General features: G+C 70.6%; 50 protein-coding genes, 5 tRNA genes and 1 pseudogene (2 of these 56 only partly in view). 14 read left to right on the forward strand and 42 right to left on the reverse strand.

From position 1 onward, the window contains the following. Both ACIBW9_RS30765 and ACIBW9_RS30770 read right to left on the reverse strand, forming a co-directional pair. A protein-coding gene (locus tag ACIBW9_RS30765; protein WP_030943152.1) for a hypothetical protein crosses the window boundary here: on the reverse strand, positions 1-422 show its 5' portion. It extends 175 nt beyond the left edge of the window; 422 of the gene's 597 nt are visible here — the first part of the coding sequence; it begins with the start codon at positions 420-422; its stop codon lies off the left edge, out of view. Positions 423-683: 261 nt separating this feature from the next. Continuing rightward, positions 684-851, reverse strand: a pseudogene (locus ACIBW9_RS30770) (proline--tRNA ligase); the annotation flags it as partial. Positions 852-1,116: 265 nt separating this feature from the next. Here ACIBW9_RS30770 and ACIBW9_RS30775 point away from each other — a divergent pair. Further along, positions 1,117-1,983, forward strand: a complete 867-nt coding sequence (locus ACIBW9_RS30775) for an SAM-dependent methyltransferase (RefSeq protein WP_398960305.1) — start codon at positions 1,117-1,119, stop codon at positions 1,981-1,983. Here the strand turns inward: ACIBW9_RS30775 and ftsH are convergent. The 6 genes from ftsH to ACIBW9_RS30805 all read right to left on the reverse strand — a co-directional run bounded on the left by ftsH (position 1,980) and on the right by ACIBW9_RS30805 (position 11,682). Further along, the gene (gene ftsH / locus ACIBW9_RS30780) at positions 1,980-3,932 is read right to left on the reverse strand and encodes an ATP-dependent zinc metalloprotease FtsH (RefSeq protein ID WP_398960306.1); all 1,953 of its coding nucleotides are present in this window, start codon (positions 3,930-3,932) and stop codon (positions 1,980-1,982) included. The two genes, ACIBW9_RS30775 and ftsH, sit on opposite strands and share 4 nt — an antisense overlap. Positions 3,933-3,982: 50 nt before the next feature. Next, a complete protein-coding gene (ffh, locus tag ACIBW9_RS30785) occupies positions 3,983-5,536 on the reverse strand; it encodes a signal recognition particle protein (protein WP_398960307.1) in 1,554 nt (517 codons plus the stop codon). A 199-nt stretch (positions 5,537-5,735) separates the two neighbouring features. Then, positions 5,736-8,183, reverse strand: a complete 2,448-nt coding sequence (locus tag ACIBW9_RS30790) for a [protein-PII] uridylyltransferase (protein WP_398960308.1) — start codon at positions 8,181-8,183, stop codon at positions 5,736-5,738. A 27-nt stretch (positions 8,184-8,210) separates the two neighbouring features. Beyond that, complete coding sequence (locus ACIBW9_RS30795) at positions 8,211-8,549, reverse strand: P-II family nitrogen regulator (RefSeq protein WP_003997576.1); 339 nt, start codon at positions 8,547-8,549, stop codon at positions 8,211-8,213. Then, entirely contained in the window at positions 8,546-9,883 is a 1,338-nt protein-coding gene (locus tag ACIBW9_RS30800) for an ammonium transporter (RefSeq protein ID WP_398960309.1), read from the reverse strand. Before ACIBW9_RS30800 ends, ACIBW9_RS30795 begins: the two co-directional genes overlap by 4 nt. A 314-nt stretch (positions 9,884-10,197) precedes the next feature. Further along, positions 10,198-11,682, reverse strand: coding sequence for a hypothetical protein (locus ACIBW9_RS30805; protein WP_398960310.1), 1,485 nt, complete (start codon positions 11,680-11,682; stop codon positions 10,198-10,200). A 444-nt stretch (positions 11,683-12,126) separates the two neighbouring features. On the opposite strand from ACIBW9_RS30805, the gene ACIBW9_RS30810 reads away from it, so the two are divergent. Further along, on the forward strand, positions 12,127-12,783 hold the full coding sequence (locus ACIBW9_RS30810) for a bifunctional DNA primase/polymerase (RefSeq protein WP_398960311.1): 657 nt from the start codon (positions 12,127-12,129) through the stop codon (positions 12,781-12,783). Positions 12,784-12,876: 93 nt separating this feature from the next. Here the strand turns inward: ACIBW9_RS30810 and ftsY are convergent, their stop codons facing one another. After that, positions 12,877-14,079, reverse strand: a complete 1,203-nt coding sequence (ftsY, locus tag ACIBW9_RS30815; protein WP_398960312.1) for a signal recognition particle-docking protein FtsY — start codon at positions 14,077-14,079, stop codon at positions 12,877-12,879. A gap of 105 nt (positions 14,080-14,184) precedes the next feature. On the opposite strand from ftsY, the gene ACIBW9_RS30820 reads away from it, so the two are divergent. Beyond that, positions 14,185-15,156, forward strand: a complete 972-nt coding sequence (locus ACIBW9_RS30820; protein ID WP_398960313.1) for an LLM class flavin-dependent oxidoreductase — start codon at positions 14,185-14,187, stop codon at positions 15,154-15,156. Between the two features lie 87 nt (positions 15,157-15,243). Here ACIBW9_RS30820 and ACIBW9_RS30825 read toward each other — a convergent pair whose 3' ends face one another. The 4 genes from ACIBW9_RS30825 to ACIBW9_RS30840 form a co-directional block, all read right to left on the reverse strand. Beyond that, a complete protein-coding gene (locus tag ACIBW9_RS30825) occupies positions 15,244-16,662 on the reverse strand; it encodes a sugar porter family MFS transporter (RefSeq protein WP_398960314.1) in 1,419 nt (472 codons plus the stop codon). Positions 16,663-16,864: 202 nt separating this feature from the next. Beyond that, positions 16,865-20,473: a chromosome segregation protein SMC gene (gene smc / locus ACIBW9_RS30830; protein ID WP_398960315.1), complete on the reverse strand. Its 3,609-nt coding sequence runs from the start codon at positions 20,471-20,473 to the stop codon at positions 16,865-16,867. Between the two features lie 223 nt (positions 20,474-20,696). After that, positions 20,697-20,900 carry a hypothetical protein gene (locus ACIBW9_RS30835; protein WP_016432419.1) on the reverse strand — a complete coding sequence of 68 codons (204 nt, stop codon included), beginning with the start codon at positions 20,898-20,900 and terminating at the stop codon, positions 20,697-20,699. 383 nt (positions 20,901-21,283) lie between these two features. After that, positions 21,284-21,565: an acylphosphatase gene (locus ACIBW9_RS30840; RefSeq protein ID WP_351475350.1), complete on the reverse strand. Its 282-nt coding sequence runs from the start codon at positions 21,563-21,565 to the stop codon at positions 21,284-21,286. Positions 21,566-21,734: 169 nt separating this feature from the next. On the opposite strand from ACIBW9_RS30840, the gene ACIBW9_RS30845 reads away from it, so the two are divergent. Then, positions 21,735-22,835, forward strand: coding sequence for a CAP domain-containing protein (locus ACIBW9_RS30845; protein WP_398960316.1), 1,101 nt, complete (start codon positions 21,735-21,737; stop codon positions 22,833-22,835). On the opposite strand, the gene ACIBW9_RS30850 is transcribed toward ACIBW9_RS30845, so the two are convergent. Next, positions 22,765-23,217: a tyrosine-type recombinase/integrase gene (locus ACIBW9_RS30850; RefSeq protein WP_398960317.1), complete on the reverse strand. Its 453-nt coding sequence runs from the start codon at positions 23,215-23,217 to the stop codon at positions 22,765-22,767. The genes ACIBW9_RS30845 and ACIBW9_RS30850 overlap by 71 nt on opposite strands. Positions 23,218-24,272: 1,055 nt before the next feature. Here ACIBW9_RS30850 and ACIBW9_RS30855 point away from each other — a divergent pair. Further along, positions 24,273-24,674 (forward strand): winged helix-turn-helix transcriptional regulator, encoded by a 402-nt coding sequence (locus tag ACIBW9_RS30855; RefSeq protein WP_398960318.1) that lies wholly within the window; start codon positions 24,273-24,275, stop codon positions 24,672-24,674. Here ACIBW9_RS30855 and mutM read toward each other — a convergent pair. The 8 genes from mutM to recG all read right to left on the reverse strand — a co-directional run bounded on the left by mutM (position 24,647) and on the right by recG (position 31,972). Continuing rightward, on the reverse strand, positions 24,647-25,507 hold the full coding sequence (gene mutM / locus ACIBW9_RS30860) for a bifunctional DNA-formamidopyrimidine glycosylase/DNA-(apurinic or apyrimidinic site) lyase (protein ID WP_398960319.1): 861 nt from the start codon (positions 25,505-25,507) through the stop codon (positions 24,647-24,649). The genes ACIBW9_RS30855 and mutM overlap by 28 nt on opposite strands. A 106-nt stretch (positions 25,508-25,613) precedes the next feature. After that, on the reverse strand, positions 25,614-26,462 hold the full coding sequence (gene rnc, locus ACIBW9_RS30865) for a ribonuclease III (RefSeq protein WP_398960320.1): 849 nt from the start codon (positions 26,460-26,462) through the stop codon (positions 25,614-25,616). 7 nt (positions 26,463-26,469) lie between these two features. Next, positions 26,470-26,643 (reverse strand): 50S ribosomal protein L32, encoded by a 174-nt coding sequence (gene rpmF / locus ACIBW9_RS30870; protein WP_003951102.1) that lies wholly within the window; start codon positions 26,641-26,643, stop codon positions 26,470-26,472. A gap of 2 nt (positions 26,644-26,645) precedes the next feature. Next, on the reverse strand, positions 26,646-27,290 hold the full coding sequence (locus tag ACIBW9_RS30875) for a YceD family protein (RefSeq protein WP_398960321.1): 645 nt from the start codon (positions 27,288-27,290) through the stop codon (positions 26,646-26,648). A gap of 132 nt (positions 27,291-27,422) precedes the next feature. Next, positions 27,423-28,475: an ATP synthase F0 subunit B gene (locus ACIBW9_RS30880; protein WP_398960322.1), complete on the reverse strand. Its 1,053-nt coding sequence runs from the start codon at positions 28,473-28,475 to the stop codon at positions 27,423-27,425. A 58-nt stretch (positions 28,476-28,533) separates the two neighbouring features. Beyond that, positions 28,534-29,013 carry a pantetheine-phosphate adenylyltransferase gene (gene coaD / locus ACIBW9_RS30885; RefSeq protein WP_398960468.1) on the reverse strand — a complete coding sequence of 160 codons (480 nt, stop codon included), beginning with the start codon at positions 29,011-29,013 and terminating at the stop codon, positions 28,534-28,536. Between the two features lie 26 nt (positions 29,014-29,039). Continuing rightward, positions 29,040-29,627 carry a 16S rRNA (guanine(966)-N(2))-methyltransferase RsmD gene (gene rsmD / locus ACIBW9_RS30890; protein ID WP_398960323.1) on the reverse strand — a complete coding sequence of 196 codons (588 nt, stop codon included), beginning with the start codon at positions 29,625-29,627 and terminating at the stop codon, positions 29,040-29,042. Between the two features lie 125 nt (positions 29,628-29,752). Next, positions 29,753-31,972, reverse strand: a complete 2,220-nt coding sequence (gene recG / locus ACIBW9_RS30895; protein WP_398960324.1) for an ATP-dependent DNA helicase RecG — start codon at positions 31,970-31,972, stop codon at positions 29,753-29,755. A gap of 168 nt (positions 31,973-32,140) precedes the next feature. Here recG and ACIBW9_RS30900 point away from each other — a divergent pair, with 168 nt between their 5' ends. Both ACIBW9_RS30900 and ACIBW9_RS30905 read left to right on the forward strand, forming a co-directional pair. Further along, entirely contained in the window at positions 32,141-33,988 is a 1,848-nt protein-coding gene (locus ACIBW9_RS30900; protein WP_398960325.1) for an HSP90 family protein, read from the forward strand. After that, a complete protein-coding gene (locus ACIBW9_RS30905; RefSeq protein ID WP_398960326.1) occupies positions 33,988-36,915 on the forward strand; it encodes a tetratricopeptide repeat protein in 2,928 nt (975 codons plus the stop codon). Before ACIBW9_RS30900 ends, ACIBW9_RS30905 begins: the two co-directional genes overlap by 1 nt. 1,085 nt (positions 36,916-38,000) lie before the next feature. Here the strand turns inward: ACIBW9_RS30905 and ACIBW9_RS30910 are convergent. Then, entirely contained in the window at positions 38,001-39,695 is a 1,695-nt protein-coding gene (locus ACIBW9_RS30910) for a DAK2 domain-containing protein (protein ID WP_398960327.1), read from the reverse strand. A gap of 255 nt (positions 39,696-39,950) precedes the next feature. On the opposite strand from ACIBW9_RS30910, the gene rpmB reads away from it, so the two are divergent. Next, entirely contained in the window at positions 39,951-40,136 is a 186-nt protein-coding gene (rpmB, locus tag ACIBW9_RS30915; protein WP_003993230.1) for a 50S ribosomal protein L28, read from the forward strand. Positions 40,137-40,243: 107 nt separating this feature from the next. On the opposite strand, the gene thiD is transcribed toward rpmB, so the two are convergent. Together thiD and ACIBW9_RS30925 are read right to left on the reverse strand one after the other, a co-directional pair. After that, positions 40,244-41,050 carry a bifunctional hydroxymethylpyrimidine kinase/phosphomethylpyrimidine kinase gene (thiD, locus tag ACIBW9_RS30920; protein WP_398960328.1) on the reverse strand — a complete coding sequence of 269 codons (807 nt, stop codon included), beginning with the start codon at positions 41,048-41,050 and terminating at the stop codon, positions 40,244-40,246. Then, complete coding sequence (locus tag ACIBW9_RS30925) at positions 41,047-42,012, reverse strand: thiamine-phosphate kinase (protein ID WP_398960329.1); 966 nt, start codon at positions 42,010-42,012, stop codon at positions 41,047-41,049. Before ACIBW9_RS30925 ends, thiD begins: the two co-directional genes overlap by 4 nt. Before the next feature lie 206 nt (positions 42,013-42,218). Here ACIBW9_RS30925 and ACIBW9_RS30930 point away from each other — a divergent pair, with 206 nt between their 5' ends. Next, positions 42,219-42,452 carry an Lrp/AsnC family transcriptional regulator gene (locus ACIBW9_RS30930; protein WP_003997603.1) on the forward strand — a complete coding sequence of 78 codons (234 nt, stop codon included), beginning with the start codon at positions 42,219-42,221 and terminating at the stop codon, positions 42,450-42,452. 20 nt (positions 42,453-42,472) lie between these two features. Beyond that, positions 42,473-42,964, forward strand: coding sequence for a DUF3515 domain-containing protein (locus ACIBW9_RS30935; RefSeq protein ID WP_398960330.1), 492 nt, complete (start codon positions 42,473-42,475; stop codon positions 42,962-42,964). Between the two features lie 107 nt (positions 42,965-43,071). On the opposite strand, the gene ACIBW9_RS30940 is transcribed toward ACIBW9_RS30935, so the two are convergent. The 3 genes from ACIBW9_RS30940 to ACIBW9_RS30950 are packed head-to-tail and all read right to left on the reverse strand — an operon-like array spanning position 43,072 to position 46,078. After that, positions 43,072-44,229, reverse strand: a complete 1,158-nt coding sequence (locus ACIBW9_RS30940; RefSeq protein WP_398960331.1) for a D-alanine--D-alanine ligase family protein — start codon at positions 44,227-44,229, stop codon at positions 43,072-43,074. 59 nt (positions 44,230-44,288) lie between these two features. Continuing rightward, the gene (locus ACIBW9_RS30945) at positions 44,289-45,299 is read right to left on the reverse strand and encodes an NAD(P)H-dependent glycerol-3-phosphate dehydrogenase (protein ID WP_266960831.1); all 1,011 of its coding nucleotides are present in this window, start codon (positions 45,297-45,299) and stop codon (positions 44,289-44,291) included. Then, a complete protein-coding gene (locus ACIBW9_RS30950) occupies positions 45,296-46,078 on the reverse strand; it encodes a lysophospholipid acyltransferase family protein (protein WP_398960332.1) in 783 nt (260 codons plus the stop codon). Before ACIBW9_RS30950 ends, ACIBW9_RS30945 begins: the two co-directional genes overlap by 4 nt. A 156-nt stretch (positions 46,079-46,234) precedes the next feature. Here ACIBW9_RS30950 and cofC point away from each other — a divergent pair, with 156 nt between their 5' ends. Both cofC and ACIBW9_RS30960 read left to right on the forward strand, forming a co-directional pair. Continuing rightward, positions 46,235-46,873: a 2-phospho-L-lactate guanylyltransferase gene (gene cofC / locus ACIBW9_RS30955; protein ID WP_398960333.1), complete on the forward strand. Its 639-nt coding sequence runs from the start codon at positions 46,235-46,237 to the stop codon at positions 46,871-46,873. A gap of 134 nt (positions 46,874-47,007) precedes the next feature. After that, on the forward strand, positions 47,008-47,211 hold the full coding sequence (locus tag ACIBW9_RS30960) for a hypothetical protein (protein ID WP_344404878.1): 204 nt from the start codon (positions 47,008-47,010) through the stop codon (positions 47,209-47,211). 88 nt (positions 47,212-47,299) lie between these two features. Here ACIBW9_RS30960 and ACIBW9_RS30965 read toward each other — a convergent pair whose 3' ends face one another. From ACIBW9_RS30965 to leuC, 4 genes are all read right to left on the reverse strand, one after another. Then, entirely contained in the window at positions 47,300-47,947 is a 648-nt protein-coding gene (locus ACIBW9_RS30965; protein WP_398960334.1) for an HU family DNA-binding protein, read from the reverse strand. A 137-nt stretch (positions 47,948-48,084) separates the two neighbouring features. After that, entirely contained in the window at positions 48,085-48,315 is a 231-nt protein-coding gene (locus ACIBW9_RS30970; RefSeq protein WP_398960335.1) for a hypothetical protein, read from the reverse strand. A gap of 265 nt (positions 48,316-48,580) precedes the next feature. After that, positions 48,581-49,174, reverse strand: coding sequence for a 3-isopropylmalate dehydratase small subunit (leuD, locus tag ACIBW9_RS30975; protein ID WP_398960336.1), 594 nt, complete (start codon positions 49,172-49,174; stop codon positions 48,581-48,583). A 5-nt stretch (positions 49,175-49,179) separates the two neighbouring features. Further along, entirely contained in the window at positions 49,180-50,610 is a 1,431-nt protein-coding gene (gene leuC / locus ACIBW9_RS30980; protein ID WP_398960337.1) for a 3-isopropylmalate dehydratase large subunit, read from the reverse strand. Positions 50,611-50,798: 188 nt separating this feature from the next. Here leuC and ndgR point away from each other — a divergent pair, with 188 nt between their 5' ends. After that, on the forward strand, positions 50,799-51,515 hold the full coding sequence (ndgR, locus tag ACIBW9_RS30985; protein WP_015036427.1) for an IclR family transcriptional regulator NdgR: 717 nt from the start codon (positions 50,799-50,801) through the stop codon (positions 51,513-51,515). A gap of 86 nt (positions 51,516-51,601) precedes the next feature. On the opposite strand, the gene ACIBW9_RS30990 is transcribed toward ndgR, so the two are convergent. Then, positions 51,602-52,111, reverse strand: a complete 510-nt coding sequence (locus ACIBW9_RS30990) for a DUF4188 domain-containing protein (RefSeq protein ID WP_398960338.1) — start codon at positions 52,109-52,111, stop codon at positions 51,602-51,604. An 82-nt stretch (positions 52,112-52,193) separates the two neighbouring features. Here ACIBW9_RS30990 and ACIBW9_RS30995 point away from each other — a divergent pair, with 82 nt between their 5' ends. Then, the gene (locus ACIBW9_RS30995) at positions 52,194-52,838 is read left to right on the forward strand and encodes a MerR family transcriptional regulator (RefSeq protein WP_398960339.1); all 645 of its coding nucleotides are present in this window, start codon (positions 52,194-52,196) and stop codon (positions 52,836-52,838) included. A gap of 50 nt (positions 52,839-52,888) precedes the next feature. Here the strand turns inward: ACIBW9_RS30995 and ACIBW9_RS31000 are convergent. The 9 genes from ACIBW9_RS31000 to ACIBW9_RS31040 form a co-directional block, all read right to left on the reverse strand. Next, a tRNA-Glu gene (locus tag ACIBW9_RS31000) sits at positions 52,889-52,961 on the reverse strand. Positions 52,962-53,005: 44 nt separating this feature from the next. Next, a tRNA-Gln gene (locus ACIBW9_RS31005) sits at positions 53,006-53,077 on the reverse strand. Positions 53,078-53,097: 20 nt separating this feature from the next. Beyond that, positions 53,098-53,170: transfer RNA gene (locus tag ACIBW9_RS31010), tRNA-Glu, on the reverse strand. A gap of 29 nt (positions 53,171-53,199) precedes the next feature. Further along, positions 53,200-53,272: transfer RNA gene (locus tag ACIBW9_RS31015), tRNA-Glu, on the reverse strand. A 54-nt stretch (positions 53,273-53,326) separates the two neighbouring features. Then, positions 53,327-53,398 (reverse strand) — tRNA-Gln (locus ACIBW9_RS31020). Between the two features lie 91 nt (positions 53,399-53,489). Then, entirely contained in the window at positions 53,490-54,221 is a 732-nt protein-coding gene (locus ACIBW9_RS31025; RefSeq protein ID WP_398960340.1) for an HAD family hydrolase, read from the reverse strand. A gap of 50 nt (positions 54,222-54,271) precedes the next feature. Beyond that, positions 54,272-54,946 carry a DUF4241 domain-containing protein gene (locus ACIBW9_RS31030; RefSeq protein WP_398960341.1) on the reverse strand — a complete coding sequence of 225 codons (675 nt, stop codon included), beginning with the start codon at positions 54,944-54,946 and terminating at the stop codon, positions 54,272-54,274. A gap of 111 nt (positions 54,947-55,057) precedes the next feature. Further along, positions 55,058-56,542 carry a glutamate--tRNA ligase gene (gene gltX / locus ACIBW9_RS31035; protein ID WP_398960342.1) on the reverse strand — a complete coding sequence of 495 codons (1,485 nt, stop codon included), beginning with the start codon at positions 56,540-56,542 and terminating at the stop codon, positions 55,058-55,060. Continuing rightward, positions 56,535-56,712, reverse strand: the 3' portion of a protein-coding gene (locus tag ACIBW9_RS31040; protein ID WP_398960343.1) for a fumarylacetoacetate hydrolase family protein. The gene runs 608 nt beyond the window's last position; only the last 178 of its 786 coding nucleotides appear in the window; its start codon lies off the right edge, out of view — the gene reads right to left on this strand; it ends in the stop codon at positions 56,535-56,537. Before ACIBW9_RS31040 ends, gltX begins: the two co-directional genes overlap by 8 nt.

The raw sequence follows: 56,712 nt of genomic DNA on the forward strand, positions 1-56,712 counted from the left end.
CTCTTCGGGGTGTCGGCGGAGGTGGCTGCCGTGTGGGCCTTGAGGGCGCGTTGCAGCCGCTCGATGGTCGGACGGTAGCGGCGCTTGGCCTCGGGGTTGAGCGTGACCAGTGAGAAGCCGCTGCTGGGGTGCGGTTCCTCGGGGTGGTCCAGCCCCAGTTCCTCGGCGATCGCGAGGAATCTGCGGTTGTGGTACCGGCCGGCGCGGGACGTGTCGCGTACGCCGCGCGCGGCGGCGATGCCATGGACTGCCTCGTGGAGCAGTCGCTCGAAGGAGAGCTCGTGACCGCACGCGGACGACGACTCTCCGATCAGGGACTCTGGCGCGGCAAGGTCCGGCAGCTCGGGGTGGTACCGCTGAATGTCGGCCCACGCCTCTGCCAGCTCTGCGGCGAGAACAGGTGGTGTCTGTGTCGTGCTCACGTAATGACAACGAGCGGGGCCTCGGATGTGTTCCTATTCCGGGCCATCCCAAATAATTTGCACGTACCCGTCAGTTGCCGCTGATGCGTGCCGACGAGGGCGGGTGCGCTGATCTGCGGAGAAACCTCACAGCTCACCCCAAGCCGGTACGTAGTCTGCTCTACGCACCGGCGCGTAGACACGGTGCACGCGCCGGTGCGGGTGTGATCCGCAGGTGCGCAAGGGGCGTTTCGGTCGCGTCCGCGGCGGAACGGCCCCGTATCAGTAAGCGCCTGCGACGACCGCGACGTTACCGGGCGGGTCGCCGGCCTCTGGCACCGACCCGTCGGCAGCGACCAGACACCGTACGGTCACCGCGTGCTCGCCCGGCCTGGCCTCGCCTTCATCGCCGAGACCCGCCCAGGGGATACGCGCCCAGCCGCCGGGGACGCGGGCGGGCCGGCATCGCCGTGCCGTTCTCCAGGTGACGGACCTTGACCAAAACCGCCTCCTCGCCCTCGTCGGATCCACGGGCCCACGTTGCCGGGACGTGAATTCTTTTCGCCTGCATATGCAACCCACAAGCCGGGCCCCACTACCCCTGGACGAGCGGTCGAGTGCGGAGTTATCTGGCATACGGGGGGAGTGCGAGCGCACGTCACGGGGGCCATGGAATCGGGTACAGGGCAACTCTCGGCGGATTGGGGCGCTTTACATGACACCTACGCTCGTGCGGCAGCACCCGTCCCCTACGGGCCAGGCGCCCCGTGTGGACCTGTGTGCACGCGCGCGTGACTGGTCCGAGATCCAGGAGCGGATGCTGGTCCCGCTCTACGAGGCCGTCTACGAGCGACTGGAAGTGGGCCCCGGCACACGGTTGTTGGGCCTCGGCTGCGGCAGCGGGCTGGCCCTTTTGATGGCGGCCTCCAGAGGCGCGGCGGTCACCGGTGTCGACCACTCCTCCCCCGAACGACTGGCTCTCGCGCGGGAGCGGCTGCTCCCGGACGGGTGGGGCACGCGCGCGCGTGCAGGCACCCGGATCGTCGACGGCTCGCCCGAAGACGTCGTGGCCGCGGGCGACGCGGAGACGCCCGCGTTCACCCTGGTGACGGCTTTCGAGCCGATCGGGTGTCTGGCGGGCGACTCGGAGGGGCTCGGCGGGCTGCTGCAGGCAGCGACACCGCTCGCCGGGCACGGGGCGCCCGTGGTGCTCGCCGGCTGGGGTCCGCCGGAACGTTGCACCACGTCGTCCGTGCTGCGGGTGGCCACCAGGCTGGCGGACCCGCTGCGCAGCGCGGTCAGTTGGCGCCCCGCCCTTCGCGACGACCTGGAGGAGGTCGCGCAGCGGGCGGGTCTGAAGCCCGACGGCTCCGGGCGGGTCGCTTGCCCGTTCGGGTACGCGGGCGTGGACAGCGCGGTGCGGGGGCTGCTGTCGACGGGCCTGTTCGACGCGGCGATCTCGGCGACGGACCAGGCGCAGGTGGACAAGGAGCTGGCGGAGGCCCTGCACCCGTATCAGCGCCGGGACGGGACGGTGTGGATGCCGAACGTGTTCCGCTACCTGATCGCTCGTACCCCTTAGGCCCCGGGCGCGGCAGGCGCCTCCGTCTTTTCCAGCCGTGTGATTCCCGCGATCCGGTAGGCGTCCGCCTCCTCCAGGGTCTCCCGCTCCAGCAGGGCCCGGGCGAGGGCGTCCAGTTGCCCGCGGTGCTCGGTCAGCTTGCGGCACGCCTCCTCGTAGCACTCGTCGACGATCCGTCGCATCTCGCCGTCGATGACGTCGAGGGTCTGCGGGGCCGCCGCGAGGCCGTAGGCCTGCTGGGCGTCGTTGGGCAGGGCGGACAGCCGGCCGACGCGCTCGCTCATGCCCCAGCGGGCGACCATGCCGCGGGCGATGCCGGTGACCTGCTCCAGGTCGTTCTCCGCGCCGGTGGTGACGACCCCGTAGACGACCTGTTCCGCCGCCATGCCGCCGAGCGCGCCGATGATCCTGCCGCGCAGGTACTCCTCGGTGTACGCGTACTTGTCGGACTCCGGAGTGGAGAGCGTGACACCGAGGGCGCGGCCGCGCGGGACGATGGTGATCTTGCGGACGGGGTCGGCGCCGGGCTGGAGCATGCCGAGCAGGGCGTGGCCGCTCTCGTGGTAGGCGGTGCGGCGGCGCTCCTCCTCGGGCATCACCAGGGGCCGTTCGGCGCCCAGTTGGACCTTTTCCAGGGCCTCGGAGAGGTCGGTCTGCGTGACCCGCTCCTGTTTGCGCTTGACGGCGAGCAGGGCCGCCTCGTTGGCGAGGTTGGCCAGTTCGGCGCCGGTCATTCCCGGGGTCGTGCGGGCGACCTGGCCGAGGTCGACGTCCTTCGCGAGGGGGATCTCGCGGGTGTGGATCCGCAGGATGGCCTCGCGACCGCCGCGGTCCGGGGGCGAGACCATGACCACCCGGTCGAAGCGGCCGGGGCGGGTCAGGGCCGGATCGAGAACGTCGGCGCGGTTGGTGGCGGCGATGACGATGACGCCCTCCGAGCCGGAGAAGCCGTCCATCTCGGTGAGGATCTGGTTCAGCGTCTGCTCGCGTTCGTCGTGGCCGCCCATGCCGGAGCCGCCGCCGCGGGCCCGCCCGATGGTGTCGATCTCGTCGATGAAGATGATCGACGGCGCCACCTTGCGGGCCTCCGCGAACAGTTCACGCACCCGTGAGGCGCCGACGCCGACGATCATCTCGATGAACTCGGAGGCCGACGCCGAGAAGAACGGCACGCCCGCCTCACCGGCGACGGCACGCGCGAGCAGGGTCTTGCCGGTGCCGGGCGGGCCCGCGAGCAGCACGCCCCGGGGCATCTTCGCGCCCATCCTGCGGTAGGCGTCCGGGTTCTTCAGGAAGTCGACGACGTCGTTGAGCTCGCCCTCGACCTCGTCGATGCCCGCCACGTCCTCGAAGGTCGTGCGCTGGGCGCCCGGCTGCAGTTCGACCGGCTTGGGCGGCGCCTTGCGGCCGAGCATCCCGCCCGCGCCGCCGAGTCCCGCGCTCATCCGCCGCGCGACGAACACCCACACCGCGATCAGCAGCAGCATCGGGGCCAGCGAGATCAGCAGATTGGCCAGAAAGCTGCGGTGCTGGACGACCGGTTCCGCCGTGACGGTGACGTTGTGCTTGGTCAGGTCGTCCCAGATCTTGTCACTCGCGAACGTCGGCCGCTCAGTGCTGAACTTGGTGTACGTGCCGCCGCCGTGCGGGCTCTTCTGCCCCTTCTTGAGCTGGCCCTGGATCGCATTGCCCTTGGCGTAGATCTTGCTGACGTTGCCCGCGTCGACCTGCTTGCTGAACTCCGTGTACGAAATCGTCGGCTCGTTGCCCTCGTTGAAGAACGACAGGATCAGATTCGCGATCAGATACACGACCAGCGCGGTCAAAATCAGGCTCCACCAGCCGCCGCGCATCCTCCGCCCGCCGGGCGGCCTCGGCGGCTCCTCGGGAGTGCCCTCGGTACGCCAGGGCTGGTCGGGCGACTTGCGCGGCGGGGCGGGGTTGGTCATAAGCGGACGTTACGACAACACCCCGCCCCTGGCACGCGCACCGGGTGAACTCAGCCCATGAACTTCTTGAACTCGTCCGGGAGCTCGAAGTCCTGCGGCGGCTGCTGACCCGGCACACCGAAGGCGTTGCCCCCCTGAGCGGCGGCGGCCCGGCGGGCGGCCTCCTCCTGCTCCTGCTGCTTGCGCTTCATCGGGTTGCCGGAGCGCTGCTTGCCCTTGGCCTTCTTCGGCTGCTTCCTGGCGCGGCCCGCACCGCCGCCCATCCCCGGCATCCCGGGCATACCCGGCATGCCGCCGCCCTGGGCCATGCGGGACATCATCTTGCGGGCCTCGAAGAACCGCTCGACCAGGTTCTTGACCGCGCTGACCTCGACGCCGGAACCCTTGGCGATTCGGGCGCGGCGCGAGCCGTTGATGATCGTCGGCTCCTGGCGCTCGGCCGGGGTCATCGACTTGATGATGGCGGCCGTGCGGTCGACGTCCCGCTCGTCGATGTTGTTGATCTGTTCCTTGATCTGGCCCATGCCGGGCATCATGCCGAGCAGCTTGGAGATGCTGCCCATCTTCCTGACCTGCTCCATCTGGGCCAGGAAGTCGTCCAGGGTGAAGTCCTGGCCCTTCTTGGAGGCGAGCTTGGAGGCCATCTTGGCGGCCTCTTCCTCGCTGAACTCCTTCTGCGCCTTCTCGAACAGGGTGGCGAGGTCACCCATGTCGAGGATGCGGGAGGCCATCCGGTCGGGGTGGAAGACGTCGAAGTCGTCCAGCTTCTCGCCGTTCGAGGCGAACATGATCGGCTTGCCGGTGACCGAGGCGATCGACAGGGCCGCACCACCGCGGGCGTCACCGTCGAGCTTGGAGAGGACCACACCGTCGAAGCCGACGCCGTCGCGGAAGGCCTCCGCCGTGTTGACGGCGTCCTGACCGATCATCGCGTCGACGACGAAGAGGATCTCGTCCGGCGAGATCGCGTCCCGGATGTCCGCGGCCTGCTGCATCATCTCCTGGTCGATGCCGAGGCGGCCGGCGGTGTCCACGATGACGATGTCGTGGACCTTGGTCTTCGCGTGCTGGATCGAGTCCTTGGCGACCTGGACCGGGTCGCCCACGCCGTTGCCCGGTTCGGGGGCGAAGACGGCCACGCCGGCGCGCTCGGCGACGACGCTCAGCTGGGTGACCGCGTTAGGGCGCTGGAGGTCGGCGGCGACCAGGAGCGGCGAGTGGCCCTCTTCCTTGAGGTGCTTGGCGAGCTTGCCCGCGAGGGTGGTCTTACCGGCACCCTGCAGACCCGCGAGCATGATCACGGTCGGCGGCTGCTTGGCGAACCGCAGGCGGCGGGTCTGGCCGCCCAGGACGGTGACCAGCTCGTCGTTGACGATGTCCAGGACCCGCTGGGCGGGGTACTGCGTACCGGAGACCTCGGGGCCGAGGGCGCGCTCCTTGACGTTCTTGATGAACGCGCGGACGACGGGCAGGGCCACGTCCGCCTCGAGCAGCGCGATACGGATCTCGCGCGCGGTGGCGTCGATGTCCGCCTCGGAGAGCCGTCCCTTGCCGCGCAGGTTCTTGAAAGTCGCTGAGAGGCGATCGGAGAGAGTATCGAACACGGCGGCGTCGGTCCTCGGGGTCGGTGGCAGTATGAGCGTCTTCAAGGGTATCCGGCCGCGCAAGACAATCGTCCCCGCCGGGTGCATACGACGGACGGGACGGGCCATCTGCGTCGGTGCCGGCGGCACTCCGCGTCGGCGGGCCGGGGCGGCCTCGACGCCAACACCCAAGGGACGGAATGACGCCGACGCCCGTGCCTCACCCCCGCAGCGTCTCCTCCAGCTTCCGGGCCACGGCGGTCGCCTCCTCGCTTGGCAGGGGCGCGCCCTCGGGCCCGGTCACATAGAAGGCGTCCACGGCGTTCGCGCCCAGCGTGGAGACATGCGCGCTGCGGACCCGTACGCTCGCGTCCTCCAGGGCCTGCCCGATGCGGAACAGCAAGCCGGGGGCGTCCTGCGCCCGCACCTCGATCACGGTGGCCAGCCGGGAGGCTGCCGAGGCGACCGTCACCCGCGCCGGCGGCGCCACGACACCCCGGCGGCGCGGATACGCGGCGTCACGCTCGGCGAGGCGCGCTGCGATGTCCAGGGACCCGTCCAGCGCCCGTACGAGATCGGCCCGCAGCCGGGCCGCCTGGGGCAGTGAGCCGTACTCGGCGGCGACCCGCCAGTTCAGCAGCAGGACCGAGCCCTCGACGCCGTCCGGCAGGTCCAGGGTGCGCAGCTCGGCGGTGCGCACGGTCAGCCGGTGCATGGCGAGGACACCGGCCACCGCGGGCAGCACGCCCTCCTGGTCCGGTACGGCGATGAGCAGTTCGACGCCGAGGGGCTCCGGGTCGCCGGAGGGCTGTTCCTCCGCCGGCGGCTCGGTCTGGGCGCGCAGGGACAGCACCGGGCTGCCGGTGGCGACCGCCTCGATGGCGAGCCGCTCCTGCTCGGCGGTGGGCGCGGCGGCCTCGGGCTCGTCGAGTACGTCCCCGGCGAGGACGGCGGCGACCCGCTTGACCAGGTCGGCGACGAGCGAACCGCGCCAGGACGACCAGGCGGCCGGTCCGGTGGCCAGGGCGTCCGCCTCGGTCAGCGCGTGCAGCAGCTCCAGGGTGGACTGCGAGCCGACCGCCTCGGCGACCGAGCGGACGGTGGCCGGGTCCTCCAGGTCGCGGCGGGTGGCCGTCTCGACCAGCAGCAGATGGTGGCGTACGAGGGTGGAGAGCACGGCCACGTCGTCGCGGTCGAAGCCGATCCGGGCGGCCACGTCCTTGGCGATGATCTCGCCGGCCACCGAGTGGTCGCCGGGCCAGCCCTTGCCGATGTCGTGCAGCAGCGCGGCGACCAGGAGCAGGTCGGGGCGGTGCACGCGGCGGGTGAACTCGGAGGCGCGCACGGCGGTCTCGATCAGGTGCCGGTCGACGGTCCAGATGTGGACGGCGTTGCGCTGCGGGCGGCAGCGCACTCGCTCCCAGTCCGGAAGCAGCCGTGTGATCAGGCCTTCCGCCTCCAGCGCCTCCCAGACGTCGATGGTGGGGTGCCCGGAGCCGAGCAGGGTGACCAGCTGTTCGCGGGCCTCGGCGGGCCAGGGCGTGGGCAGCGGGCGCACGGTCGCCGCCAGGCGCCGTACAGCGTGCAGGGAGAGCGGGAGGCCGGCCTGCGCGGCGGCGGCCGCGGCGCGCAGCGGGAGGACGGGGTCGCGCTCGGGGCGCGCGGCCCGGGCGAGCACCACCTCGCCGTCCTGCTCGACCACGCCCTCGGCCAGCGGGGAGCGCTCGGGGACGGGCTTTCCGCCGCCCAGCATGGCGCGCAGCCGCGGCCGTACGGCGCGTGAGCGCAGCACGCGCGCCACTTCGCGCCAGGTGACGTCACTGGCGTACGAGATGACGCGTGCGGCCTCGTAGACCTGGCGCAGCAGGGTGTCGGCGTCCAGCAGTCCGAGTTCGGCGGCGACCTGGTCCTGCTCCTGCAGCGCGAGCCGGTCGGTGGCCCGTCCGGTCGTCAGGTGCAGGGCGTCGCGTACGTCGAGCAGCCGGCGCCGGGCGTCGTCCAGGCCCTCGCGCGGGGCGTCGGCCAGCCAGGAGGCGGCTACGGCGCGCAGGATGGTGGCGTCACGCAGACCTCCGCGGGCCTCCTTCAGGTCCGGCTCCAGCAGGTACTGCAGCTCGCCCTGGCGTTCGGCGCGCTCGGCGCAGAGTTCCTGGAGTTCGGGGAGACGTTTCGGCGCCTGGTTGCGCCAGTCGGCGAGGACGGCCGTCCGCAGACCGGCCGTCAGGCCCAGATCGCCGGCGATGTGGCGGGCGTCCAGCAGGCCGAGCTGGACCTTCAGGTCCTCCCCGGCCGTCTTGCGGGCCTCGACGGGGGTGCGGACCGAGTGGTCGAGGGCGAGGCCGAGGTCCCAGACGGGGTACCAGATGCGGTCGGCCAGGGCGGCGACCGCCTTGGGGTCGCTGCCGTCGTGGAGGAGGAGCAGGTCCAGGTCGCTGCGCGGTGAGAGCTCACCGCGGCCGTAGCCGCCGACGGCGACCAGGGAGACCCCGCGCAGTCCCTCGGCGCCCGCGGCGAACAGTCCCGTCAGCCAGTCGTCCGTCAGCTCCGACAGGGCGGTACGGCGCGGCGGCCCGGACTGCGCCCCCTCGGTGAGGAGGTGCAGCCGGGCCGCCGCGTAGCCGCTGGGTCCCGAGTCTTCCGCTTCCTTGTGCACGTCCGTGCTCGACACCCAGCAGCTCCTGTCCTTGCTCTTCGGTTAGAGCGCGTCCGGGCCGCGCTCGCCGGTCCGGACCCGTACGGCCGTCTCGACCGGGAGGGACCAGACCTTGCCGTCACCGATCTTGCCGGTTCGGGCCGCCTTCACGATGACGTCGATCAGCTGCTCGGCGTCGTCGTCCTCGGCCAGTACCTCGATACGGATCTTGGGAACCAGGTCGACGGTGTACTCGGCACCGCGGTAGACCTCGGTGTGGCCCCGCTGACGACCGTAGCCGCTCGCCTCGGTGACCGTCAGGCCATGGACTCCGAAGGCCTGCAGGGCCTCTTTGATCTCGTCGAGCCGGTGGGGCTTCACGACGGCGGTGATGAGCTTCATGCGTCCACCTTCTTGCTCTCCGTGGCGGCCAGGACCGAAGCGGCGGATCCGGCGATACCGCCACCCGCGCCGCTGAAGTCGTATGCGGTCTCGGCGTGCTCCGCCTGGTCGATACCGGAGATCTCCTCGTCCTCGGTGACCCGCATCCCGATGGTCTTGTCGAGGAGGAAGGCGAGGACCGCGGAGGCGATCAGGGAGTAGGCGAGGACCGCGCCGACACCGGCGAACTGCTTCCACAGCTGGGTGAAGGAGTGGTCGCCGTAGAAGACGCCCGTGGCGGTCGACTGGCCCTTGCCGGTGGCGAAGAAGCCGATGAGCAGGGAGCCGATGATGCCGCCGACCATGTGGACGCCGACGACGTCGAGGGAGTCGTCGTAGCCGAACTTGTACTTCAGGCCCACGGCCGCGGCGCAGGCGACACCGGCGATGGCGCCGACGGCGATCGCGCCGAGCGGGGAGACCGCACCACCGGACGGGGTGATCGCGACCAGACCGGCGACCGCACCGGAGGCGGCGCCCAGCGTGGTGAACGCGCCGTGGCGGATCTTCTCGTAGGCGAGCCAGGCCAGCATGGCGGCGGCGGTGGCGACCTGCGTGTTGACGAACATCAGCGCGCCGACGCCGTCGTCGTTGCCGAGCCAGGAGCCGGCGTTGAATCCGAACCAGCCGAACCACAGCAGACCGGCGCCGAGCATGACCAGCGGCAGGCTGTGCGGACGCATCGGGTCCTTCTTGAAGCCGACGCGCTTGCCGATGACGAGGATGACGCCGAGCGCGCCCGCACCGGCGTTGATGTGGACCGCGGTACCACCGGCGAAGTCGATCACACCGAGCTTGAAGGCCCAGCCGTCAGAGCCCCAGACCCAGTGGGCGACCGGGACATAGACGATCGTCAGCCACAGGGCGACGAACAGCGCCCAGGCCGAGAACTTGACGCGGTCCGCGAGGGCGCCGCTTATCAGGGCCGGAGTGATGATGGCGAACATCATCTGGAAGACCATGAAGACGAAGATCGGGATGGTGTAGCCGGGCCACAGCTCCGTCAGACCGATCTTGCGCAGGCCGAACCAGTCGGAGTCCCAGCCGATCAGGCTGTTGTTCGTACCGAAGGCGAGGGAGAAGCCGTAGAGCACCCACAGGATGGTGACGATCCCGATGCTGATGAAGCTCATCATCAGCATGTTGAGGGTGCTCTTGACGCGGACCATGCCTCCGTAGAAGAAGGCGAGGCCCGGCGTCATGATCAGTACCAGGGCGGATGCAATGAGCATGAAGCCTGTGTTCGCGGAGGACAGCTTGGGTGCCTCCGCGGCAAGCGTGATGGCTGGTGCCATCGGCGTCTCCTCGTCGTTGGTACGGCCCCGTGCGGGCGAAGCCTTAAGCGGTCATGAGGGGTGGGCCGGTTATGCGCCATGAGATTGGCGCAGCGCGGTTTCGTTGGAAGCCCCTCGTTGTTTCGCCGCCGTGACGAAGGCGCCCTGCGTGTTACGCCTCGATGAACTGCCGGATGTCGGACGCGTCCATCGTTATCGTGGCGCAACCTTCGCCGAAGGAAAAAACCGGCCACGGCGGCCTTCCGCTGACCTGGCATGGGGGGAGCCGAGTCGGGCAGTTCGGGAGGGCCGGCCGCGGCCGGGGCCAAGGGTTTTCAGACCGCCTCGGCGGTCTCCGGTAGTTCGACGGCGAGCTTCTCGGTGAGGTCCACGACCTCGGCGAGATCCCCGAAATCGCGTACGGCCGTGTCGACCGTCTTTCGGATACGAGTGTTCACGCGCTCGGAGCGGACCTTCTTGGCGATGTGCATGGCCTGCTCGGCCAGCACCGCGCCGCGCTCGGGCTCACGCTGCAGGAGGTGCACCGTGGCCATGCCGATCAGGTTCAGTGCATACGAGCGCTGGTGCTCGGGGTCCCGGGAGAACAGCTCCACGGCGCGCTGCATCACGGGCTCGGCCAGGGAGGCGTACGTGGGGCTGCGGCCGGCGACATAGGCGAGGTCGCGGTAGGAGTGGGAGTTCTCGCCGTGCAGCTCGGCCTCGGAGAAGAAGCGGATCCAGTCGGGGTCCGGCTCGTCCCACTCGTCCGCGTCCGCGAAGGTGTCCTCGGCCATCCGGACCGCCCGCTTGCACTTGCCGGGCTGCCCCATGTTGGCGTAGGCGCGGGCCTCCATCGCATACAGCATCGCCTGGGTGCGCGGGCTCGCGCAGTCCCGGCTGCCGTACTGCGCGAGGTGGATCAGTTCCAGCGCGTCGTCGGGCCGGCCGAGGTGGATCATCTGGCGGCTCATGCTGGAGAGGATGTACGAGCCGAGCGGCTTGTCGCCCGCCTCCTTGGCGGCGTGCAGGGCGAGGACGAAGTACTTCTGGGCGGTCGGCTGGAGCCCGACGTCGTACGACATCCAGCCGGCCAGCTCCGCCAGCTCCCCGGCGACCTTGAACAGCTTCCTGGTGGTGGCCTCGGGCTGGGGCTCCTGGAGCAGGTCCGTCACCTCGTGCAGCTGGCCCACGACCGCCTTGCGGCGCAGGCCGCCGCCGCACTGGGCGTCCCACTGCCGGAACATCACCGTCGTCGATTCCAGGAGTTCCAGCTCGGGCTTGGAGAGCCTGCCGGGCCGGCGGGACGACGCCGGCGGCTCCGGCTCCGACTGCGGGCCCTGCGGCGAGGGCACCAGCCAGCGCTGCATGGGCTCGATGAGGGACGGGCCCGCGGACAGCGCCAGCGAGGTCCCGAGGAAGCCGCGCCGCGCCAGCATCAGGTCGCTGCGCGAGAACTCGCTGAGCAGGGCCACCGTCTGCGGACCCGTCCAGGGCAGGTCGACGCCGGACACGGAGGGTGACTGACGGGCCGCGCGCAGGCCGAGGTCCTCGACGGAGACCACACAGCCGAAGCGCTCGGAGAACAGCTCGGAGAGGATCCTGGGGATCGGCTCGCGAGGGTTCTCGCCGTCCAGCCAGCGGCGCACCCGGGAGGTGTCCGTGGAGATGTGATGGGCACCCAACTGGCGCGCCCTGCGGTTGACTTGACGGGCCAGTTCGCCCTTCGACCAGCCGCTGCGCACGAACCAGGAGGTGAGCAGCTCGTTGGGGCGCTTGTCCGTGCTGGTCGCGGTCGTCCCGCTTCCGCCGTTGCCGCTCACTGGAACGCCCCCATCCCTGAGACCACTTGTCGCTGAGTGCGCCAAGCCCTATCAGAATGCCGGTAAATACAGCTGCCCGTCCGCCGGTTCTCACCCTTCGAACGGGATGCCTACTTGCCTCCGGCATACCCACGAGTGCATGTGCCCCCAGGACTCGTGCACTTACAGTAATCCTACGATCACTGGTCCAGCCATGGCGATCCCGGAAACGCCACCATTCGCCACCCCTTCGAATGAACTCAGTGTCGCCTCGGCGCGATTCACTTGACATAGACCAACCCGGAGTAGGCGGAGCGATGCACTCAGGGGCGCGCGCCGTCGAGTTCACCACCCGGGGCACTTCGAGCGCCGCCCGGACCACGCGGGGCCGATGCGTCCGGAACACAGGGTCACGTTCCGCATCCGCGTCGTAACCACCGACGCGTCGGACCCGTTGGAGGGGGCATGGGCTTCACGATCGGCGGCATCCGGGAGATCCGCTCCGGCTCGCGTCGGCGCGGCCGCTCCTCGGAGTGCACCGCCGTCGCCGAGTTCACGGGGCTCTGGGGCTGGGACGCGGTCCCGGGAGCCCGGGCCGCGGCGGGCGCCTGTTCCTGCGGCCGGGCGGACTGCAGCGCACCCGGGGCGCACCCCCTGGAGTTCGCGCCCCAGGTGCAGGCCGGCGCCACGCTCGACGAAGTGACCAAGGCCTGGGGCGAGTTCCCCGGAGCGTCGGTGATGCTCCCGGTCGGCCGGGCGTTCGACGTCATCGAGGTGGCCGAGCCCGCAGGCCGCCGCGCCCTGGTCCGCCTGGAGCGCATGGGCCTCCCGGTCGGCCCGGCCACCGCGACCCCCGAGGGCCGCGCCCAGTTCTTCGTCGCCCCCGGAGCCGCCGCCGAGCTCCCCGAGCTGCTCTACCGCATGGGCTGGGACGACCCGACCTCCCTCGACCTGCGCGGCCTCGGCCCCGGCACGTACATCACGGCCCCGCCCTCCGACCGGGGCGGTCTGGGCCCGGTGCGCTGGCTGCGGCCGCCCGCCCTGGACTCGGCCACCAAGCCGCCGGCGGCACGGCTGCTGCTGGGGACGCTGGCCTATGTGGCGCACCGGTCGCGGGCCTAGGCCCCGAGTCGTACACAGCGAAGCGCCCGTCTCCCGACTGCACCTTGGGAAACGGGCGCTTCTTTGAGCACATACCAACGGTGGTAGGTGGGGTCACTCCCCGATAAGGGCGTCAACGAACGCCTCCGGCTCGAACGGCGCCAGGTCGTCGGCGCCCTCACCGAGACCCACCAGCTTGACCGGCACGCCCAGCTCGCGCTGGACCGCGATCACGATGCCGCCCTTCGCCGTACCGTCGAGCTTGGTGAGCACGATGCCGGTGATGTCGACGACCTCGGCGAACACCCGGGCCTGCACCAGGCCGTTCTGCCCGGTCGTCGCGTCGAGGACGAGAAGGATCTCGTCCAGCGGGGCGTGCTTCTCGACGACGCGCTTGACCTTGCCGAGCTCGTCCATGAGTCCGGTCTTGGTGTGCAGGCGCCCGGCGGTGTCGATGAGGACGACGTCGGAGCCCATCTCCTTGCCCTCCTTCACCGCGTCGAAGGCGACAGAGGCGGGGTCGCCGCCCTCCGGCCCGCGCACGGTGTGGGCGCCGACCCGCTCGCCCCAGGTCTGCAGCTGGTCGGCGGCGGCGGCACGGAAGGTGTCTGCGGCGCCGAGGACGACGCTGCGGCCGTCGGCGACCAGGACGCGGGCGAGCTTGCCGGTGGTGGTGGTCTTTCCGGTGCCGTTGACGCCGACGACCATCACGATGCCGGGCTTGCTGGTCTCGGGCTCGGTCTTCACCGTGCGGTCGAAGTCGGTGCCGACCAGCTTGAGGAGTTCCTCGCGCAGCAGGCCGCGCAGCTCGGCGGGGGTCCGGGTGCCGAGCACCTTCACCCGCTCGCGCAGGCCCTCGACCAGCTCCTGGGTGGGGGCCACGCCGACGTCGGCGGTGAGCAGGATGTCCTCGATCTCCTCCCAGGTCTCGTCGTCGAGGTGCTCGCGCGACAGGAGCGCGAGCAGCCCCTTGCCGAGCGCGTTCTGGGAGCGGGAGAGGCGGGCGCGCAGCCGGACCAGACGTCCGGCGGTCGGCTCGGGGACCTCGATCTCGGGGATCTCGAGGACGGGGGGCTCCTCGACGGCGACCGGGGCCGAGCCGTCGGGAAGATCCACCTCCTCTATCGTCCGGCGCGGTTCGTCGCGGGGTGTCTCGGCCTCGTCGCCGACGTGCGGCTCGGCCGGAGGGGCGGTGATGTCGGGCGCGGCGGGCGGCGGCGGGGGCAGCGACTTCCTCCGTCGGCTGCCGATGACGAGCCCGCCGAGCGCGCCGAGCACGACCACGGCGATGACTACAGCAAGGATGACGGTTTCCATAACCCGTCCAGTATCAGTCATGGAGTCCTGCGACACCCCTCTGGATGTCTGACACACCGTCAGCTAACGTCCCCCTGCACACCCGCCCGGTGAAGGGAGACCCCCATGCCCGTCTCCGTCGTACGTTTCAACCTCGTCGAACCCGGCGCCACCCCCGCCTCGCTCGGCGCCCGCTACCGGGCCGCCCTGGAGATGGCCGCGTACGCCGACGAGCACGGAATCACCACCGTGCAGACGGAGGAGCACCACGGCGCCGACAACAACTGGCTGCCCTCGCCGTTCGCCTTCGCGGGTGCGGTCTTCGGCGCCACCCGGCGGATCGCGGTCACCGTCTCGGCGGTGATCGGCCCGCTGCACGACCCGCTGCGGCTGGCCGAGGACATCGCCGTACTGGATCTGCTCAGCGGCGGCCGGCTGGTGACCGTCGCCGGGATCGGGTACCGGCCCGAGGAGTACGCCCAGTTCGACGTGGACTGGAAGCGGCGCGGCAGGCTGCAGGACGAGCTGCTCGAGACGGTGCTCAAGGCGTGGACCGGGGAGGAGTTCGAGTACCGGGGCCGTACGGTACGGGTCACCCCGCGCCCCTTCACCGAGCCGCACCCCCTGCTGCTGGTGGGCGGCTCGTCCAAGGCCGCTGCCCGGCGCGCGGCCCGTCTCGGTCTCCCCTTCTTCCCCAGCGCGCATCTGCCGGAGCTGGAGGCGTACTACAAGGAGCGGCTCGTCGAGTACGGCACCGAGGGCTGGACCATGATGCCCGCCGCCGAGACCCCGCTGCTGCACCTCGCCGAGGATCCCGACCGGGCATGGGCCGAGCACGGCGGGCACTTCCTGCACGAGGCGCGGACGTATGCCTCCTGGCAGTCGGGCGACATCCGCTCGGCGGTGAGGTCGGCGGCCACGAGCGTGGACGAGCTGCGCGCCGAGGGCGTGTACCGGATCCTCACCCCCGACGAGTGTGTGGCGCAGGGCCTCGACAGCCTCGTACTGCATCCGCTGGCCGGCGGGATGCCGGTGGAGGAGGGATGGCGCAGCCTGCGGCTGCTGTGCGAGGACGTACTGCCCCGGCTCGGTGGATGAGCCGGGGCAGTACGTCCTACGGGTGTCGAGGAGCGGGCAGCGGGGACTTGGCCCGGCTCCTCGAGTTCGGGGGCCTGTTCAGGAGGCTCAGCCCATCTCCTCCAGCGCCTTGCCCTTCGTCTCCTTCACGAACTTCAGGACGAACGGGACGGAGAGCGCCGCGAAGACCGTGTAGATCACATAGGTCGCGGAGAGGTTCCAGTCGGACAGGGACGGGAAGCTGGCGGTGATGGCCCAGTTGGCGATCCACTGCGCGGAGGCGGCCACGCCCAGGGCGGCGGCGCGGATCTTGTTCGGGAACATCTCGCCGAGCATGACCCAGACGACCACACCCCAGGACAGGGCGAAGAAGAGCACGAAGACGTGCGCGGCGATCAGGGCGGTCCAGCCCTGCGCGGCCGGCAGCTTGCCGTCGACCAGGTGGTACGAGAAGGCCCAGGCCTCCAGCGCGAGACCGACGACCATGCCGATCGAACCGATCAGGGCCAGCGGCTTACGGCCGATGCGGTCCACGAAGACCATGGCGATCACGGTGCCGACGATGTTGATGATCGACGTCGTGAAGGAGTAGAAGAACGAGTCCGTCGGGTCGACGCCCACCGACTGCCACAGGGTCGAGGAGTAGTAGAACGCGACGTTGATGCCGACGAACTGCTGGAAGACCGAGAGGCCGATACCGATCCAGACGACCGGCTTGAAGAAGAAGCCACCGCCGAGCAGGTCCTTGAAGGCCGACTTGTGCTCGCTCTTCATCGCGTGCTCGATCTCGTTCACGCGGGCGTCCAGGTCGCCGTGCCCGCCCTCGACCTCGGCGAGGATCTCACGGGCGCGCTCACGCCGGCCGACGGAGATGAGGAAGCGGGGCGACTCGGGGATGGCGAAGGAGAGCAGTCCGTAGAGGACGGCCGGGACCACCATCACGCCGAGCATGACCTGCCAGGCCTCCAGGCCCATCAGCTTGCCGCGCTGGTCGCCGTCGGCGGCGTTCAGCAGACCCCAGTTGACCAGCTGCGAGACGGCGATGCCGATGACGATCGCGGCCTGCTGGAAGGACCCGAGACGGCCGCGGTACGCGGGCGGGGCGACCTCGGCGATGTAGGCGGGGCCGATGACCGAGGCCATGCCGATGGCGAAGCCGCCGACCACGCGCCAGAGGGCGAAGTCCCACAGCGCGAAGGGCAGCGCCGAGCCGACGGCGCTGACGGTGAACAGCACGGCGGCGATCTGCATGACCCGGATACGGCCGATCCGGTCGGCGATGCGGCCGGCGGTCGCGGCGCCGATGGCGCAGCCGATCAGGGCGATGGCGATGACCTGGGCCAGGGCCGCGGAGCCGATGCCGTAGCGGTCCCGGATGGCCTCGACGGCGCCGTTGATCACGGAGCTGTCGTAGCCGAACAGGAAACCGCCCATCGCGGCCGCCGCCGCGATGAAGGTGACGCGCCCGAGGTGCTCGGGACGAGCCGCTGCGGCTCCTGACTTCTGTGCCTGGACTGTGCTGGTCACGTTCAACTCCTCGGGCCACCGGCAGCGCTGCCGGGGTGGGGGACCCTTCCCGGTGGGTAACACCTGAAGGTAAAAGCAACGTTGCCGAGACTATGCCTTCAAGTTTCGAAGTCAAGAGGTCGCGGCTGTGACTTTTCAACGCAGTTGTGACGGGAATGTGTTCAAGAATTGAAGAGATTGCCCCCGCAGCAGCTTGCTGAGGTCAGCGCAGCCGCTGGCTGATGACCTTCGACACACCATCGCCCTGCATGGAGACGCCGTACAGCGCGTCGGCGACCTCCATGGTCCGCTTCTGGTGGGTGATCACGATCAGCTGCGAGGCTTCCTGCAGCTCCTGCATGATGCGGATCAGCCGCTGCAGGTTGGTGTCGTCGAGCGCCGCCTCGACCTCGTCCATGACGTAGAACGGGCTCGGCCGGGCCTTGAAGATGGACACCAGCAGCGCCACGGCGGTCAGCGAGCGCTCACCGCCCGAGAGCAGCGACAGCCGCTTGACCTTCTTGCCCGGCGGACGGGCCTCGACGTCGACGCCCGTGGTGAGCATGTTGTCGGGGTCGGTCAGGATCAGCCGCCCCTCACCGCCGGGGAACAGCCGGCTGAAGACGCCCTCGAACTCACGGGCCGTGTCCCGGTAGGCCTCGGTGAAGACCTGCTCGACGCGCTCGTCGACCTCCTTGACCACCTGGAGCAGATCGGCGCGGGTCTTCTTCAGGTCTTCGAGCTGCTCGCTGAGGAACTTGTGGCGTTCCTCCAGCGCGGCGAACTCCTCCAGGGCGAGCGGATTGACCTTGCCGAGCTGCTGGTAGGCCCGTTCGGCGGCCTTCAGCCGCTTCTCCTGCTCGGCGCGGTGGAAGGTCCTGGGCTGGTTGCGCGGGTGCTCGGGATCCTCCGGCAGTTCCTCGCCCTCGGCGGGCGGGGAGGGCGGTACGAGCTGGTGCGGGCCGTACTCGGCCACGAGCCCGGCGGGCTCCACACCCAGCTCCTCCAGCGCCTTGGTCTCCAGCTGCTCGATCCGCATGCGCTTCTCGGCGCCGAGCACCTCGCCCCGGTGGACGGAGTCGGTCAGCTTGTCGAGCTCGCCCTTGAGGTCGCGGCCGGTGTTACGGGCGGCGGCCAGCTCCTGCTCGCGCCGTGCCTTGGCGGCGTCGGCCGCGGTGCGTTCCTCCTCGGCCCGGGCGAGAGAGACCTCGACGTGCGCGAGCAGCTGGCGTGCACCGGAGGCGACTGCTTCCGCGACGGCCGCCTCGTGCCTGAGGCGCGCCCGGCGCTGCTCGGCACGCGCGCGTGCCTCGCGTTCCGCTCGGGCGGCGCGGTCGAGGGAGTCGGCGCGGCCGGCCAGTCCTTTGACGCGCTCTTCGTGCGTACGGACCTGGAGCCGGGCCTCCATCTCGGTCTGGCGGGCGTTGGCGCCGTCGGCGGCGAGACGGTCCCGTACCGAGGTGTCCGGCTCCTCCTCGACGGGCATCTCCTCGGCGACGGCGAGGCGTTCGGCGAGGACCTCGACCTCTTCGAGGGCCTTGTCCAGCGCGTCCTGCGCCCGCGCGGCGGCGGCGACCGTGCGTTCCGCTTCGCCCGCCGCGCCCCGTGCCTGTCCGGCGAGCCGGCCCAGCTGCTGGGCCACGGCCGACTTCTCCCGGTCGGCGGCCCTGCGCTTCTCCCCCAGCTCCTCCACGAGCGCTGCGCATTCCCTGCGGCGCTCGGTGGCCGCGTGCTGTGCCTGGGTGAGTTCCTCGCAGCGGACGGCGAGCTCTTCGAGCTCGGCGGCTGCCTCGTCGACGGAGGCCTGTACCTCCAGCAGGCTGGGGGCGCCGGCGGAACCGCCGTGGGCGAAGTGGGCCCCCAGCAGGTCGCCTTCTGCGGTGACGGCGGTGAGGTCCGGTCGTCTGTAGACGAGCTCCTCTGCCTCTTCGAGGGTGCCGACGACCACCACTCCGTGGAGGAGGCGGCGGACGGCGGGCATGAGGTCGGAGGGGGCGCGAACGAGGTCTGCCGCGTAAGGTCGTTGGGCGCCTGCGGGTTCACTGTGGCTGGTCGCGCCCTGCGGCGGAGCCGCATGGTGATACAGCCCCGCGCCCCTTTGAGGCGCTTCCTGCGCACCCGCCAACAGCAGCGACGCCCGGCCGCCGTCCTGTTTGCGCAGCAAGCGGATCGCGTCCGCCGCGGCCGACGGGGAAGTCACCGCGAGGGCGTCCGCCGCCGCGCCGAAGGCCGCCGCCAACGGGACCTCGTAGCCCGGAGTGATCGTCAGCAGTTCGGCTGCCGGGCCGAGCAGGCCGGAGAGACGATCCTTCGCCCCCAACAGCGCGCCCGTGCCGTCCTTGCGCCGCAACCCCATCGCCAGCGCTTCATGCCTGGCCTGGGTCGCGGCTCGTTTGCGCTCTACCGCTGTGGCCGCCTCGCGGGCGGCGGTCAGGGCGGCCTCCGCCTCGGCCAGCTGCTGCTTGGCCGCCGTGTGCTGCTCGGCCAGTTCCGTGTCGTCCGCGTCGAGGCCGTCGACCTCGGCCTTGAGCGCCTCGTACTCCTCCTGGGCCGCTAGGGCCCGCTCCTGTGCCTCGTCCCGGGCCGCGGCCAGGCGGTCGATCTCCGCCTGGGCGGAGGCGGCGCGCGAACGGGCCGCGCCCACCTGCCCGTTCAGCCGGGCGAGGCCCTCGCGGCGGTCGGCGATGGCGCGGGCGACGTCCTTCAGGCGCCGTTCTTCCTGCGTGAGTTCGCGCTCCAGCTCGGCCCGGTGCGCGACCGTGTCCTCCAGGGCCCGCTCGGCCGCCTCCAGGGCCGCTTCGAGTTCGGCCTCCTGTTCGCGGATGCGGGCGGCCTCGCGCTCCATGTCCTCGGGGTCGCGGCCGCGCCGTTCCTCCGGTGGCGCCGACGTGGCGCTCTTCACCCGCGCGTCGGCCAGCGAGATCGTGCCGCGCACCCGCTCGGCCAGCTGCGACAGCTCGTACCAGGTCTGCTGGGCCCGCTGGAGGCGGGGAGCGAGCTGCCGTACCTCGTCCTCCAGGAGCGCCTCGCGCTGCAGCGCCTTCTTCAGCTCCTGCTCGGCGGCTTCCTTGCGTTCCTTGAGCGCGGCCTCGTCCGCCACCTCGGCCTTCAGTGCCTCCCGCAGCCGTACGAGATCGTCGGCCAGCAGCCTCAGGCGCGCATCCCGCAGATCCGCCTGGATCACGGCCGCCCGTCGGGCCACCGCCGCCTGCCGGCCGAGGGGCTTGAGCTGTCTGCGCAGCTCGTCCGTCAGGTCCTGCACGCGCGCGAGGTTGGCCTGCATCGCGTCGAGCTTGCGAAGGGCCTTCTCCTTGCGCTTGCGGTGCTTCAGTACGCCCGCGGCCTCTTCGATGAAGGCGCGGCGGCCCATCGGATCCGCGTGCAGGACGGAGTCCAGCTGGCCCTGGCCGACGATGACGTGCATCTCGCGGCCGATGCCGGAGTCGGAGAGGAGTTCCTGGATGTCGAGGAGACGGCAGGTGTCACCGTTGATCTGGTACTCGCTGCCGCCGTTGCGGAACATGATCCGCGTGATGGTGACCTCGGCGTACTCGATGGGCAGCGCCCCGTCGGAGTTGTCGATGGTGAGGGAGACCTCGGCGCGGCCGAGCGGCGGGCGCCCGGTGGTGCCGGCGAAGATGACGTCCTCCATCTTCCCGCCGCGCAGCGACTTGGCGCCCTGCTCGCCCATCACCCAGCTCAGGGCGTCCACGACGTTGGACTTGCCCGAGCCGTTCGGTCCCACGACACACGTGATGCCCGGCTCGAACCGGAGCGTAGTGGCCGAGGCGAACGACTTGAACCCGCGGAGGGTCAGGGCCTTGAGGTGCACGCCGCTGGACTCTACCTTCCGCCGGTATCCCACACGATGAAGCCTGGCAACCCCACGGTTTCACCCTTGAACGTGCAGGGCACACCAAACGTTAAAGAGGGTGAAAGGATGTGCGGGGGAAAGAAAGAAGGGACGCCGAAGCGTCCCTTGCAAACTCTAACTCTGACAACTTAGCGGTTGATACGGGCGGCCCAACCACTGCTGTCGTGGTTCGATGCAGTGATCAGGTGAGCGCAGGCTCCGCCTGGTGTGCGTCGATGCTCTCCATGATCCTGTCGTGAGAAGCGGCAGCCGCGAGCGCGTCGTTCTCCGCCTGGATCCGTACGAGCTCGGATTCCAGGTCCTGGACGCGCTGCTGGAGCCGTCGCATCTCGGCGAGGAGTCGAGGGTCGGAGCCGCCGACGTAACCGAGAAGCGCCTTTGCCATGATGGATGGTCCTCCACACTGAGTGACCGACCGAAGCGGTGTGGGTCGTGAGGGAATCGCACCCGCGGTGCTTGACACTATGGAGTTCATGCTGCCGTTCATCCATGCCAAACAGCTAAGGTGCGCGGGGTGCTTTCAGCGTCTCACCAAAAAGTTTGACGGTCAACACGATCACGCCCTGTATTGGCGGGCAACCCGGGGGCGCGCGGCCTGAAGGCGGCGGCGCTGCGACTCCTGCGGGGCCCTCAGGGCGTGGCGATCATTCTTGGGTGCGCAGCCTGCCACGACAAGCGCTTCTTGGCAACCACCAGGCAATTTCCGCTCCGGGGACCCGCCGGTGGCCTGTCCGTCGCCTGTCACCGGGGCCGCTTTACAGAATCGGCTCAGCGGATGGCGAAGCCGTCGTACCCCCCGCGGGGTGTGTCCCAGATCTCGGTGACACCCTCGACACGGCCGGGCGTGTCGTCGCCCTCGAGCCAGTCGAGCAGCCCTTCGCACCGCTCCCGGGGACCTTCGGCGACCACCTGGACCCGTCCGTCGCCCAGATTGAGAGCAAAACCACTCAGGCCGCCGAGCTCGAGGGCCTTGGCCCGTGTGAACCAGCGGAAACCCACACCTTGGACGCGTCCCCGCACCCAGGCGACCAGTCGCACATCCTCGCTCATGGGTGCAACCTAACCGGCCAATGTCTCTTGGGACACATCCTCCTCTGACGCCATGCGGTACCGTCCCCACCCAATGAATCTCATATGAAACTCACCCGATGGGGTGAGTTGGATCACTCCGCAAGATCATATGGGACACGTTGATCGGCAAGACGAGGAAGGCCAAGACATGGGACGCCACCGACGCTCCGCCGCCGGCCGCGCCGCCACGGGCCGCGCCACGGGGGTCACAGGTAGGGACGGCTCGCACGCGAGCAGCTACGACCCCGAGCAGTACTCGTACAGCTACGACCCTCCGCAGACCGGCGCGGGCGACGAGCGGCCCACCCTGGGCACCGCCCCCTATCTGCACTCCACGGAGTACGCCGAGGCCTCCGCGAGGAGCGCCGCGTACCTGTTCGCCACCGAGGACGACTACGCGACGGTGTTCCCGGAGCACGCGTTCGCGCCCGACAAGGGCTCCCGGCGCGGAGGAGCGCGCCGCCGGAAGAAGGCCGTGACGCCGGTGCGCACCGGTCTGCTCGGGGTCTCCGCCGCCGTCGCCATCGGCACGGTCGCGGTCGCCACGGGTGCGATGCCCGGCCTCGACAACTACCGGCTCGGCGGCAGCGGCAGCTCCGACAAGGTGCAGGCCGCGAACACTCCGAGCAACTCGGCGACCGAGCAGGGCGGCACGTCCGGCAGCGCCGCCGGCCGCGACCAGGGCTCCTCCACGAGCCGCGACGCCGACCGCTCGGCCTCGCCCACGCCGAGCCCGTCGGCCTCCTCGGCCACCCCGACCCAGGCGCCGAAGAAGCCGAAGGCCACGCCTACCCGGACGCCGCAGACGACGCCGGCACAGCAGGAGACCAAGCCGCCCACGCAGACCACCGCTCCGGTGGCCGTCTCCGCGGTGGCCGCCGCGGAGGCGGAGGTGCTCAAGCTCGTCAACGAGGAGCGGTCCAAGGTCGGCTGCAGCGCGGTCTCCGCCAACAGCACCCTGTCCCAGCTGGCGGAGAAGTTCAGCGACGCCATGGCCGCCGAGGGCTTCTTCGACCACACCGACCCCAGCGGCGCCTCACCGTGGGACCGGGCGGCGAAGCTCGGCATAACCAACCTCGGCGGCGAGAACATAGCCCGGGGCCAGGCCGACGCGGCCGCCGTGATGGAGGCCTGGATGAACAGCCCCGGTCACCGCGCCAACATCCTGAACTGCGACTTCAAGACGCTGGGCGTCGGTGTGCACTTCGGGTCCGGTGGCCCGTGGTGGACGCAGGACTTCGGCTACTGAGATAACCGCAGGTCAGAGGCCTAGGAACCTTCCTGGGCCGTGTCGGGGCCGTCGCAGGTTCGTCGTCCTGGAAGACGCGATCTACGGCGGCCTTGGTCCGGGCCTCGCTCGACGGCATTAGGTGCGTGTACGTCCGCAGCGTGAAGCCGGGGTCATGGTGCCCCAGGTACTCACTGAGGGCCTTGATGCTCTCCCCCGCGTCCAGCAGCACCGAAGCGTAGAAGTGCCTGAGCGCGTGCATGCCGTTGTCCCGCCCTGTCTCGACATCCGCGGCCCGAAGAGTCGGACGCCAAACACGATCATTGAAACGGTTGCGGTCCAGCGCCAGGCCAGCGGAACCGGTGAAGAGCAGCGATGCCGTGACCGGCGGGCCGTCAAGCACCCGTCGTCGCTTCGCTCCTCCGGGCGGGCGCGCGCGGCAGGCACACGGAGCATGAGGTCAGAACACGTCGTGGCTGAGGCGGTCGGCTCCACGGCTTTAGGCAGCCACTTTGGCGCGAGCCTCGCAGATCATGGCCCCAACGTCGTGCGTTAGCGGGCAGGTCCACGGACTGCCCGACGCGCCGGGAGCTTACGAGGCCATGATCACTCGCGCCAAAGCAGCTCCAGCCCAAAGCCGCTCCACCGACCGCGTAGCGCGAAGCGGGGCGCTGGCTAGCGTCAGAGGTGTCACCTGGGGACGACTGACGCGTTGACATAGCGAGCAGGCAACGCCTCCCGTCGGGCATGGCGTGCCAGAGACCTCAGCAAAGGATCGAGTGACACAAATGATCAAAACCCCGCGGATTGCGGCTGTCGCGCTTCTCGCTGCTGGCGGGCTCGGCGTGACCGCCTTCAATGCCTCGGCGGCCGCGCCTCTCGCGGACCCTCAACCAGTGGGTCTGAATGTCGGGGGTCTCCTTCAGTTCCCGCCACCGGCCCAAGGCACCAACCCCGACGGGTCGCCCACCGGCGGGGTGCTGTACCAGTTGGTGAAGCCCATCCCATTGGTGTCGGGCCCGCTGTAGGGGCAACCCCGACTAGGGCGTCCATCGTCCGGGAAAGTCGTTATCGGACGGCCCTCGCAAAACGGTGACTGCGATACAGCATGGAAGTACAGAGACCGTGCCGACCACCGGCAGCCGCCTTGGACCGTTATCGTCCCCGTCACCTGCGCGGGAACATCCAACAGCCTGGTGCCCGTAGTTCGCATCCAGGTGCCATGCACGACACCCCCGCTCGGGCCGTCTCCGGGCCGTGCGGGGGTGCTCAGCGACGACCAACGCTGACAACCACCGACAGCTAAGTCGCAGGTCGCAGCGTTGATCAATTGCACGGTCGCAGGTCAGAGACCCGGCCTTTCACTTCTTCGGCTACTAGACGGAGGCGACGGCTGGTGCACTACCTTACAGTTAGTGCAACCTGTCGGTTAGTGCTGCACTCAAGTACGCTCGAGGTATGGACACCACGCAGGAGCTCATGGAGGCGGACGACCTCCCGTACAACGTGTTCGCCAAGGCCTGTCCCTCGCGCGGCACGTTGGAGCACGTCACGGGCCGCTGGGGCGGCCTGACGCTGTGCGCCCTGTTCGAGGGGTCCCTGCGCTTCAACGAGCTGCGCCGCCGGGTCGACGGGGTGAGCGAGAAGATGCTCTCCCAGACCCTGCACGCGCTGGAGCGGGACGGCCTGGTGCACCGCGAGGCCCAGCCGACGAACCCGCCCCGTGTGGACTACGAACTCACCCCGCTCGGCCGCGAGGTCGCCGAGCGGCTGCTCGCCCTCGTGCATCTGCTGGAGGGCCGCATGGACGACGTCCTCGCGGCCCGCGAGCGTTACGACACCGCGCGCGGCGGCCTCTGACACTTCGGGCAGAAGTAGCTGGACCGGTTCATCCAGGGGCGCCGGCGCATCGGTGTGGCGCACCTCTTGCAGGGCAGGCCCTCCCGGCCGTAGGCATCCAGCGACCGGTCGAAGTAGCCCGACTCCCCGTTGACGTTGACGTACAGGCTGTCGAAGCTGGTGCCGCCCACGGCGAGCGCCTGGTTCATCACATCCCTTGTGTGGCCGAGGAGTTCGGCGGTGCGCGGGCGGGTGAAGGTCGCGGTGGGGCGTTCGTAGTGGATGCGGGCCCGCCAAAGGGCCTCGTCCGCATAGATGTTGCCGACTCCGCTGATCAACGACTGGTCGAGCAGGGCCCGTTTGATGGTGCTGCGCTTGCGGCGCAGCGCCTGGTGGAAGGCCTCCTCGTCGAACAGCGGGTCGAGGGGGTCGCGCGCGATGTGCGCGATGACCTCGGGCAGGCCCTCGGGGGTGTTGTCGTGCAACGACAGTCCGCCGAAGGTGCGTTGGTCGACGAAGCGGAGTTCCGTCTTGAGGTCGTCGGCGAAGCGGACACGGATCCTGAGGTGCTTCTCGTCCGGGGCCGCGTTCGGCTGGACCAGCAGCTGGCCGCTCATCCCGAGGTGGGCGAGGACCGACTGGTGGGTGTCCTCCAGGGGGAGCCACAGGTACTTGCCGCGGCGGCTGGGGACGCCGATGCGGTGGCCCTTGAGGCGGTGCGCGAAGTCGTCGGCGCCGGCCACATGACGGCGTACGGCACGCGGGTGCAGCACCTCGGCGTCGGCGACGACGCGATGGGCGACCCACCGCTCCAGACCACGCCGGACGACCTCGACCTCGGGCAACTCGGGCATCGGGACCCCCGTACGGGCTGTGGACGATCCGAGCGCCCGCCCCGGGGAGGGACGGACGCTCGGGTCGCTGTACGTCAGAAGGAGACCTCCGCCGGTGAGGCGTCGGTCAGGCGGAGACGGACGACGGTCCTTCGCCGTCCTGGGCAGCTTTCTCGGCTGCGGCCTTCTCGGCCGCCGCCCTGGCGCGCTCGTCCGCCGCGGCCCGGATGGACCGCCACGCGGATTCCGCGGCCTGCTGCTCCGCCTCCTTCTTGCTGCGGCCGGTGCCGGTGCCGTACGAGACGCCTCCGACGCGGGCGGCAGCAGTGAAGGTCTTCTCGTGGTCGGGGCCGGTCTCCGTGACCAGGTACTCGGGCACACCGAGGCTCTCGGTCGCGGTGAGCTCCTGGAGGCTGGTCTTCCAGTCCAGGCCGGCTCCGAGGTTGGAGGACTTCTCGATCAGCGGGTCGAAGAGCCGGTGGACGAGTTCGCCCGCCGCTTCCAGACCCTGGTCGAGATAGACCGCGCCGATCACCGCTTCCAGGGTGTCGGCGAGGATGGACGCCTTGTCCCGGCCGCCCGTGCCTTCTTCGCCCCGGCCGAGCCGGATGAAGGAGCCCAGGTCGAGCCCGCGGCCCACCTCCGCCAGCGCACGCGAGTTGACCACCGCGGCCCGCAGCTTGGCCAGCTGGCCCTCGGGCAGGTCGGGGTGGGTGCGGTACAGCGTGTCCGTGACCACGAGGCCGAGCACGGAGTCCCCGAGGAACTCCAGCCGCTCATTGGTCGGCAGACCGCCGTTCTCGTACGCGTACGAACGGTGGGTCAGCGCTCGCACCAGAAGGGCGGACTCGAGCTTGTACCCGAGCCGCCCTTCCAGAAGCGTGTGGGACGAGGCTGTGTTGTCCGACTTTTTCCTGGCGGTTGGGTCCGCCTTGGCGTCTTCCGCCTTCTTGGCAGTGGACACGGTGCCTCTCACCAGCCGCTCAGACCTCGAGGACCTGGCGCTTGTTGTAGGTGCCGCAAGACGGGCACGCGATGTGCTGCTGCTTGGGCTCGTGGCAGCGCTCGCACGCAACCAGGGTGGGGACCGCAGCCTTCCACTGCGACCGGCGGTGGCGCGTGTTGCTGCGCGACATCTTCCGCTTCGGAACAGCCACGGCTACTTCTCCTGCTTCTCGTCGACGCCCGCTTCGGCGCCGCTCATCTCGTCCTTCTCGCCGTCTCCGAGTGAACCGGCGAGTCCCTGCAGTGCCGCCCAACGGATGTCGACGGCGTCATGGTGGTGGTCCGGGTCGTCCGCCAGCCGCGCTCCGCACTCGGAGCACAGACCGGGACAGTCTTCCTGGCACACCGGCTGCATTGGCAGTGCGAGCACCACCGCATCGCGCAGCACGGGCTCGAGGTCGAACAGGCCGTCCTCGATGAAGAGCCTGTCCTCGTCTTCCTCGGCGTCGTCGGCCGGCTCCGCCTTGGGGCGGCCCCGGTCATCGGCGTCAGGGTACGAGAACATCTCCTGGAAGTCCGCTTCGACGTCCAGCTGAAGCGGCTCCAGACACCTTACGCACTCCCCCTCGGCCTGTGCACGGGCGGTGCCTGTGACAAGCACCCCTTCCATGACCGACTCGAGGCGGAGTTCGAGCTCCACCGGAGCGCCTTCCGGCACTCCGACGACTCCCGCGATACCGAGGTCCTTGGGAGCGTCGACCGTGCGGGTCAGGCGCTGCAGCGCACCGGGCCGCCGCCCCAGCTCGTGTGTGTCGAACACGAGAGGCTTGCGGTGGTCGAGGCGGGCGTTCAGAGCCATTCCTGCTTTCGGTCTTCCAGCTCAGGGGGACGCTGCCCTTCGGTTTCCCCGGGCAGCGCTGATCGCGGACGTACACGCGACCGAAGAGCCAGGATACTGGACCTTTCGCTCACGGCCCAATCCGGTGGCAGCTTACTGGCCGCGCCCCTGTTCGTAGGCCCTCAGCTGCTCGGGCGTGATCATGCCGGTGTCGAAGAGGCTGGTCTCGTCGAGGGCGTACGACTGGTGCGCCTGCTGCGTCTGGTGCCCGTGCTGCTCCTGGCCCGGGTCGTACGCCGTCTGCTGGGCGTCGTAGCCCTGGTAGGCGTAGGGATCGGCCTGCTGGTAGCCGTAGGCGTCCTGCTGGCCGTACGCCTGCTGCTGGTAGGCGCCGCCGTACGGGTCGGTCTGCTGCTGATATCCGTACGCCGGCTGCGGCTGGGCGTAGTCCTGCTGCTGGGCGGGCTGCTCGGCCGCGGGCTTCGGCTCCGCGACGGCGGCGAGGTCGGCCAGGTAGTCGGCGTCGCTGGAGTGCTGGAAGGACGTGGAGTCGTCGGCGAGGGCGCCGAGGTCATCGGTGGCGATACGGCCGTGCAGCTTCTGGCGGCCGCGGCCGACGGCCTCCAGGGTCTTGGCGAGGACCGCCTCGAAGGCGCCGAGCTTGGCGTCGACGTAGGCGTCGGCGTCCTTGCGCAGGGTCTCGGGGTCGTGGCTGCGCTCGGGGGCGTCCTCGTCCTCGTAGCCCTGCTCGTCGACGCCCGGGCCGGTGCCGAGGAGCTTCTCGCGGCCGCGGCCGACGGAGCCGAGGGTCTTGGTGAGGACGACCTCGAAGTTGGCGAGCTTGGAGTCGACGTAGTCGTCGGCCTCCGCGCGGACCTCCTCGGCCTCCTGGCGCGCCTCGGCGAGGATGCGCTCGGCCTCGGCCTGGGAGCGGCGGGCGATCTCGGTGTCGGAGATGAGGGAGCCGCGCTCGGCGTGCGCCTGCCCGATGATCCGGTCGGCCTCCTGACGGGCCTGTTCGACCATCTGCTCGCGGTCGCCGATCAGCTCCTGGGCCTGGGCGAGGGAGCCGGGCAGCGCCTCGCGCAGCTCTTCGAGCATCGAGAGCAGCTCGGCGCGGTTGACCACGCACGAGGCCGACATGGGCATCGACCGGGCGCCGGAGACCGCGGCGACGATCTCGTCGAGCTTCTTCTGCACGTCCACCGTGTGCTCGCCACTCTCTACAGCTGGGTTGGAGACGGACGGGACGACTGTAGCCCCATCAGTCCTTGCGCAGGCGTTTGTTGAGGGCCTCCAGGACGATCGGCGGCACCAGGTGGGAGACGTCTCCGCCCCAGGTCGCGACCTCCTTGACGAGCGAGGAGGACAGGAAGCTGTAGGTGGGGTTGGTCGGCACGAAGAGTGTCTCGACGCCCGAGAGGCCGTTGTTCATCTGGGCCATCTGCAGCTCGTAGTCGAAGTCGCTGACCGCCCTGAGGCCCTTGACGATGGCCGGGATGTCCCGTTCCTTGCAGTAGTCGACGAGGAGGCCGTGGAAGGCCTCGACGATCACGTTGCCGTACTCGGCGGTGACCTGACGGATCAGGTCGATCCGCTCGTCGATCTCGAACAGGCCCTTCTTGGATTTGTTGATCATGACCGCGACATAGACCTCGTCGTAGAGACGAGAGGCACGGGAAATGATGTCGAGGTGTCCGTTGGTGATCGGGTCGAACGACCCGGGACAGACGGCGCGGCGCACTGGTGTTCCCTCGCTCTCCGGTCCGGTCATCGTGCGTCTTCGCACGTAGAGGCGGCGCGACCGTACCAAAACGTTCCCTCGCCGTAGCGACGGGCCTTGACCGCGTCGAAACCCTCGGGCCACATGAATTCGCCGCCTCTGGTGCTGCGCTCCACGGTGACGATCGCCTCCGGCGCGAGCCAGCCTCCCGAACGGAGTGTGAGGAGAATCTCGCGAAGATCGTGATCTGTGACTCGGTACGGCGGGTCCAGGAAGACGAGGTCGTACGGCGGTGTCGGCGCCGGCGTCTGGATGATCTGTTCGGCTTTGCCCGCCCTCACCTCTGCGCCGGGGAGTCCGAGAGCTTTGACGTTCTCGCGGATGACGCGGGCGGCGCGGGCGTCCGCCTCGACGAGGAGGGCGTGGCTCGCGCCTCGGGAGAGGGCCTCCAGACCTACGGCGCCGGAGCCGGCGTAGAGGTCGAGGACGCGTTCGCCGTCCAGGGGGCCGCCGAGGAGGGACTGCCAGGTGGAGAGGAGACCTTCGCGTGCGCGGTCGGAGGTGGGGCGGGTGCCGGTGCCCGGCGGCACGGCCAGGCGACGTCCGCCGGCTGCGCCGGCGATCACGCGGGTCATCTTTGGTCCTTGGTCGGGGGTGGTTGCGGATTCAGTGTGGCAGCACGTACGTCGTGGTGGCTCGCGCCCGCGCGGCGGTAGCCGCATAGCGACACAGCCCCGCGCCCCTGTCGGGGCGCTCCACCTCACCCCTTTTCCAAGTACTGCTCCCTTTCCTCGTCCAAAAGGGCATCCAGGGCCGTCCGGAGGCCTGGGAGTCCCGTCAGTTCCGGATCCGCCGCCACCACCGCGGCGGCTTCCTCCCTCGCCTCCGCGATGACCTCCTCGTCCTCGATGACCGCGAGGACCCGGAGGCTGGTGCGGGCGCCCGACTGGGCCTGGCCGAGGACGTCGCCCTCGCGGCGCTGTTCCAGGTCGATCCGGGAGAGTTCGAAGCCGTCGAGGGTGGAGGCGACCGCGGTCAGGCGCTGGCGGGCCGCGCTCGCCTCGGGCATTTCGGTGACCAGGAGGCACAGGCCGGGGGCCGAGCCGCGGCCGACGCGGCCGCGCAGCTGGTGGAGCTGGGAGACGCCGAAGCGGTCGGCATCCATGATCACCATGGCGGTGGCGTTCGGGACGTTGACGCCGACCTCGATGACCGTGGTGGCCACCAGGACGTCGGTGTCGCCGGCCGCGAAGCGGCGCATGACCGCGTCCTTGTCGTCGGGGTGCATCCTGCCGTGCAGGACCTCGACGCTCAGGCCCTGGAGCGGGCCCTTGGCGAGCTGGTCGGCCACGTCGAGGACGGCGAGCGGGGGGCGCTTCTCCGCCTCGTCCTCCGGGGACTTCTTCTTGCCGGACTTCTTCGGGTCGTCCTCCTCGTCGCCGATGCGAGGGCAGACGACGTACGCCTGATGGCCGCCCTCGACCTCCTCGCGGACCCGCTCCCAGGCGCGGGCGAGGAAGTGGGGCTTGTCGGCGGCCGGGACGACGTGCGAGGCGATGGGCGAGCGGCCTGCGGGGAGCTGGTCGAGAACCGAGGTCTCCAGGTCGCCGAAGACGGTCATGGCGACCGTGCGCGGGATCGGGGTGGCCGTCATGACGAGGAGATGCGGGGGCTGTTTGCCCTTGCCGCGCAGGGCGTCGCGTTGTTCGACGCCGAAGCGGTGCTGTTCGTCGACGACGACCAGGCCCAGGTCGTGGAACTGGACCTTGTCCTCGATCAGGGCGTGGGTGCCGATCACGATGCCGGCCTCGCCGGTGACCAGGTCGAGCAGGGCCTGACGGCGGGCGGCGGCGCCCATGGAACCCGTCAGCAGCACGACTTTGGTGGAGTGCTCGGCACCGCCCAGCATCCCGCCCTCGGCCAGCTCGCCCATCATCTCGACGACGGAGCGGTGGTGCTGCTGGGCGAGGACCTCGGTGGGCGCGAGCATGGCCGCCTGGCCGCCGGCGTCGACCGTGGCGAGCATGGCGCGGAGGGCCACCATCGTCTTTCCCGATCCGACCTCTCCCTGCAGCAGCCGGTGCATCGGATGCTCCGTGGCCAGGTCGTCGAAGATCTCCTTGGAGACCTTCTGCTGGCCCTCGGTGAGGGTGAAGGGGAGGCGGTCGTCGAAGGCGGTGAGCAGTCCGTCGGGTTTGGGTCTGCGGGCGACCGCCGGGAGTTGGGCGTCGGCGTGCCTGCGGCGGGCGAGGGCGACCTGGAGCACGAAGGCCTCGTCCCACTTGAGGCGGGCCCGGGCGTCCTCGATGTCGGCCTTGGTGTGCGGGCGGTGGATCTTGAGCAGGGCCTCGGGGAGGGAGACCAGTCCGCGGCCCTCGCGCAGTCCCTCCGGCAGCGGGTCGATGGCCTCCTGGGCGGCGGGCAGCACCGTCTGGAGGGCCTTGCCGATCTTCCAGGACTCCAGTTTGGCCGTGGCCGGGTAGATGGGGATGAGGGCGCCGGCCCAGGTCTCGACCGTTTCGTCGCTGTCACCCCGTAGCAACTCGTAGGCCGGGTGGGCCAGTTGGAGGCGCCGGTTGAAGACGGAGACCTTGCCCGCGAACATCGCGCGGGTGCCCGGCAGGAGCTCCTTGTGGGGCTTGTGGACGCCGCTGCCGAAGAAGACCAGTTGGAGGCGGCCGCTGCCGTGGGTGATGGTGACCTCGAGGCGCTGGCCCTTGCCGCGGGGGGCCTTGGCGGAGGCGAAGGTGTGCAGGCGGGCGTCGGCGACCATCGCGACCACCGTGACGTGCTCGTCCATCGGGAGGTCGGCGAGGTGGGTGAGCTGGCCGCGCTCCTCGTATCTGCGCGGGTAGTGGTGGAGGAGGTCGCCGACGGTGTGCAGGCCGAGGTGCTCGGCCATCACCTTCGCGGTGGCGGGGCCGAGCACTGACTTGAGTGGTTGCTTCAGTGGTTCATCCAGTGCGGGCACGAGATCCATTGCACACCACGCCACTGACAATCCCGTATACGTCCAGCGAAACCCCTGGTCAGGCGGCTCGTTCCGGCCTTAGGATGGCGCGCTCCGGCCATCCCCCGCGGTCACCGCCCCACCAGGGACCGCCCGACCCCGCGCCGTCGCGAACCTCCCCCCACCGGCGCTGCGACGATGGACTCCCAGACTTCGAAGTCATCCCAGCCGTCCCAGTCACCTCAGCCACCTCATACGTTCCAGGTCGACCTGCGCGGGTTGGTGGACCTGCTCTCCCATCACCTCTACTCCAGCCCCAAGGTCTATCTGCGGGAGCTGCTGCAGAACGCCGTGGACGCCATCACGGCCCGGCGCGAGGAGCAGCCCGAAGCACCGGCCCGGGTGCGGCTGTACCCGCAGGCCGGTGCCCTGCGGGTGGAGGACACCGGGGTGGGGCTCACCGAGGCGGACGTGCACACCCTGCTCGCCACCATCGGGCGCAGTTCCAAGCGGACCGACCAGATCGCCGATGGGATCCAGGAGGCCCGCTCCGGCTTCCTCGGCCAGTTCGGCATCGGCCTGCTGGCCTGCTTCGTGGTCGCCGAGCGGATCCGGGTGGTCAGCCGCAGCGCCCGTACGCCGGACTCGGCGGTCGTGGAGTGGACGGCGAGCGACGACGGTTCGTACACCGTCCGGACGCTGCCCGACGAGGCGCGGCCCGAACCGGGCACCACCGTGCACCTGGTGGCACGGGCGGGGGCCGGGGAGTGGCTCGCGCCCGAGCGGGTGCTCACGCTGGCACGGGACTTCGGGTCGCTGCTGCCGTACGACGTCCGGGTCGACGACGAGGCGGTCACCGACCTTCCGGCGCCCTGGGACCGGCCGTACCCCTCCCCCGCCAACCGGCGGGTGGCGCTGGCGCGGCACTGTCACGAGCTGTTCGGCTTCACCCCGCTCGACTCGATCGAGCTGAACGTGCCGCTCGCCGGGATCCGCGGAGTGGCGTACGTCCTTCCGTCGGCCGTGAGCCCCGCCCAGCGGGCGACGCATCGCGTGCATCTGAAGGGCATGCTGCTGACCGAGCGGGCCGAACAGCTGCTGCCGGACTGGGCGTTCTTCGTGCGGTGCGTGCTGGACACCGACAGTCTGCGGCCCACGGCCTCGCGCGAGTCGCTGTACGAGGACGAGACGCTGGCGGCCGTACGGGAGGCGCTCGGGACAAGGATTCGGTCCTGGTTGGCAGGGCTCGCGGCCGGGGACCCGGAACGGCTGGCCGCCTTTCTGTCCGTGCACCACCTGGGTGTGAAGTCCCTGGCGCGGCACGACAAGGAGATGCTCCGGACGATGCTGCCGTGGCTGCCCTTCGAGACCACCGACGGGCAGCTGTCGCTGGAGGAGTTCGCGCAGCGGCACCCGGTGGTGCACTTCACGCGGACCGTGGAGGAGTACCGGCAGGTCGCGCCGATCGCGTCCGCGCAGGGCGTCGGGGTGATCAACGGCGGTTACACGTACGACAGCGAGCTGGTCGAGGCGTTGCCTTCGGTGCGGCACGGAACGGTGGTCGCGGAGCTGGACGCCGACACGGTGACCGCGCACCTGGACGCGGTCGACCCGGCCGCGGAGCTGGCCCTGTCCGGCTTCCTGGCGGCCGCGCGGGCGAAACTCGACCCCCTGGGGTGCGATGTGGTGCTGCGGGCCTTCCACCCGCTGTCCGTTCCCGCGCTGCACCTGGACGACCGGGCGGCCCGCCACGAGCAGGCCCGCGCCGAGGCCGAGGAACAGGCCGACGAGCTGTGGGCGGGCATCCTGGGGTCGCTCCGGGGCAGCGCTCCCCGCGCGCGTCTCGTGCTCAACCACCTCAGCCCGCTGATCCGGCGGATCAGTTCGCTCGGCGACCCGGAACTGATCGGCACCGCCACCGAGTCCCTGTACGGGCAGGCGCTGCTCATGGCACAGCGCCCGCTGCGGCCGGCGGACACGGCGCTGCTGAACCGGGCGTTCATCGGTCTGCTGGAATGGGCGACCCACGGGGAGGAAGGCAACTGATGGGCGGGATCACGGACTTCGACTCCCTGCGCCGCGCGATGGCGGAGAACTCCGAACGGCCGGAGGGTCCGGCACGCAACGCGCGCGCGGAGCAGCTGCTCGTGGAGGCCGAGAGGCTGGGCATCCCGCTCGCCGTGATCGAGGCGCTCGGGCACCAGCTGAAGGTCTACAACTACAGCTCCGAGAAGGACAGGATGTTCGTCCCGTTCGCGCGTCTGCTGCGCATGTGGGACGAGCGGCCCGAGGACTTCGACGAGTACGAGGCGCACTCGCTGCACTGGGTCTTCAAGTGGGTGTCGGCCGGCATGCTCGACCAGCCGCATGTGCCGCTCGCCTCGATCGAGAAGTGGCTGGGCGAGATGGAGCACCGCTACCGGCTGGCCGGGCACTCCGAGCGGGCCGTGCGCAGTGCCGAGTTCAGCGTGGCGGCGCACATCGGGGACATCGCGCGCGCGGAGCGGGCGTACGCCGCGTGGCTGGCCGCCGACCGGGACGGCATGGCCGACTGCCCCGCGTGCGAGCTGCACGGGCAGGGCTGGTGGCAGGCCGAGCGGGGGCGGGACGCTCAGGCGCTGCTGCTGTGGCGGCCGGTGCTGGAGGGCGAGTTCACGTGCGCGCACGAGCCGCACACGGTGCTCGCGTCGTCCCTGGTGCCCCTGCTGCGGCTGGGCCGCACGGACGAGGCGCGCGCCAACCATCTGCGGGGTTTCCGGCTGGTGCGGTCCATGGAGAGCATGCGGGGCGCGTATGCGGACCACGTCGAGTTCTGCGCGCTGACCGGGAACGAGGCGCGCGGTCTGGAGCTGCTCGCGGAGCGGCCGGCGTACTTCACGGACACCGGGCAGCCGCGCAGCCTGCTGGACTTCCTGAGCGTGGTGACGCTGCTCATGGAGCGGCTGGACGAGGCGGGCCTTGCCGAGCGCGAGGTGCCCGGACCGGCGGGCCGGAGGTGGACGGCGCGCGAACTCGCCACGCACGCGCGTGCCGAGGCGCTCGCGCTGGCGGCGCGTTTCGACGAGCGCAACGGCAACGCGTACGTCAGTGAGCGGGCACGCGCGCGTATGGCGCAGCGGCCGCTGGTCGAGCGGCTGCCGCTCGGGGTGCGGGCGACGCGCCCGGTCTCTGCGCCTCCGCCGACGGCACCGGCCCCGGTGACCTCGGACGCGCCGGACCTGCCCGCCCTGCTGGCCGAGGCACGCCGGCTCTCGCACACCCTGCAGCCGAACGCCATGGACGCCTGGGCGGCCGTCTCGCGCGCCGCGGAGGGCGTCGAGCTGGACGCCCGCGACCGGGCGGAGATCGCCGACCACGAGGCGATGGACCGGGGCCCGGAGGGCGCCGCACTCTTCGAACGGGCCGCCGAGCTGTACGCGGAGGCCGACGACCTGGGTGAGGCGCTGGCGGCACGCACGCGTGCGGCGTATGTACGCGCGCTGCTGGGCCAGGTGGACGAGGCGCTGGCGGCGGTCGTGGAGCCGTACGACCAGGTCCTGGCGCTGTACGCCGACGACGCCACCGGGGTGCGGCAGACGGCGTCCGTGCTGATGGGACGGGCGCGGGTCCTGATGCGGCGGGTGCAGGAGGCGGGCGAGCCGGCTGAGGAAACGGTTCTCGCCGACGCCGAGAACGCCGTACGTGAACTGCTCGCGCTGGTCGGCGGGTACACCGGGGACGATGTGCGGATCGCCGCGCGGGAGGCCGAGGCGCAGGCCATGCTCGCGGATCTGGCGGTGCGCGGCGGTGACCTGGAGACGGCCGTGGAGCTGTTCGGGCGGGCCACGGCAGGGTTCGTCGGTGCCGGGCTGCCGTGGTTCGCGGTGGAGTACGAGGCGCGGCTGGCGGGGCTGGCGCATCACCTGGGCGACATCTCGGGGGCGGAACGGGCGCTGCGGGCGGCCCTGGAGCACGGCGGGGCGCATTTGGGGGCGGTCGGGCGGGCCCAGCTGCATCTGCAGCTCGCCGAGGTGCTGGGCGGCCGTGGACTGTCGGTGGAGGCCGCGGAGCACGCGCTGGAGGCGGCGCACTGGGCGGACGAGGCGGGCGAGGGGCCGACGCTCGGCGCCTGGGCGCGGCAGCAGCTCGGCGGGTTCCTGCTGCGGCAGGAGCGGTGGGCCGAGGCTGCGGAGGTGCTGGAGTCGGCGCTGCCCGACCTGAGCGCCGAGACGCACGGGGACGGCGCGGTGGTCCAGACCCAGTGGTGGCTCGGTGACTGTCTGAGCGAACTCGGCGAGCACCGCGAGGCGGCCGAACGGCGGCTGCAGGCCGCGGAGATCGCCAAGGAGTGGCCCGAGCAGCACGACCACGCGACGCTCGCCCACCTCGCCGCCGAGTCGCTCGGCGCGGCCGGGCTGCCCGCCGAGGCGGACCAGACGTACGCGCGCGCGGGCCAGCTGTGGCGCTCGCTGGGCAACGTCCACGGCCTCGTACGCTCCCTGCGCGCCCGCGCCTGGCTCGCGCTGCGCGCGGAGGACGGAGCGGGCGCCGCACGGGAGCTGATGGCGGGCGCGGTCCGGGAGTGCGAGACGGCGCTGGGCACCGCCGGGGGCGACGAGGAGGCCCGGCAGCGGCTCGTCGCTGAACTCGGGCACACCCACCGCCAGTTCGGCGACCTGCTCGCCCGCTCCGCCACGGAGGACGCCGACGACGACTCGATCCGGGCGGCACTCGAAGACGCCCTGTCCGAGGTCACCGAGGCGATCGCGGTGTTCACCTCCCTCGGCGACGACGCCCTGCACAGCCGCACCGGTGCCGAACTCGCCGCAGGCTGGCTGGAAGCCGACCTCGCCCGCCCCTCCCGAGCAGCAACCCACGCCCGTACGGTCCTCGCCGCATACGACGGCGCAGACCCCGAGGACGAAACGGCCCAGAGCCGACAGGCGGAGGCGGAACAGATGCTGCAGGTGGTGGAGGAACAGACAGCGGACTGAGACCGCGAGGCGAGGCCGCCCTAAGCCGGAGGCTCCCGGTGGCCAAGCCTGGGTCCGGGTCGGCCAAGCCTGGGGTCCCGGTCGGCCAAGCCGGGGTCCGGGTCGGCCAAGCCCGGGATCCGGGTCGGCCCAAGCCCGAGATCCGGGTCGGCCAAGCCCGGGAACCGGGTCGGCCAAGCCGGGGGTCCCGGTCGGCCAAGCCCGGGAACCGGGTCGGCCAAGCCGGGGGTCCGGGGGCTGAGGCAGGCCGGAAGCTCCGGGCCGACTGCAGCCGGCAACCCCGCTCGGCTGGGGCCGGGGCGCCGCGGGCGGTCCGGTGCCGGGAGGCTCGCGGCCCGTCCAGGCGCGGACCGGACGGGCCGCAAAGGCAAGGACACCGACACCGGTAGCGGTCAGCCGCCCCGAACCGGCCCAGGCCGGGAACGTCTGACCCCAGATGGCAGAAGCCCTCGGGGGCCGCGGGGGCCCTGAGCGCAAGGGCCATGGGACGCCAAGGACCCCGGCCGCTGAAGCGAGGAACCCCACGGCCCGGCCAAGACAGGAAGCTCAGATGCAGGAACTCCGACCCCTGTAACGCTCAGCAGCCCCCGAACCGACGCGTCCCAACAGTGGTGGGCTGCGAAGACCAGAAGCCCTCTGAGCCCGCTGAAGCCCGAGAGGAAGGGGCACAGACGCCAGGAAACCCCGACCGCTGAGGCCGGAAGCCCCCACGGCCGGTCCGGTGCCGGGAGGCTCGCGGCCCGTCCAGGCGCGGACCGGACGGGCCGCAAAGGCAGGGACACCGACACCGGTAGCGTCAGCCGCCCCGAACCGGCCCAGGCCCGAACGTCGAACCGCGAAGGCCAGGAGCCCCGCAACCGGCCCGAGGGGGGACTCGCGGCCCGCCGAGGCCTGAGCGGACAGCCCGCACAGGCTCCGTCCCTGGTAGTGGTCAGCAGGCCCCGGAGGCCGCGGTAACCGTGAGCGGGACGGCCGCAGGCGAAAGGTCCTCCCGGCCGCTGAGGCCAGAGTCCGCCGTCCGTCCGAGGTTCTCCCGTCGGCTCGGGGGAAAGGCGGACGGGCCGTCGGGACCGCTGGCGGTGGGGCTATTCGACGCCGATCAGGAGCAGGGCTCCCTGGCGGCCGCCGTGGTACACCACCGTGTCCACGGCGAGGTACGACTCGCGGACGCGGGTCTGCAGGCGGTCCGCGACGGAGTCGGGGGCCTCGTCGCCCAGGACCAGGGTGACCAGTTCGCCGCCGGCCTGGAGCATGCGGTCAAGGACGGTTTCGGCGGTGAGGGTGACGTCGGAGCCGATCACGGCCACGTCGCCGTCGATGAGGCCGAGGACGTCCCCGGCCTGGCAGATTCCGGCCATGGTCCAGGACTGGCGCTCGGCGACGGCGACCTCGGCGTAGCGGGTCGCGCCGGCCGCCGAGGTCATCGACACGACGTCCTCGTCGAAGCGGCGCTCCGGTTCGTGCACGGCGAGCGCGGCGATCCCCTGGACCGCGGAGCGGGTCGGGATCAGGGCCACCCGGATGCCCTCGCTCCGGGCCTGCTCGGCCGCCGCGGCGGCGGTGTGGCGCAGGTCGGCGTCGTTGGGCAGCAGCACGACCTCGCGCGCGTGGGCGCGCCGTACGGCGTCGACGAGCTCACCGCTCGCAGGCGGCTCCCCGGGGCGCGCGAGCACGGTGGTCGCGCCCGCCTCGGTGTACAGCCCGGCCAGGCCCTCGCCCGGCACGACGGCCACGACCGCCCGCTGCACCTGCTCCCTGGGCGGCCGCTGCCCACCGGTGGTGTGCACGTCGCCGACGCCGAAGTGGGTGATCCGGATCCGGTACGGCCGCCCCGCCTCGACCCCCGCCTCCACGGCGGCTCCCGCGTCGTCCACGTGCACGTGCACGTTCCACAGCCCGTCACCGCCGACCACGACCAGCGAGTCCCCGAGGGTGTCGAGCCGCGCCCGCAGCCGGTCCACGGCCGCGTCCTCGGCCTCCAGGAGATAGATCACCTCAAAGGCGGGTCCGCCCTCCTCCCCAGCGGGTGCGCAGTCCTCGGGCACGGGGGTGCTCTCCACCACGGCCGCAGCGGTCTGCACGCGCGCATGGCCGCCGATAGGCGAGACGGCCGCCGGCGCCTCCCCCGTGAACGTCTCCGCCAGCGCCGCGAGCACCGCCACCAGCCCGCGTCCGCCGGCGTCGACCACGCCCGCGCGGCCCAGGACGGCCAGCTGCCCGGGGGTCGCGGCCAGCGCTGCGCGCGCTCCCTCGTATGCGGCCCGCGCGACCGCCCCGCAGTCGCCCTCGGCTCCCATGGCCGCGTCGGCGGCCGCGGAAGCCACCGACAGAACCGTGCCCTCGACCGGATGCGCGACGGCCCGGCGGGCGGAGTCGGCGGCGTGCCGCAGGGCGAGCCGGAGGCCGGAGCCGTCGGTGTGAGGCGTCTCACCCTCGGCGGCCAGCACCTGCGCCATACCGCGCAGCAGCTGCGCGAGGATCGTCCCGGAGTTCCCCTGGGCGCCTATCAGCGCCCCGTGCGCCATCGCGCGCGCGGCCTCGGCCAGCGAAGGCTTCCCGGCGGCCTCGGCGCCCACCTCATGGGCGGCGAAGACGGCCTCCACCGCCCCGACGGCGGACTCCACGGTCAGATACAGGTTGGTGCCGGTGTCCCCGTCGGCCACGGGGTAGACGTTGATCGCGTCGATCTCCTCGCGCGCACGGCCGAGCGCCTCCAGCGCGAGGCCGCACCAGGTGCGCACCGCGAGAGCATCGAAGAATGTCTGCGGCACCTGCGCCACCTGCGCCTCCTCAGGATCCGGACTGGACGCAGCGTAGACCCGGAGCGGGTGACCACCGGAAGAGGGCCGGGAGCGGAGCCCTGATCAGCCATGGTAGTTTCGTTGTACTGGCGCAGTCGTTGTATGCTGCTCCGGTTGCCCGATCCACATCGGGCTCTCCCCCTGGCACCGCCACTCAGATCTCTGATCCTGCGATCTCGATCCCGGCATGCCGGGACTCAACCGTAAGTGCATCTGAAGTCTTTGGAGTGACCCGTGGCTGCCAACTGCGACGTCTGCGGCAAGGGGCCGGGCTTCGGCAACAACATCTCGCACTCGCACCGCCGTACGTCCCGTCGCTGGAACCCGAACATCCAGCGCGTCCGTACCGTGGTCGGCGGGACGCCGAAGCGCGTGAACGCTTGCACCTCGTGCATCAAGGCCGGCAAGGTCTCGCGCTGACGCACAGCTAAGCGCGCGGCCACTGCTGGTTCGCTGCACTGAGCCGGTCCACCTCGGTGGACCGGCTTTTTGCTGTACCTGACAAGCCGGAAGGGCGGCGGCCGGCATCAGGCCGAGGGAGTACCCGCTCGGAGGGCCCACCCGTGGTCCACGGGCCCGATGCCGCCGCCGAGCGCGAAGCCGGCCGCGATCGCCCCGGTGACGTACTCCTTGGCCGCCGCCACCGCCTGGGGCACGGACTGCCCCTTCGCGAGCTGCGACGCGATCGCCGACGCGAGGGTGCAGCCCGTGCCGTGCGTGTGCCGGTTGTCGTGCCGGGGAGCGCGCAGCCAGTGCTCCTCGGAGCCGTCGGTGAGCAGATCGACAGCCTCGCCGGGCAGATGACCGCCCTTGATGAGGACCCAGCGCGGCCCGTACGACAGCACGGCAGCAGCCGCCTCGCGCAGATCCGACTCCGACCCGACGTGCACCCCGGCGAGTTGCGCCACCTCGTCGAGGTTCGGCGTAGCGACGGTCGCCGCGGGCAGCAGCTTCGTCCGTACGGACTCCAGCGCGGAGGCCGCCAGCAGCGAGTCCCCGTGCTTCGAGACACCGACCGGGTCGACGACCGCGGGGGCATCGGTCGCGGCGATCAACTCGGCCACCGCCTCGACGAGTTCCGCCGAGGCCAGCATCCCGGTCTTGACCGCCTGTACGCCGATGTCCTCGACCACGCTCCGGTACTGGGCCCGCACGGCCTCCACCGGCAGCTCCCAAGCCCCCTGCACGCCAAGGGAGTTCTGCGCGGTGACCGCCGTGACGACACTCATGCCGTGCACGCCGAGCGCGAGCATCGTCTTCAAGTCGGCCTGGATCCCGGCCCCGCCGCCGGAGTCGGAGCCCGCGACCGTCAGCACCCTGGGCGGGGCGCTCATGACTCGATGTCCCCGAAGTGGTCCCAGCCGCCCTTGCTGGTCCACGGCGCCCCGTCCACCGTCACCTGGGGCAGCGCCGAGGGGTTGAGGACCTCGCCGATCACCTTCCAGCGGGCCGGCAGTTTCACGTCCGCCGGGAAGGTCGCCACGATCGCGTGGTCCTCTCCCCCGGTCAGCACCCACTGCATGGGGTCGACGCCGACGGCCTGCCCGATGTCGTTCATCTGGGAGGGGATGTCGATCGCGCCGGAACGGATGTCGATACGGACCTTGCTGGCCTCGGCGATGTGCCCGAGGTCGGCGATCAGCCCGTCGCTGACGTCGCACATCGCGGTCGCGCCGAGCCCCGCGGCCGCCGGGCCAGCGTGGTACGGCGGCTCGGGGCGCCGGTGCGCCTCCACGAACGCGCGCGGCGAACGGAAGCCCCGCGAGAGCACCGCGTAACCGGCGGCGGACCAGCCGAGCCAGCCGGTCACCGCGACCAGGTCGCCGGGCTGGGCGCCGCCCCGGGTGATCGGCTCCTGGTTGCGCAGATCGCCGAGCGCGGTGATCGACACCACGATCGTGTCGCCCCGTACGACATCCCCGCCGACCACGGACGCGCCCGCGACCTGGCACTCGTCACGGATGCCGTCCATCAGCTCGCTGGGCCAGGTCACCGGGAGTTCGGCGGGCACCACCAGGCCGAGCAGCAGCGCGGTCGGTACGGCACCCATGGCGGCGATGTCCGCGAGGTTCTGCGCAGCGGCCTTACGCCCGACGTCGTAGGCGGTGGACCAGTCACGGCGGAAGTGCCGTCCCTCCAGGAGGATGTCGGTGCTGGCCACGACCCGGCGGTCGGGTGCGGCCACCACCGCGGCGTCGTCGCCGGGGCCGACCCGGACCGCCGGGGTGGTGGTGAGACGGGAGGTGAGCTCCCTGATGAGCCCGAACTCCCCGAGCTCACCAACAGTGCCCTTCATTGCCCTTGCTCCCCTTCTGTCCCTGGCCGTGCCCGGTCGCGCGTCATCAGTGTCCTCGATACGGTCGAGGTGACCGTCAACCTTTGCCGTGCCTGCACCCCGGCGCGCAAGCCCCGGCCTGCGCAGGTCTCCCCGCGGCGAGCGGCGACGCGATACCGTGGCGTTCCTTTTCCCCACATGATCCTCGTGGCCGCCCTGGAGGTTCCGTGGTACAGGCGTACATCCTGATCCAGACGGAGGTCGGCAAGGCGTCGACCGTCGCCGAGACGATCAGCAAGATCCCTGGAGTCATCCAGGCCGAGGACGTGACAGGACCTTATGACGTGATCGTGCGGGCCCAGGCCGACACCGTGGACGACCTCGGCCGCATGGTGGTCGCGAAGGTCCAGCAGGTGGACGGCATCACCCGCACCCTGACCTGCCCGGTCGTCCATCTGTAGCCCCCGTCTACCCTTGGCCGGTGAAGTCTTTCCGTCGCCGGCGCCCCGTTCCTGCCGGGCTGCCCGTCCTCGTCCTGCTGATCGCCGCCGCGGGCTGCTCATCAGCAGACGACAGCGCGTCGGCGGCGGTTCCCTCGCCGGAGGCGAAGGTCGCTGCGCTGTGCCGGAGCCTGGACAAAGTGCTGCCGGCCAAGGTCGACGGTCTCAGTCGCCGGGATCCCGAGCCCGCGTCCGCGCTGACCGCGGGCTGGGGGAACCCGGCGATCATACTGCGCTGCGGTGTTCCGCGGCCCGCGGAGATGAGTGATCCCGAGGCCGACGGGGTCGAGGTGAACGGGGTGGGGTGGCTGCTGCAGAAGCAGAACGACGGGTCGTTCCGCTTCACCAGCACCCTGCGCAAGGCTTATGTCGAGGTGAGCATCCCCGCGAAGCGCACCGGCGATGGCATGGCGCCGTTGGTTGATCTGGCGCCTGCCATCAAGAAGGCGGTGCCGGCGGGTGTTGCCGACTAATCGCCGTGGGTGGATGGGTTGTGCGTCGGCTGCGGGCCGTCAGTGGCTTGTCGCGCCCACGCGGCGGTAGCCGCATATCGATACAGCCCCGCGCCCCTTCGGGGCGCTCAGCGCAGGCCCGTTGACCTGCGCAGGGCCGCCTGGATCAGTCTGTCGACCAGCTCGGGGTAGTTGATGCCGCTGGCCTGCCACATCTGGGGGTACATCGAGATCGGGGTCATGCCGGGCATGGTGTTGATCTCGTTGATCACGAACTCGCCGTCCTCGGTGAGGAAGAAGTCCGCACGGACCAGGCCCTCGCAGGACGCGGCCTCGAAGGCGTCCACCGCGAGCCGCTGCACCTCGGCGGTCTCCTCGGGCGTCAGTGGCGCCGGCACGATACCCGGGGTCGAGTCGATGTACTTCGCCTCGAAGTCGTAGTACGCGTGCGCGTCCGGCGGGGGGATCTCGGAGGGCACGCTCGCCCGCGGACCGTCCGCGAACTCCAGCACCCCGCACTCGATCTCACGGCCGCGCAGCGCGGCCTCCACGAGGATCTTCGGGTCGTGCCGCTGGGCCTCCGCGATCGCGTCGCCGAGGTCCGCGATGTCGTCGACCTTGGTGATGCCGATCGACGAGCCCGCGCGCGCGGGCTTCACGAACAGCGGCCAGCCGTGCTCGCCGGCGAAGTCGACGATCTTCTTGCGGGCGGCCGACTCGTCCTGCTCCCACTCACGGGGCCGGATCACCACGTAGGGGCCGACCTTGAGCCCGAAGGAGGTGAACACCCGCTTCATGTACTCCTTGTCCTGGCCGACGGCCGAGGCGAGCACACCCGAACCCACGTACGGGACGCCGGAGAGCTCCAGCAGGCCCTGCAGGGTGCCGTCCTCGCCGTACGGGCCGTGCAGGACGGGGAAGACGACGTCGACCTCGCCGAGCGCCTTGGGCACCGATCCGGGCTCGCTGAGGACGACTTCGCGGTTGCCGGGGTCCAGGGGGAGCACCACTCCGCCCTCGCCCGACTCGGCGACGTCCTCCACCTCGGGGGTACGGCGGTCGGTGATCGCCATGCGTTCGGGCTCGTCGGCGGTGAGGGCCCAGCGGCCGTCCCGGGTGATGCCGATCGGCAGGACGTCGTACTTGGTCCGGTCGATGGCCTTGAGGACGGCGCCGGCGGTGACCACGGAGATCCCGTGTTCGGAGCTGCGCCCGCCGAACACGACGGCCACGCGCGGCTTGCGAGGCGGCTGCTCAGGGCTCTGGGGGAGGTTCTCGGTGCTCATATCGCGTTGAGCGTACCCGTTGGTAGAGCCCCGATACAGCGTCGACTCAGCAGGTTCGCTCAGCGTCGCTCGGGCTTCGCGCTGCGCGACATCAGCTCCTTGAGGGCGACCACCGGAGGCTTGCCCTCGTGCACGATGTCCACGACGGTCTCGGTGATGGGCATCTCCACGCCGTGCCGGCGGGCCAGATCCGCCACGGACTCACAGGACTTGACGCCCTCGGCGGTCTGCTTGGTGACCGCGATGGTCTCCTGCAGGGTCATGCCCTTGCCGAGGTTGGTGCCGAAGGTGTGGTTGCGCGACAGCGGCGAGGAGCAGGTCGCCACCAGGTCGCCCAGGCCCGCGAGTCCGGAGAAGGTCAGCGGGTCGGCGCCGAGCGCGATGCCGAGCCGGGTGGTCTCGGCGAGGCCGCGCGTGATGAGCGAGCCCTTGGCGTTGTCGCCGAGGCCCATGCCGTCCGCGATGCCGACGGCGAGCCCGATCACGTTCTTGACGGCACCGCCGAGTTCGCAGCCGACCACGTCCGTGTTGGTGTACGGCCGGAAGTACGGCGTGTGGCAGGCGGCCTGGAGCCGCTGGGCGACCGCCTCGTCGGTGCAGGCGACGACGGCGGCGGCCGGCATCCGGGCGGCGATCTCCCGCGCGAGGTTGGGCCCGGTGACGACGGCGATCCGGTCGGCGCCCACCTTGGCGACGTCCTCGATCACCTCGCTCATCCGCATGGCGGAACCGAGTTCGACGCCCTTCATGAGGGAGACGAGGGTGGTGTCGGGCGCGAGCAGCGGAGCCCACTCGGCGAGGTTGCCGCGCAGTGTCTGCGAGGGGATCGCGAGGACGGTGAAGTCGGCGCCGCGGGCGGCCTCGGCGGCGTCCGCCGTCGCCCGCACGTTGTCCGGGAGTTCGACACCGGGGAGGTAGTCGGGGTTGGTCCGCGTGGAGTTGACCGCGTCCGCGAGTTCGGCCCGCCGGCCCCACAGAGTGACCTCGCACCCTGCGTCGGCGAGCACCATGGCGAACGCGGTGCCCCACGAACCGGTGCCGAAGACGGCCGCCTTGACGGGCTTGCTCACGTACCCTGCCCCTCTGCCTGCTCGGCCCTCTCCTGGACCAGCTTCTGCTCGTGCGTCCTGCGCCGCTGCTCGATCCGCTCCCGGCGCGGGTCGTACGGCGTCTCGGGCGCCTTCTCGCCGCGGATCTCCTCCAGCTGGCGGGTGATGGCGGCCATGATGACCTCGGTCGCCTCCTTCAGGAGGTCCGGGGTCATCTCCTTGTCGTAGAAGCGCGAGAGATCGACGGGCGGTCCCGCGAGCACATGGTGGGTCTTGCGCGGGCGGAGGTTCGGCTTCTTGGCGTACGGCGGCAGCAACTCGTTCGCGCCCCACTGAGCGACGGGAATCACCGGGCACTTGGTGGTCAGGGCGACGCGCGCGGCGCCCGTCTTGCCGGTCATGGGCCACTGGTTCGGATCCCGGGTGATGGTGCCCTCGGGGTAGAACGCGACGCACTCGCCGCGCTCCACGGCGTCGATCGCGGCGCGGAATGCGCTCAGCGCGTCCGTGGTCTCGCGGTAGACGGGGATCTGTCCGGTGCCGCGCATCGCGGCGCCGACGAATCCCTTCTTGAAAAGGCCGCTCTTCGCCAGGAATCGCGGAACCCGTCCGGTGTTGTACTGATAGTGCGCATACGCGAAGGGGTCCACATGGGAATTGTGGTTCACCGCGGTGATAAATCCGCCCTCGGCCGGAATGTGCTCCATTCCGCGCCAGTCCCGCTTGATCAGAACCACCAGTGGCGGTTTGCAGAGCACCGCTGCGAAGCGGTACCAGAAGCCGATTCTGCGGCGGGGCACGCGGACACCTTCCTCTAGGGCCTTGGGGGGCCGCACAAGTGTCGCCCCAGGCCGCCGGTCTGTCGAGAACACCGTACGCCCCGACGACGCGACCGCCAGATGGTCCAGGTGACGGCTGAGTGACAATGGCCGCGACAAGAGAGGGACGGAACGCCGGTGCTGTGGACCTTGGTCATACCCCTGAAACCCCTGACGCGCGCCAAGAGCAGGCTCTCGGACACCGCTGCCGACGGGCTGCGCCCCGGCCTCGCCCTCGCCTTCGCCCAGGACACCGTCGCGGCGGCGCTGGCCTGCCCTGCGGTCGACGGTGTGGCGGTCGTCACGGACGACACCCTGGCCGGTCGCGAGCTCGCCGCGCTGGGCGCCCGGATCGTTCCCGACGAGCCCCGGGGCGGCCTCAACGCGGCCCTGACGCACGGCGTGACCGCCGTGCGCGCCGCGCGGCCCGGCGCCCCCGTTGCAGCCCTGAACGCCGATCTCCCGGCGCTGCGGCCCCTGGAATTGTCCCGCGTGCTGGACGCTGCCACGGAATTCCCCCGCGCTTTCCTCGCCGACGCGGCCGCAATCGGCACGACGCTGCTGGCCGCGGCCGCCGGCCAGGAATTGCTCCCGGCATTCGGCCCGGATTCCCGCGCCCGGCACCGGGCGTCCGGGGCCGCGGAGCTCGCGCTCGGGGACGTGGATTCCGTACGCCAGGACGTGGACACGGGCGACGACTTGCGCGCGGCGCTGGCGCTGGGGGTGGGGCGGTACACGGCAGCGGTCTCGGCGGGATTGCTGATCCCGGGGACCTGAGGTGCCGGTGGGGGGTTGGGCGCTGCTCGCTGAGAGGTGCCGCCTGCGCCCACCCGTGCCGCCCTGAGCGGCACGACTGCCCGCAGGCCGGGCTGGGCGGAGCCGAACCCCCGAAGGGCACTACGCTGGCCGTCATGCAAGCCACCGCATACACGTACGACGCCGAGACAAGAACCGGCAGCGTGCTGCTGGACGACGGCACCCCGGTGCCCTTCGACGCACCGGCGTTCGACGCGGGCGGCCTGCGGCTGCTGCGCCCCGGGCAACGGGTGCGCATCGAGACGGAGGGCGGCAAGGACGGCCTGCGGATCACACTGGTGACACTCCAGACCCTCTGACCCCCCGAAAAACACATCAAACACGCCGCGGGCCGGACTCCGACACGGAGTCCGGCCCGGCGCGTGAGTGCCCCTGTGCCCGTACCTCTTACCTCTTGCGGGCCGTGGCCGTCTTGGCGGTGGTGGTCTTGCGGGCCGTCGACTTCTTGGCGGGGGCCTTCTTGGCCGTCGCCTTCTTCGCCGGGGCCTTCTTGGCGGTCGCCGTCTTGGCGGTGCTCTTCTTCGCCGCGGTGGTCTTGGCGGCGCCCGTCGTCTTCTTGGCCGCCGTCGTCTTCGCGGTCGTCTTCTTCGCGGCGGGCGTCGTCTTCTTCGCCGTCGTCTTCTTCGCCGTGGTCTTCTTGGCGGTGGCCGCCTTGGTGGTCTTCTTCGCGGCCGCCTTCTTCACGGTCGCCGAGGCGCCACCGGTCAGGCTGCCCTTGGGCGCCTTCTTGACGGCGACCTCGCCGCCGCGCGGGAGCTTCTTCGAGCCGCTCACCAGGTCCTTGAAGCCCTGGCCCGCGCGGAAGCGCGGAACGGAGGTCTTCTTGACCCGGACCCGCTCACCGGTCTGCGGGTTGCGGGCGTAGCGGGCCGGACGGTCGACCTTCTCGAACGAGCCGAAGCCGGTGACCGAGACCCGGTCCCCGGCGACGGTCGCGCGGACGATGGCGTCCAGGACCGCGTCGACAGCCTCGGCGGCCTGCTGTCGGCCGCCCAGCTTGTCGGCAATCGCTTCTACGAGCTGCGCCTTGTTCACGTCTTCCCCTTCGGAGACATTGCCCGAACGAAAGTGTTCAAGCTTTTTCGCACGTTAGGCAGATATATACCGCAAATCAAACACGAAACGGGCTAATCACCCGTGCGCCGCAACGAACTCGGCTGTCTCGAACGCGTTCAGCGGCCCTCTTCGGGGAATCGACCCTCGTCGAGGTCCATGGTGAACGCCTCCAGACGCCTTGCCGCGTCGGCGAGATCGTGCTTGGCCGCGGCCGTAATGACCAGCAGCTTCCGGGTCAGCGCCATCCGTACGCCCTCCGGGACTTGCAGTGCGCGCACCCTTGAGTGCGCTTCCTTCAGTTGGTCCGCGACCGCCGCATAGAGCTCGAGTTGGCCGTCGTGTTCCATGCACAGATTGTGCCATCTGGGGCGAGTTGTCGCCTGCGGGGGTCGCAACTGATGCCTCAAACGGCCTTCCGGGCTTCAGCGGAAGTCGCGTCTTCACAACTCGGCTACCCCGGCAACAACCGTCGTAACGTGGGAAGTTGGGAACTGCCCTGAGCGCGCCCCAGGCCGCTCGGGCCCAGACACGGCTGTACCCCCGATCGGGCTGATCGGGGGTACAAGGGGAGTGTTCGGGTGGCTGAAACCCGACCTGCTCAGGGGCTCGGGATCAGACCTTGAGCGTCCGCGGCTTGTACGACGGGCGCTTGGCCTCGTACGCGGCGATGTCGGCCTCGTTCTGGAGGGTGATGGAGATGTCGTCCAGCCCGTTCAGCAGCCGCCAGCGGGAGTTCTCGTCCAGCTCGAAGGAGGCGGTGATGCCCTCGGCGCGCACCTCACGCGCCTCGAGGTCCACAGTGACCTCAGCAGTGGGGTCCTTCTCCGTGAGCTCCCACAGCGCGTCCACGATCTTCTGCTCCAGAACGACCGTGAGCAGGCCGTTCTTCAGCGAGTTGCCGCGGAAGATGTCGGCGAAGCGGGAGGAGATCACGGCCTTGAAGCCGTAGTTCTGCAGCGCCCACACCGCGTGCTCACGGGAGGAGCCGGTGCCGAAGTCGGGGCCGGCGACCAGGACCGTGGCGCCCTGCCGCTCGGGGCGGTTGAGGACGAAGGTCTCGTCCTTGCGCCAGGCCTCGAAGAGCCCGTCCTCGAAACCGTCCCGCGTGACCTTCTTGAGCCAGTGAGCAGGGATGATCTGGTCGGTGTCGACATTGGAGCGGCGCAGCGGGACGGCCCGGCCGGTGTGCGTGGTGAATGCTTCCATGACTCTCAGACTCCAGCGGGCGTACGGGTCTCGGCGTCGGACAGGTCGGCCGGGGAGGCCAGGTGGCCCAGGACCGCCGTCGCGGCGGCGACCTGCGGCGACACCAGGTGCGTACGACCGCCCTTGCCCTGTCGGCCTTCGAAGTTGCGGTTGGAGGTGGACGCCGAGCGCTCACCCGGGGCCAGCTGGTCGGGGTTCATGCCCAGGCACATCGAGCAGCCCGCGTGCCGCCATTCGGCGCCGGCCTCCTTGAAGACCACGTCCAGGCCCTCGGAGACGGCCTGCAGACCCACCCGCGCGGAGCCCGGGACGACCAGCATCCGTACACCGTCGGCGACTTTGCGGCCCTTGACGAGCTCGGCCGCGGCGCGCAGGTCCTCGATGCGGCCGTTGGTGCAGGAGCCTACGAAGACGGTGTCCACCTTGATGGAGCGCAGCGGCTGCCCGGCCTCCAACCCCATGTATTCCAGGGCCTTTTCGGCGGCGAGGCGCTCCGAAGCGTCTTCGTACGAAGCCGGGTCGGGGACGGACGCCGAAAGCGGCGCGCCCTGGCCCGGGTTGGTGCCCCAGGTGACGAACGGCGACAGCGAAGCGGCGTCGATGACGACCTCGGCGTCGAACTCGGCGTCCTCGTCCGTCTTCAGCGTCTTCCAGTACGCGACGGCGGCGTCCCAGTCCTCGCCCTCGGGGGCGTGCGGGCGGCCCTTGAGGTACTCGAAGGTGGTCTCGTCCGGGGCGATCATGCCCGCCCGGGCGCCGGCCTCGATCGACATGTTGCAGATGGTCATCCGGGCCTCCATCGAGAGCTTCTCGATGGCGGAGCCGCGGTACTCCAGGATGTAGCCCTGGCCACCGCCGGTGCCGATCTTGGCGATGATCGCCAGGATCAGGTCCTTGGCCGTGACGCCCTCGGGCAGTTCGCCGTCGACCGTGATCGCCATGGTCTTCGGGCGGGCCAGCGGCAGCGTCTGGGTGGCCAGCACGTGCTCGACCTGCGAGGTGCCGATGCCGAACGCCAGCGCGCCGAAGGCGCCGTGCGTGGAGGTGTGGGAGTCACCGCAGACGACCGTCGTACCGGGCTGCGTCAGACCCAGCTGCGGGCCGACCACGTGCACGACGCCCTGCTCGACGTCGCCCAGCGGGTGCAGCCGGACGCCGAACTCGGCGCAGTTCTTGCGCAGCGTCTCCAGCTGCGCCCGGGAGACCGGGTCCGCGATCGGCTTGTCGATGTCGAGGGTCGGGGTGTTGTGGTCCTCGGTCGCGATGGTGAGGTCGAGACGGCGCACCGGGCGGCCGTTCTGGCGCAGACCGTCGAAGGCCTGCGGGCTGGTCACCTCGTGCAGGAGGTGGAGATCGATGAAGAGGAGGTCGGGCTCGCCCTCGGCGCGCCGGACGACGTGGTCGTCCCAGACCTTCTCCGCGAGTGTCCTACCCATCGCTTTCCCTCCGGCCGGCAAACGTCCACCGGCCCAACTAGAGATCTTGAGGAGACGGCACCCGGCCCCAATTCACGGGCGTCCGTCATCCGGCCCGTTCGGTCAGCGGGCCGCTGTGCATACAAGGGTTGCGCGTCTCACGGAAAAAGGAACTTGCGTTTCACAGAGTGAGACGTGAGTATCGTTTCATGGACAACAGTAGCGGCGTGGGCGTTCTGGACAAGGCAGCCCTTGTCCTCAGCGCCCTGGAGTCCGGACCTGCCACCCTCGCGGGACTGGTGGCGGCCACCGGACTGGCACGACCGACGGCCCACAGACTGGCCGTGGCCCTGGAGCACCACCGTATGGTGGCACGCGACATGCAGGGCCGTTTCATTCTCGGCCCGCGCCTGGCGGAGCTGGCTGCGGCCGCCGGCGAGGACCGTCTCCTCGCGACCGCGGGCCCGGTGCTCACGCATCTGCGGGACGTCACGGGCGAGAGCGCCCAGCTCTACCGACGCCAGGGCGACATGCGCATCTGCGTCGCCGCGGCGGAGCGCCTGTCCGGACTTCGGGACACCGTCCCGGTCGGCTCGACGCTCACCATGAAGGCCGGTTCCTCGGCGCAGATCCTGATGGCCTGGGAGGAGCCGGAGCGCCTGCACCGGGGGCTGCAGGGCGCCCGCTTCACGGCCACCGCGCTCTCGGGCGTACGACGCCGCGGCTGGGCCCAGTCCATCGGCGAGCGGGAACCGGGCGTCGCGTCCGTCTCCGCGCCCGTACGCGGCCCGTCCAACCGCGTCGTGGCCGCCGTATCCGTCTCCGGCCCCATCGAGCGGCTGACGCGCCACCCGGGCCGTATGCACGCCCAGGCGGTCATCGACGCCGCCGCCCGCCTCTCCGAGGCGCTGCGCCGCACCGGCTGACGCTCGGGGCCCGTGGGGAGACGTCAGCGGGGAGAGCCCGCCTCAACGCCGCGGCAGGCCCTCCCCGCTCCCCCGATCCCCCCTGGTCAACCGGTCTTCTCGGCCGCCGCCTCCTGCGGCGAGCGGTACGCGAACCGGTCCTTCGCGTACCGGCCCCGCCTCCGCAGGGGGACCTGCCCATGCGCGGCCGCGAGGCCGAAGGCAGGCATGTCCCCGTAGATCGCCTCGTACGACCCCTCCGGCACGATGTACGTCTCGTGCCAGATCCCCACCTGCCCGCGCAGTTGTCCACTGCGCTCCTTGCCGTTGATCGCGGCCCACGCCGTGTGGTGGAAGGCGTCCGGCGCGGTCGCGTAGGCGTACAGCTTCTCCTTGGACTCCCAGTACTGCACGACGTAGTACGTGCGGGGCGAGGCCGACAGCAGGACACGGCTCAGCAGGCCCCGCGCGGGGTCCTTCGCCAGCTCCCGCAGCATGCGGAACATCGCGAGCATCACCGGCAGCCACAGATGGACGGCCCGGAAGCGGTTGATGCGCATACCGATCAGCAGGACGACGACATCACCCTTCGCGTCGGCCGTCGTACGGGACACCATGGCCATTCCCCCTCGTTGGTGAGCAGCGCTATCCGAGTGGCGATGGTTGGATAGTGCCGGTATCCGAGAAGGGGCGCAAGAGATGCGGCTCGCCGAACTGAGCAGACACAGCGGTGTGTCCGTCGCGACGATCAAGTACTACCTGCGCGAAGGGCTGTTGATGCCCGGCCGGCAGATCAACGCGACCACCGCCGAGTACGACGAGGAGCACGTGCGGCGGCTGCGGCTGGTGCGCGCGATGATCCAGATCGGCCGGCTGCCGGTGGCGACGGTCCGGGAGGTGCTGGGGCATGTGGACGACGACTCCCTGCCCCGTACGATCCGCCTGGGCGCGGCACTCTGGGCGCTGCCGCAGGTGCCGGAGCCGGACGAGGACGACGAGTACGTCCGGGCCGCGCACCGGGAGGTCGACGCGCTGCTGGACCGGCTCGGCTGGGAGAACGCCAAGCGGCTCGCGACCATCTCCCCCGCGTACCGCTCGCTGGTGGTGGCGGTGGCCGCCTTCCGCCGGCTCGGCTACGGCTGGGGGGCCGAACAACTCGTACCGTACGCCGAGTTGATGCACCGGACAGCCGTACTCGATCTGGACCTCATGGAGACGCACCCGTCCCAGGCGGAGCAGACCGAGTTCGCCGTCCTGGGGGCGATCCTCAACGAACCGGCGATGCGGGCGCTGCACCGGCTGGCCCAGGAGGAGGAGTCGTCGCGGCGGTACGGCTTCGACTGAGCCCCGCCCACGGCGAAGGCCCTCCGCCGAAGCGAAGGGCCTTCATGATGTACCCCCGACCGGATTCGAACCGGCGCTACCGCCTTGAGAGGGCGGCGTGCTAGGCCGCTACACAACGGGGGCGAGGATCTTGCAAGCGTCGAGTACTGCTCCGCCGCAGATCCGAGCTGGTCTACCTGGACTCGAACCAAGACTAACTGAACCAGAATCAGTCGTGCTGCCAATTACACCATAGACCAATGTGGTTTAGACCAGTTTGTACCCCCGACCGGATTCGAACCGGCGCTACCGCCTTGAGAGGGCGGCGTGCTAGGCCGCTACACAACGGGGGCCCTAGCGATCCCGAGTTGATCGAGATCAGTACCCCCGACCGGATTCGAACCGGCGCTACTGCCTTGAGAGGGCAGCGTGCTAGGCCGCTACACAACGGGGGCTTTGCGGATACCGTGTTTCACTCAAAGTGTCCGCGTGCGGATGAGCTCCGCGAGCTGGCCTACCTGGACTCGAACCAAGACTAACTGAACCAGAATCAGTCGTGCTGCCAATTACACCATAGGCCACTGGAACGCAAGCCCCTGCGGGGTCCTTGTTCTAGTTCGCTCCTCCGGTTCCCGGCCTTTCGGCCCGCTCCCCGGCGGCGCAGGAAGAACATTACCCGAAGGTGGACGGGGCTCCAAAACGGGTATCGGCGCCGAGGACGGCGGGGAGTTCGGCGAGGGACGCGATCCGGTGCGGGCCCGTGAGTGCGTCACCGCTGGTGTACACGCCGTTGCGGTCGATCCACACCGACAGCAGCCCGGCGTCGGCGGCGCCGCGCCCGTCGATCTCCGGATGGTCGCCGACGTACGCGACCTGGTGCGGTGCGAGCTCCAGGGCCTCGCAGGCGGCCAGGAAGGCACCGGCCTCGGGCTTGGAGACGCCGAGTTCGGCGGCGCACAGGATGACCTCGAAGCGGTCGTGCACTCCGAGGGTGCGCAGCTTGCGGTCCTGGACGGTGAGGCTGGAGTTGGACAGCACCGCGTGCCGGTGGCTGCCCGCGAGGGCGTCCAGGGCGGGCAGGACGTCCGGGAAGAGGGCCCAGGCGGCCTCGTAGTGCGTCATGTACCGCTCGAACCAGGCGTCGGCCTCGGCCGCTCCCAGGGGTGTGCCCAGGAACACCCGGATGCGCTCGCGGCGCTGCTCCTCGAAGGACAGCTCCCCCGCCGAGAACCGCGCCCACTGCCGGTCGGTGATCTCCCGCCAGCGCGCGAGGGCCTGCTCCGGGGGCTCGTCCCCGGTGAGCAGGCCCTCGGCGGACAGATGGGACCGCATGCCCTCGCGGTCCGCGCTGGTGTAGTCGAAGAGGGTGTCGTCGACGTCCCAGACCACGGCGCGAATGCTCATGATCCGACGGTAACCCGGAGGTCGGGGCCGTGTCCGTGGATCGGCGACTGTCACACGGGGGCGTCGGTGGGGGCCGGCGCGACGAAGAAGTCCGTGAGGTAGCAGGTGACCTCGCCGGCGGCGGTGCGGCCGATCCAGGTGGGGTAGGACCCGTCGCCCCAGCCGGAGGTGAACGCGGCCAGCGTGTGGCCGGTGGTGGTGGAGGTGACCAGGTGGGGCCCGTGCGACCAGTCACTGTTCTCGAAGGCCTCCCACAGCGGCCCCTCTTCCTCCTCGGTCCCCGGGAAGGCCTCCTCGGCCGAGGCGTCGTAGAAGCAGCCGGTGCCGGCGTCGACACCGTAGCCGAAGAACTCGTCGTCCCCGAGTTCGGCGAGGTCCTGTTCCGGGCCGAGGGCCAACTCCCAGGTCACGGTGGGCTCGTCGCGGATCACGAGGCGGGCCGCCGCCACCCGCCGGTGGGGGCGCTCGGCCGGGGGCTCGCCGGGACGGGTCAGGGTCGCGACGGCCGCATCGACGCGGTAGCGACCGGGGGCGACGGTGACGGTGAACGGTGCTATGTCCCCGGACCCGAGGTAGACGAACGGGTCGCAGGCGACGACCCGTCCGGTGGGCAGGTCGAGCATTCCGCCGTCGGCCACGTGGATGACGCCCGTCTGCCCGGACTCGTAGGCGAACGTGCTGCCCGGGGTGAACAGCCAGGTGTAGTCACGAGGAGACATCGGCATGAGGGGCGCCCTTCCGGATCTTGAGTGAGATGCCGGAACCCTAGTGGGCCCCACTGACAACGCCGAGGGGCGGCGGCCGCGACGGCCACCGCCCCTGCACGTGCGTGTGCGCTACGCGCTCAGCTTCGCCAGCGCCGCGTCGATCCGGGCCAGCGTCTTCTCCCTGCCCAGGATCTCCAGGGACTCGAACAGGGGCAGGCCGACCGTGCGGCCGGTGACGGCGACGCGGACCGGTGCCTGGGCCTTGCCGAGCTTGAGGCCGTGGGTCTCGCCGGCGGCCAGGACGGCCTCCTTGAGGGACTCGGCGGAGGTCCAGTCGGCGGACTCCAGCTTCTCGCGGGCGGTGTGGAGGAGGGCGTCCGAGCCCTCCTTCATCGCCTTCGTCCAGGACGGCTCGTCGAAGACCGGCTCGGCGAGGAACAGGAAGTCGACGTTGTCCGTGATCTCCGAGAGGACCTTCAGACGGGTCTGGGCGTGCGGGGCGACCGCCTGCCACTTGGCCTCGTCGAAGTCCTCCGGCGCCCAGGGGGCGAAGGGCGCCCTGAGCCAGGGGGCGCAGCGCTCCGTGAAGTCCTTCACATCCAGCAGGCGGATGTGGTCGGCGTTGATCGCCTCGCACTTCTTGAGGTCGAAGCGGGCCGGGTTGGGGTTCACGTCCGCGATGTCGAAGGCGGCCACCATCTCCTCGATGGTGAAGATGTCCTTGTCCGCGGAGAGCGACCAGCCCAGCAGGGACAGGTAGTTGAGCAGGCCCTCCGGGAGGAAGCCGCGCTCGCGGTAGAGGTTCAGCGAGGACTGCGGGTCGCGCTTGGACAGCTTCTTGTTGCCCTCGCCCATCACGTACGGCAGGTGGCCGAACTGCGGGATCTCCTTGGCGATGCCCAGCTCGATCAGCGCCTTGTAGAGGGCGATCTGCCGGGGCGTGGAGGACAGCAGGTCCTCGCCGCGCAGGACGTGGGTGATCTCCATCAGGGCGTCGTCGACCGGGTTGACGAGCGTGTACAGCGGGGCGCCGTTCGCGCGGACGATGCCGTAGTCCGGGACGTTCTCCGGGGTGAAGGTCAGCTCGCCGCGGACCAGGTCCGTGAAGGTGATCGTCTCGTCGGGCATGCGGAAGCGGACGATCGGCGTACGGCCCCGGGCCTTGTACTCCTCGACCTGTGCGTCGGTGAGGTCGCGGCAGTGGCCGTCGTAGCCGGACGGCTTGCCGGCGGCGCGGGCGGCCTCGCGGCGGGTGTCCAGCTCCTCCTGGGAGCAGTAGCAGTGGTACGCGTGCCCGGCGGCGAGGAGCCTGTCCGCCACGTCGGCGTAGAGGTCCATGCGCTGCGACTGGCGGTACGGCGCGTGCGGGCCGCCGACCTCGGGGCCCTCGTCCCAGTCGAAGCCCAGCCAGCGCATCGAGTCGAGCAGCTGGTGGTACGACTCCTCGGAGTCGCGGGCGGCGTCGGTGTCCTCGATGCGGAAGACCAGCGTGCCCTGGTGGTGCCGGGCGAACGCCCAGTTGAACAGGGCGGTGCGGACCAGGCCCACATGGGGGTTACCGGTGGGCGAGGGGCAGAAACGGACGCGTACGGGGGAGGCGGGTGCGCTAGCCACGCTTGACAACCTTGTTGGTGAGAGTGCCGATGCCTTCGATGGTGACGGCGACCTCGTCGCCGACGGTGAGCGGCCCGACGCCTGCCGGGGTGCCCGTGAGGATCACGTCGCCGGGGAGCAGCGTCATGGCCTCGGAGATGTTGACGATCAGATCCTCGATGGGGTGGATC

The sequence above is a fragment of the Streptomyces sp. NPDC049541 genome (assembly GCF_044465725.1).
GTDB lineage: Bacteria > Actinomycetota > Actinomycetes > Streptomycetales > Streptomycetaceae > Streptomyces.

Coding starts and splice junctions, on each gene's coding strand:
- ftsY (WP_398960312.1), bottom strand. CDS start 14,079: ATGGAAACCGTCATCCTTGCTGTAGTCATCGCCGTGGTCGTGCTCGGC.
- ACIBW9_RS30900 (WP_398960325.1), top strand. CDS start 32,141: ATGGACTCCCAGACTTCGAAGTCATCCCAGCCGTCCCAGTCACCTCAG.
- leuD (WP_398960336.1), bottom strand. CDS start 49,174: ATGGAAGCATTCACCACGCACACCGGCCGGGCCGTCCCGCTGCGCCGC.
- recG (WP_398960324.1), bottom strand. CDS start 31,972: ATGGATCTCGTGCCCGCACTGGATGAACCACTGAAGCAACCACTCAAG.
- ndgR (WP_015036427.1), top strand. CDS start 50,799: ATGGACAACAGTAGCGGCGTGGGCGTTCTGGACAAGGCAGCCCTTGTC.
- ACIBW9_RS30940 (WP_398960331.1), bottom strand. CDS start 44,229: ATGAGCACCGAGAACCTCCCCCAGAGCCCTGAGCAGCCGCCTCGCAAG.
- ACIBW9_RS31030 (WP_398960341.1), bottom strand. CDS start 54,946: ATGCCGATGTCTCCTCGTGACTACACCTGGCTGTTCACCCCGGGCAGC.
- rsmD (WP_398960323.1), bottom strand. CDS start 29,627: ATGACCCGCGTGATCGCCGGCGCAGCCGGCGGACGTCGCCTGGCCGTG.
- ACIBW9_RS30925 (WP_398960329.1), bottom strand. CDS start 42,012: ATGAAGGGCACTGTTGGTGAGCTCGGGGAGTTCGGGCTCATCAGGGAG.
- ACIBW9_RS30835 (WP_016432419.1), bottom strand. CDS start 20,900: ATGGCAAAGGCGCTTCTCGGTTACGTCGGCGGCTCCGACCCTCGACTC.
- ACIBW9_RS30775 (WP_398960305.1), top strand. CDS start 1,117: ATGACACCTACGCTCGTGCGGCAGCACCCGTCCCCTACGGGCCAGGCG.
- ACIBW9_RS30995 (WP_398960339.1), top strand. CDS start 52,194: ATGCGGCTCGCCGAACTGAGCAGACACAGCGGTGTGTCCGTCGCGACG.
- leuC (WP_398960337.1), bottom strand. CDS start 50,610: ATGGGTAGGACACTCGCGGAGAAGGTCTGGGACGACCACGTCGTCCGG.
- thiD (WP_398960328.1), bottom strand. CDS start 41,050: ATGAGCGCCCCGCCCAGGGTGCTGACGGTCGCGGGCTCCGACTCCGGC.
- ACIBW9_RS30820 (WP_398960313.1), top strand. CDS start 14,185: ATGCCCGTCTCCGTCGTACGTTTCAACCTCGTCGAACCCGGCGCCACC.
- ACIBW9_RS30905 (WP_398960326.1), top strand. CDS start 33,988: ATGGGCGGGATCACGGACTTCGACTCCCTGCGCCGCGCGATGGCGGAG.
- ftsH (WP_398960306.1), bottom strand. CDS start 3,932: ATGACCAACCCCGCCCCGCCGCGCAAGTCGCCCGACCAGCCCTGGCGT.
- mutM (WP_398960319.1), bottom strand. CDS start 25,507: ATGCCCGAGTTGCCCGAGGTCGAGGTCGTCCGGCGTGGTCTGGAGCGG.
- ACIBW9_RS30840 (WP_351475350.1), bottom strand. CDS start 21,565: ATGAGCGAGGATGTGCGACTGGTCGCCTGGGTGCGGGGACGCGTCCAA.
- ACIBW9_RS30845 (WP_398960316.1), top strand. CDS start 21,735: ATGGGACGCCACCGACGCTCCGCCGCCGGCCGCGCCGCCACGGGCCGC.
- ACIBW9_RS30960 (WP_344404878.1), top strand. CDS start 47,008: ATGCAAGCCACCGCATACACGTACGACGCCGAGACAAGAACCGGCAGC.
- ACIBW9_RS30855 (WP_398960318.1), top strand. CDS start 24,273: ATGGACACCACGCAGGAGCTCATGGAGGCGGACGACCTCCCGTACAAC.
- ACIBW9_RS30795 (WP_003997576.1), bottom strand. CDS start 8,549: ATGAAGCTCATCACCGCCGTCGTGAAGCCCCACCGGCTCGACGAGATC.
- ACIBW9_RS30800 (WP_398960309.1), bottom strand. CDS start 9,883: ATGGCACCAGCCATCACGCTTGCCGCGGAGGCACCCAAGCTGTCCTCC.
- ACIBW9_RS30970 (WP_398960335.1), bottom strand. CDS start 48,315: ATGGAACACGACGGCCAACTCGAGCTCTATGCGGCGGTCGCGGACCAA.
- ACIBW9_RS30810 (WP_398960311.1), top strand. CDS start 12,127: ATGGGCTTCACGATCGGCGGCATCCGGGAGATCCGCTCCGGCTCGCGT.
- ACIBW9_RS30875 (WP_398960321.1), bottom strand. CDS start 27,290: ATGGCTCTGAACGCCCGCCTCGACCACCGCAAGCCTCTCGTGTTCGAC.
- ACIBW9_RS31025 (WP_398960340.1), bottom strand. CDS start 54,221: ATGAGCATTCGCGCCGTGGTCTGGGACGTCGACGACACCCTCTTCGAC.
- ACIBW9_RS30990 (WP_398960338.1), bottom strand. CDS start 52,111: ATGGTGTCCCGTACGACGGCCGACGCGAAGGGTGATGTCGTCGTCCTG.